This window comes from Nostoc sp. NMS4 (assembly GCF_017115095.1).
In the GTDB taxonomy this organism is placed as follows: Bacteria; Cyanobacteriota; Cyanobacteriia; order Cyanobacteriales; family Nostocaceae; genus Nostoc.
Window position 1 is genome coordinate 1 of sequence record NZ_JABXKI010000255.1, and the last position, 57,671, is coordinate 57,671.

Consider the following 57,671-nt stretch of genomic DNA (forward strand, 5'->3'; position numbering starts at 1 on the left):
CTTGTCTCCCTTGTCTCCCTTGTCTCCCTTGTCTCCCTTGTCTCCCTTGTCTCCCCCCTCAGCACTCAGCACTCAGCACTAATTAAAGATTTTGGCGGCGAAACTCGGCGGGAGTAAGGCGCATGGGCTTTTCTGGGTTCCAGATTCCTTGTCCCATGAGTCTAGCCCATTGTTGGGCGCGTTCTAAACGCTGGTCGTATTTGTGGTTAGGCGATCGCCCCACAAATATGGCATTCCCTTGTTTAACTAATTCTTCATTCAATAACACCTTATTTTTCCACACATAAGCTAGAGTTCGCCCAATTTTGTCTTTTGCTTCTAAATCAAACTCCAGCGTTACCGATTGTTCTACACCACCAATTAGATTCTCTAACTGTTCTTTTGCTGCTTCCCCCCAAGGGCGCTGGCGCAAATCTGGTGCATCAACACCCACTAACCGCACTTGGGAAATCAAATTTGGTTGTTCAGCCATGCCCAAAACTTCCAAGCTTTGCCCACTAACTACCCGCGCTACTTTCACCTGGGCTTGATTGTTTGGCGGCTGGTTTTTACCTTGGCAACTCACCAAGAGCAATAAGCAAGCCAAAATCGCTATTTTTCGCACCCTCTCACCAAGACTTACAACCATTACAAATTCGGTGATTTTGAATTGTTTATCGAAACAGAATTCAGGAGCCAGAATACAGAATAAATTATGACTCCTGACTCCTGAATTCTGAATTCTGATTCATTCCTCATCTAAGGGTAAACCCGCTTTAACTCTCCCCTTAGCAAAATAGCGTCCAAACTGGAGTTCGTAGACTTCATCTTCGTCTTGTGTCTCCACTTCCAAATCAGAACGGGGGTAACTCACACACAACAAGGCATAACCTTGCTGACGTAAATCTGGCGATAAGCCGATCGCTTCTGGTTGATAAATTTCTCCTGACAATACTCTCACAGCACAAGCGGTGCAAGCCCCGTTGCGGCAAGAAAACGGTAGTTCTACACCTTGTTTTTCGCCAGTCTGCAAAATGTAGCGGTCTTCGGGTACTTGTAGGGTGTATGTTTTGCCAGTGGCGCGATCGCTAACTCTAATTGTGTATGTACGGGACATCTCGATTTGCGTTTTGGGATTAGGACTATCAGATTCAATCTAGAATATCTTTCTTTATCTTTGCATTTTCTAGGATTCTATAGTATGATCGTAACTTGTGGCACCTGGAGAGGTGGCCGAGCGGTTTAAGGCGCAGACCTGGAAAGTCTGTTTAGGGAAACTTAACGAGGGTTCGAATCCCTCCCTCTCCGTTTTCAAAGCTAAGTCTACCTAAGTCTAAATATATAGTTAGTTTGAATCTTTTTAGGCAATATTCAATTGTTTTGTAACGGAATAATAAGGTTGTAGCTTATCCACAAAATACTGCTTAAGTTCTTTTTTAAGCAGTATTTTGTCAACTGCGTAACTTTCTGGATGAATGCTACTAAAACCTCGACTAAGACTGTGGAACCCATACAGAAACAGAACCAGCATCGCATCGAAAATCAGCCCAGCCCTCATCATTCGTTGTCACAGGTTCGCTGATATGTTCAGTAATATCAATGTAAGTGCTGTTGGGTTGCCCAACTTCCATCCACTTAGTCCCTTCTCCTCCATTACTCAGCACAACTGCCATACCGCCAGGATGTTCTTCATTTCCTAAGCGTGTCCAGGCGATTGTATTGGCGTGATCGAAGTAATCGTATTGGTCGCCATAGGCATAGGTTTGACGAGCGTGCAAAAATTTATCAATTATCCATTGATGACTATCGAGCCAAATCTCATACTCATTGCCATCTGGGCTTTTATCTTTGTAATGAGCGCCATAGTAATCAGCATAGAAGATACAGGGATAACCATCACTTCGCAGTAGAATCAACGCATAAGCCAACGGTTTAAACCAGCCTTCCACTACAGATTCCAACGACTGCAAGGGTTGAGAATCATGATTGTCAACTAAGGTTACGGCTAAAGCTGGTTGCTGTTGCACCAAGGTGTTATCAAATATCTGCCGCATATCGTAGTCATTGCCTTGTTTGCTGGCAGCGCTAAAGTTATAGTGCAATGGCGCATCAAACAACATTACATCGCCACCGGTGACGTTAATGAAATGGTGCAGCGCTTCAACTTCATAAGACCAATACTCACCGACGGCAAAAAGATCGCGACCTGCCTTTTGGCGACAGTGTTGCAGCCATTCTGGGAAAAAGCCAGCTCTCACGTGTTTAACGGCATCAAAACGAAAGCCATCTATATCAGTGGTTTCTACAAACCACTCACCCCAGCGATTCAATTCTTCGCGCACTTCTGGACTCTCCATATCCAGATCGCATCCCATGAGATAGTCGAAAGCGCCTTTTTCTAGGTCAACGTTGTCATCAAATTTTTTATCTTTGAACAGATAAACTGCGTTTTCACCTTCGTTGTAAACGTTGTAATCCACTGCGTCGAAGTGCCACCAGTGCCATTCCATATCAGAGTATTTGCCCTGGCGACCTGGGAAGGTAAAGTGAGTCCAAACTTTAATTTTTTGCATCTCACCGATCGCGTGGTTGCGATCGTCTGGACTATAGGGCGTTGCTTCCACCTCTTCTTCTTGGTCTGCACCTAACTTGTGGTTAAGGACAACATCAGCATAGACTCGAATGCCAGCAGCTTTTGCCGCCTTAACAGCAGCGATATACTCGTCTTTTGTGCCGTACTTTGTCCGAACCGAGCCTTTCTGGTCAAACTCGCCTAGATCGTACATATCGTAGACTCCGTAGCCGACATCGTAGCCACCCCCTGTTCCTTTGTATGCTGGGGGTAGCCAAACAGATGTAACACCTGCATCAGCTAACTCTTTGACTTTATCTTTAAATTCATTCCAAAGATTACCATCTGGAGGGATATACCAATGGAAGTACTGCATCATTACACCATTCAGCTGAGCCATGTGCATCCCTCTAGTAAAACTTACGATAAATTGTGATTTCCGACACAAAAAGTGTACATTAAGTTTTATGTTTTGTCTTTCAATAGAAACAAAAATCTACTAAAAAACTGCGCTCAACTCATATTGTTTTCTTCTGTGGCTGACAGTTCTTCAGCCAAGTTTTTCTGGAGTGCGTCTAATACTGCGATCGGGTCAGCCGGTTCCTGCATCAATTTCGCTTCCGAATCATGCCGATTTATCACATTAGGCAAATCTGTACGGAGTTCTTCTAATAGAGCAATAATCTTGGCAATTTTTTGCTCGGAGAGCAGGTTAAGCTGTAGCATCAATTGCGATCGCTGTTCGGCAAAGTTTTCTTGGCGAGTTTGTCGTACTAGTACTCCGGTTGAGATTACCAATGACGCTGCGTCTAAGCCTTGACCTGACCAGCTAAACGAGGGTAGATTGAATGGCAAAAAGCGATCAAAAAAACTGCTAAAAATCCAGATAGCCAGTATGACTAGCAAACTATACAGAAATATCGATCGCCCAAAGAATCTTGCGATCGCTTCTAGTATCCTCTGGTGGACGGGAATATCTCGAACTTCCTGGGTATGAAGTGAAATAATCGCTTCAATATTTTTGGCAATCGGGTCTGGTAATGGAGCCGTGATCACTTGATTTCGAGAAGCTTTCTCTTTGATTTTGTTAGCATCTGAACTGAACTGTCTGTTCGCTGTGCCGTCTGCGTCATCGGTCATGCACCAACTCCTGAATCTGGATGTCAATCGATTATTGCTTATCTTCCACCGACGATGGTGTTTTACCCCACCGTAGGCGATCGCATCCCAATACTGCTCGATTATTTAGATTTAGAACTAGAAAAATTAAATATGATTTTCAAATAAATCGACTTTAGGGGCGTACATTTGTATGCCCCTAATAGGTATTTCGTAAAACCAAGAATATTGAGTGTTAAGGCACTTCAATGGGAATCAAAGCATTTTCTGGCAAGTAGTTGGAAAAACGCCCTTCATCAGCAAGTACCAAAATCAGGCGCAGAGAATAATCTGGTGGAACTTGCAAGTCTGCCCACGGCACTGCCAACTCTAAACAATTATTCATTGCTACTTGAGCGCGACTGAAACGGGGTTGCCATTGATGATTGTCTCCAGCTTCCCGAAACTGAATCGATTGCGTCAGCAAGTTAACTTCTAAAAGATGGTGGAAAAGGTAATTAAGCGGGGCTGCATCTGGTACATCTGCCAAGGGAACTGGGCTATTAACCATTGTTTTTTCTGGATAGAACCACAGCAAATTCAACTCTGTTGGCAAATCTTGCCCTGGTGCTGCACCACTTTTAAAGTCCAATCGCAAATAGAAATTTAAGTGATCGACCCCGTACCAAAGTCGCTGGATGACGCTGCTATTGTGCATTGTCCCCCGCGCCCCGCCGATTTCTATACGTCCAGCTTTGTCCCAATCTTGTTCATCACCCTTACCATCGATGACGGGGTGAATAAAGCCTTGTGGGGCGTGGTTTGGCTGTGCTGCGTGGCTTTCGACTGGTTGCTTGAGATAGGGCGGTATGGGTTCATTTAATGCCTTGTAAATCCCAAAAAGGTGTTCTCGAAACAATCGGTCAAAAATAGCATCTTGATTTGAGGAGTGTCCTGCACCAAACCACCAAAACCAGTCAGAACCCTCTGCGGCATACAATGCTTCCCACGCTTCGGGGTTGTTTTCTTCCGTCGCTTCGGGATGACTTGCGAGCATTTTTCTTGCTTCTGTTAGATAATCCCAAGCACGATTTTTAGCAGGATCGCCGATCCAAGTGGTGAAACTACCATCCACCCAAGAACCGCTATGTAGTTGTCCTCCAGGGATAGTGGCTGTGGCTGGAAATTCTTCGAGAAATTCGGAGACAGTAACGAGTTTGAGGTGGGGTTCATCGCTCAAACTTTGATATAAAGCTTCTAAGAAAGGTTTGCCATCTTGGGGATAAAATTCCCAGCAATTCTCGCCATCCAAAGCAATGGTAACTAGCCAAGGTTCTTCACTTTGACTTTCTCTTTGCATTTTAGCGATCGCTTGTAAATGTCCCACTAAGTTCGCCGCCGCCTGTTTTGCTGGCATTGCACTATAAGTAAAGCCAATCAAATCTGATAATCTGTGGTCACGAAACACAATTGACAAGTCACCTTCGGCGGTTTGTAGGCGATAGGGTCGATACAACAATTCTGGTTGCTGCACATTCCCCGCCCCATCCCGATGAAAAAAGTGTTTCAGCGTCCACCCTAAGACGGCTTCATCTGAGCATATCCACTTAAATCCTTGGTTAATAATGTGCGGAAGTACCGACGGACTTACTGATTGTTCTGAAGGCCACAAACCACGCGGCATCTGTCCAAAGCGTTCTTTATAAAAGTCCCAAGCTTTCCGCAAGTGGCGAGGAATATCTTCCGCCCATTCAAAACGCTGCTTAGGTAGTGTCATATTAGGCACAGCTACCCGACCGGAGTTAGTATCAGCTAGTAAGGGTAAAATCGGGTGAGTGTAGGGCGTGGTGGTAACTTCTAGCTGTCCCGACTCCTGCATTTTCCGATGTTGGGGGATAATGCGGCTGAGAATTTCTCGCTGTTTGGAATAAATGCGCTGGCGATCGCTTAAAGTAAAATTCCGTCCCTGTTTTAACCAAGCAGCAATTTCCGGGTCATCCCAAAACAACGGATCGATCCAAGCCAAATTGTGCCAAGCTAGCAAATCGCCATAATCTGGCAATTCCCAATTTGCTAAACACCAAGCTTGACCTTTTTCCTGCCTTTGGTGATACAACTCAGAATAGCGCGGATGAGGATCGATCAGGGTATGGTGATTGGCATCGAAAAAGTGTTGGATAATGAATTCGCGCTGTTGCTGAGTGAGTTGCTCATCCGGTGTCAAGCTGGCTGTGAGGTAAGGGTCAAAAGCAGTACCGGCAATATAATCTTCGAGTTGCAATATCAGCGATGGAACTAAATTCACCGTTTGGTGTAACTTAGGATATCGCTCTAGAAGCAATACCAAATCCAAATAATCTTTAGTTCCATGTAAGCGTACCCAAGGTAGACGGTACTGCTGACTCGGAGACAGGGAAGCGTCACTACCAGGAGACTTGTACAGTGGCTGATGTTGATGCCAGATAAAAGCAATGTAGAGAGGATGGGACATAGAAATAGTTAGGAGTTAAGAATGAGGACTTAGGAGTTCATTCTAAACTCATAACTCCTAACTCCTAACTCCTAACTTTTACACCACTTGTTCAATTTCTGCAATTTCGGGAATCATTTCCTTCAGGCGGCGCTCAATACCCATTCTCAGGGTCATTGCCGAACTGGGGCAAGAACCACAAGCACCTTGCAGCCGCAGTTTTACAACAGGCCCGTCAAGTTCTACGAGTTCCACATTGCCGCCATCAGACATGAGATAAGGGCGCATTTCATCTAAGACTGTTTCAACGTTGTCAATTGTGAGTTCCATAGTTTAGACCTGCTAAGTTAATGATCGGAATTGGGCATTGGGCAAAACAGTTCCGAGTTCTGAGTTCCCAGTCCTGAGTAAAGAAGTAAGATTCGCTACTCAGCACTCAGCACTCATTACTCAGCACTCTTGAGGGGCATCGGGCATCGGGCATTGAAGAATAATGATCTCTGTGCCAGATGCGCCGTTACTCATTAACCATTATCCAAAATTTTATTTTCCAGCTTTGTTAAATCGATCCTAGACCCAATTGCAGCTAGTTTGTCAGTTGTTTAGTTGACATTTGCTATTTGTCTTCACACGCGCAGCGCTTTTACTACAGATACCATTTCTTTGTGAGGCTGCGCCAAACCCTTTCAACTTCTTTCTTTGTGTCCTTTGCGTCCTTCTCTGACGAGACGCTGCGCGAATGCGGTTCGTTTTTCTTTTTTGTACTTATGGTTTAGCGCATCTTCATACAGAATTGGTAAGACTTATCTAGAAGCTTGATATTAGAGTAGCTGAACTCAGTAGTGCTGCGATCGCCATCTTGATACTCATGCAACGCTTGCTGTTGTTTGATCTGTCATCGTAATCACTTTGACTTCACTATTATTCAGTTTAGTCCAATTTTCCTCAAAAATAGACCTCACAGCTTGGTTGGAGTACAAACCAGCGATGTTTTGAGTTTTACTGGTTTATTGGCGATCGCTGGAACCTAAAATAAGATGTATCGCAGATTTAAGAAATTAAGTTAAATAGAATACTTCATGCGGCGAGACACAATTTTTTACAAACTTTTCCAACAATCCCCCACTTTGCTATTTGAACTATTGACAAATCCTCCAATCAATGCAAAAGCTTATCGATTTGATTCGGTAGCTGTTAAAGAACCGAAATTTGAAATAGATGGAGTATTTCTACCACCAGAAAACGCTGGTGCTGGAATTGTATATTTCTGTGAGGTACAGTTTCAAAAGGATGAACAGCTTTACGAAAGGGTATTTGCTGAGTCTTTTTTGTATTTCTATCGCAACCGTGCCAGATTTAACGATTGGCAAGCGGTTATAATTTATCCGTCGCGTGGTATAGAACAAAGCGATATTCACCCTCATCGAAGCCTCCTCAACGGAAACCAAGTGCATCGCGTCTATCTGGATGAATTAGGGGATATTCGCCAATTACCTTTATGGGTAGCGCTGATGGTGTTAACTACTGTAGCAGAGGAACAAGCACCACAAGAAGCTAGATATTTGCTTGAGCGTTCTTCTGTTGAACAGTCTGAAACGGCAAGTCGCGCCATAATAGAGATGATCACAACCATAATGGTGTACAAGTTTGAACAATTAAGTCAAAGGGATGTAGAACAAATGTTAGGGATAACACTACAGCAAACACGAGTTTATCGAGAAATCAAAGAAGAAGGACGCTCGGAAGGACGCTCAGAAGGACGACAGGAAGAGGCAGCTAATCTTATAATTCGTCAGTTGACTAAACGATTTAGGCAGGAATTCTCTGAGGAAATACGCTCCTCAATTTATGCTTTACCTTTGCCTGTTCTAGAAGATTTGAGCGAAGCACTGTTAGATTTTACCAGCGTGGCTGATTTACAGGCTTGGTTAAATAATTCGTAATTCGTAATGACGCTCGAATACTCGCTACCGCTTCGCTAACGTAATTCGTAATTCGTAATTCGTAGTTCGTAATTTCCATCACGGGACTTCTAGTCGTGTGAGGTTCAATATCTGTAAAAAAATTTAGGAAACCTGTATCAAAGAGCCTCTAACCTATAGAGTCTGAGTCGCTATCATTAGACGAAACCATGACTGGTTGTTGATATAGTGGCACGGTGAATGTAACTGTTGAACCAAGTCCTTCGCCCAAACTATAAAAATGTACCTCGCCCCCCATTGCCTCCACTAGCTTTTGGGATATTGCCAATCCTAAACCAGTGCCACCATACTGGCGAGTGCGGGAGCCATCCACCTGAGAGAATAATTGAAACAGTTTATCTTGTTTATCTAAAGAAACACCAATACCAGTGTCTGCAACACGTACTCTCACCATGCCAGGAAATTGCTGATCTTGAAAGTTTGCCTTTTTGAGTACTAAATCGGCGCTGACGGTAACGCCACCCTCATGGGTAAATTTGATCGCATTACCTACCAAGTTGAGCATCACTTGTAGTAAGCGTTGGTAGTTGCTTTGGACAATGATTTCATCGGAGGTAGCTGGCATTTGCATCCGAAAGCTGAGGTTTCTCATTTCTGCTTGGGGACGCATGAAACCTTCTACATGACTAAATAGCTCATCTAGCTTGACTGGAGCATAAGCTAGCTCCATTTTACCAGCTTCGATTTTGGCAATGTCCAAAATATCGTTGATGATATTCAGCAGATGTATCGATAACTGATGAGCTTCTGTCAAAAATTGGTTTTGTTCTTCTGGATCGTCTGCCATCCCTTCCAAAATCAGCTTCAAAAAGCCAATCATGCCGTTGAGGGGGGTACGAATTTCGTGGGATACATTAGCCAGAAACTCGCTTTTGAGACGGGAAGCTTCTTCGGCTTTTTGACGTGCTATTTCTAATTCTTCATATAAAGTAGCATGAGCGATCGCAGTTCCCAATTGATCTGCTGCTTCTTTTGCCAGTTCTAATTCCGATTCTGTTAATGTATAGCATTCATCCTGCCAATTCAAGGCAATCAATCCATTGGCTTGGTCTTGATAGCAAGTCGCAACTACTAAAGTTTTCTGCCGCCCAGACTCTTTGTATCCAGGCACTTCCATTATAACTGGTTCTAGGGTTGCCAAGGCTTGAGCAAAGGCTGGCTCAGAAGCTATATCTATGTCTAAACCAAGCATTGATTTGAGTTCTGGCTGGCGATACTCAGCCTTCACCTGCACTTTTGAGCTTGAAGGCTGATAAGGACAAATAATGCAGCGCTCTAACCGCAGTGCTTTGCCCAAACTGTCAACTGTTTGCTGCCAAATAATATCTAAATCTAATGTCCGGCGAATATTTCTGGTAATGCGATTTACCAGTTTTTGGTGTTGCTGCGATCGCAAAGCCAACTCTATTTGTGTGGGCGTTTTTGATGTCACACGCGCTTGTTTTTTGTTTGGTGTTGCTTGCACTAACCGTCCCATCACTAAAACTGTAGTGGCAGTGGTTCCCAAACTCGGCATAATCGGACTGATCACTAAGTCCAACTCAAATAATTCCTTATGATAGCTAAACCAACACTGAAACCTTTCTGGCACCAGATTTGTCAAAATTCGGTGCAATCGTTCCAAATAAGTAACCTTATCCACCGGAGCAAAGGTTTGGTTTTGGTTCAGATCGTCAACTATTTTTTCAGGATTTAACCCCAGGAGTTCGCTGTACTGCCAACAAAAGGTCAGATAGCACCCTGCCCCATCTTGCGTATACACCAACTCGGCTCCGAGAGTCGGTAATGAGCCATCAGTCTTACTGGTAATAGATTCCAGATTTTGGGAAAATACATTCGACAATTGGGAGTTGGCAGTAATAGTCATTAATTGAGTTGGATAGACAGAGGGTATCCGACCGTAATTGTACTAAAGCCGCTCAAATTTATACATAAATTTTTACAGCTTTTTTGTGTTTAATTGGTATTTTTTGGTGTTATGGAAACCAGATTGACAAACTTTACTTTTTTTAACTTGCATTGAAATCTGAAACTAGCGTCAATCGTTCCATTCACCGCGAGGAGGAACAGGGGTACGCACAGGTGTGCGCGTTAGTTCGTCATCTCTGAGGATTTCACCCCGTAACCACTGGCGAATCGCCACCTCAATTACTTTACTTGGGTCATTGGTGAGATGCTGAATTTGCTCTAGCAACTCTGAATCTAAGCGGACAGCAATTTCTACCTTATCGGCTTGTGTATTTTCCGCTTTGGTAGTTTTCTCTTTCATATTCATAGGTTTATATACTCTGAATTCTCTGAATTGGTTTTGTCTAAAGCTTTGTAAAGTAGTTATATTCATTATTTGGGCTAATTCGCTGAAAAATTTTCAAGGGCACAGTTAAATACTTCCCTGAAATAGCGCCAAAGTAACAGCTTTAAGTTTTAAATCGCATTTTTCATATAACTGACTAGACAATGACTCTAGAAGTTTTGCCGATAAATCACTGATTGTGGGCAATTACAGGTCGCAATTGCCCACGATCCCTACATGTACTTATTTACATTTATTGTACGCTCCTAGCTGTTGAATACTAGCAGCGACAAATAGACTTTCATAATATTCTTAAATGTCCACCTATTTAGATCGGAAGTTGAAGATGGGGTGAAGAGGCGCATTGGGTATTGGGCATGGGGCATTGGGTAAGGGGGAAACAATAACTCCTAACTCCTAACTCCTAACTCCTAACTCAGCACTCAGCACTAAAAGCGGAGCGTCTTGGCGAAGAAAGCATTAAAATACATTAAGTAAATTGCCCTTTTAACTTTGGTTGCTGCTAAGGCAAAGATAGTATATGACTGACGTTCCCGCAGTTCGCATTCGCAATTTTTGTATTATTGCTCACATCGACCACGGGAAATCAACCCTCGCCGATCGCTTGCTACAAGCTACTGGCACTGTTGAAGACCGACAGATGAAGGAACAGTTTCTCGATAACATGGATCTGGAACGGGAGCGCGGCATTACGATTAAGCTGCAAGCTGCCCGGATGAATTACACGGCTAAGGATGGTCAGCAGTATGTCCTGAACTTGATTGACACTCCGGGACACGTGGATTTCTCTTATGAAGTCTCCCGCTCTCTTGTGGCTTGCGAAGGAGCGCTATTGGTAGTAGATGCGTCCCAAGGTGTGGAGGCGCAAACTTTGGCGAATGTATATTTAGCGTTAGAGAGTAACCTGGAAATTATTCCGGTTTTGAATAAAATCGATTTGCCGGGGGCTGAACCAGAACGGGTAATTGGCGAAATTGAAGAAATTATCGGTCTAGATTGCAGTGGGGCGATTCTGGCTTCTGCAAAAGAAGGAATTGGGATTGCTGAGATTTTAGAAGCAGTTGTGGAGCGGATACCGCCACCGCCGAATACCATAAATGAACGCTTACGAGCATTAATTTTTGATAGCTATTATGACAGTTATCGGGGAGTAATTGTCTATTTCCGGGTGATGGATGGTACGGTGAAAAAAGGCGATCGCATCCATCTAATGGCATCGGGTAAAGAATTTGAAATTGATGAGTTGGGTGTCCTTTCTCCGACTCAAAAGCAAGTTGATGAACTGCACGCCGGGGAAGTAGGCTATTTAGGAGCGTCAATTAGAGCCGTAGCTGATGCACGGGTAGGAGACACAATTACCCTCAGTAAGGCAAAAGCGGAGTCACCCTTACCAGGTTATGCAGAAGCGAACCCGATGGTTTTTTGCGGGATGTTCCCCATTGATGCCGATCAATTTGAAGATTTGCGGGAAGCCTTAGAAAAGCTGGAACTCAATGATGCAGCGTTGCACTACGAACCCGAAACTTCCAGCGCGATGGGGTTTGGCTTCCGTTGCGGGTTCTTGGGTTTGCTGCACATGGAAATCGTTCAGGAACGCCTAGAGCGCGAGTATAATCTAGATTTGATCATTACAGCCCCCTCGGTGGTTTATAAGGTGATTACCCTCAAAGGTGAGGAACTGTACATCGATAATCCCAGCCGCTTACCTTCTCCCAACGATCGCGAAAGAATTGAAGAACCCTACGTCAAAGTAGAGATGATTACGCCGGAAACTTATGTTGGCAGCTTAATGGAGTTGTCACAAAATCGCCGTGGTGTATTCAAAGATATGAAATATCTCACCCAAGGACGAACCACACTTACTTATGAGTTACCGTTGGCGGAAGTGGTGACTGACTTTTTTGATCAGATGAAGTCGCGATCGCGCGGTTATGCCAGTATGGAATATCACATCATCGGCTACCGTGAAAATCCTTTGGTGAAGTTGGATATCATGATTAACGGCGATCCGGTGGATTCCTTGGCGATGATTGTCCATCGAGATAAAGCTTACAACGTCGGGCGGGCAATGGCAGAAAAACTCAAGGAATTAATTCCCCGCCATCAATTTAAAGTACCAATCCAGGCATCTATTGGCAGTAAAGTTATTGCCAGCGAACACATCCCCGCTTTGCGGAAAGATGTGCTAGCAAAATGCTACGGTGGTGATATAAGCCGGAAGAAAAAACTTTTGCAGAAGCAAGCAAAAGGTAAAAAGCGGATGAAATCTGTAGGTACTGTAGATGTACCCCAGGAAGCTTTTATGGCAGTACTACGCTTGGATCAAAGCTAATTTAATCCTCAGAGACGAATGGCACTAAAAAAAGCCCAAAAACTTATTTATCTAGCCTAGTTCTCAGCCTTCAGGCTGGGAACCAGGCGCAAGGGCTGTATCTTAACTTAGTTGCCATTCTCCTCAGAGACAATTTGGCTACTTGCGCCTACATCTCTATCTGAAAAACATCAAAGCCCAACCCCAACCCCTTGCCTTGTAGGGAAGGGCGCTCAATAGTCTGAATTACGAATTACGAATTAAAATTATACCTTGTTTCCTATCTTTAGCCTACAGTTGATAAGCTTTAACAAAATCACTGTTAAAAAATCTAAAAATTTTAGTAAAAGTACTCACTGCATTAGCCAGACTTGTATTTTTAGGTAAATGTAGTTTGTTAGATATTTATAAAGTGTCGGGGAGTCTAGTAGATGAAGATACTGGTACTGAGTTGGGAGTTTCCACCAAGGATTATTGGGGGAATTGCGCGGCATGTGGCGGAGTTGTACCCGGAACTGGTAAAGCTAGGACATGAAATCCATCTGATTACAGCAGAGTTTGGTCAGGCATCGATGTATGAAGTAGTTGAAGGAGTTAAGATACATCGAGTGCCAGTTGCGTATAGTAACGACTTTTTCCACTGGGTAGTCAATCTCAACTTGAGTATGGGAGATCACGGTGGTAAGTTGATTTTAGAAGAAGGGGCTTTTGATTTAATTCATGCCCATGATTGGTTAGTGGGAGATGCTGCGATCGCTCTCAAGCATAATTTTAAAATACCATTAATTGCTACAATTCACGCTACCGAATATGGGCGCTATAACGGTATTCACACAGATATCCAAGGTTATATAAATGGCAAAGAAACCTTGCTAGCTTACAACGCTTGGCGGATTATTGTTTGTAGCGACTATATGCGCCAAGAAGTAGAACGAGCGCTTTACAGTCCTTGGGACAAAATTGATGTCATTTATAACGGTATCCGAGCCGAAAAGAAACAGCATCACACAGATTTTCATGCTCTGGATTTTCGCCGCCAATTTGCCACAGACAATGAGAAAATAGTTTATTATCTCGGTCGTATGACCTACGAAAAAGGTGTACCTGTATTGCTCAATGCCGCACCTAAGATCCTTTCCCAAATGGCAGGTAACGTTAAATTTGTGATCGTTGGTGGCGGCAATACTGACCATCTCAAGCGTCAAGCCTGGGATTTGGGAATTTGGCATCATTGCTATTTTACCGGTTTTCTCTCCGATCAATACTTAGATAGATTCCAAACTATCGCTGACTGTGCAGTTTTTCCAAGTTTTTACGAACCCTTTGGGATTGTGGCTTTAGAAAGCTTTGCTTCTCGTGTACCTGTAGTAGTTTCGGATACTGGTGGTTTCCCGGAAGTAGTGCAACATAGCAAAACAGGCATTGTCACTTGGGTGAACAATCCCGATTCTTTAGCTTGGGGAATTTTGGAAGTGTTGAAAAATCCAGGTTATCGTCAATGGTTGGTGGATAACGCTTATGAAGATTTAGAGCGACGCTTTAGCTGGCCGAAACTAGCCAAGCAAACCGAGCAAGTATATCAGCAAGTTGTACAAGAGCGATCGCAAATACCTTGGTAATATCTAGGAATCATATTTGATTTCTAAAAAAATCTCAGTAGTCTTGTAGTGGCGTGACAAGCCTAAAATGTTGCAACAGAATACATGCGTCAGAATTCAGAATGAATTTTGACTTCTGACTCCTGAATTCTGACTTCTGAATTCTTCTTCAATCATCATTAAAAGTGCAGTGGCGAGCGATATCATTACTCAATTGACGCTCCAAATTTTACAGCTTTTCAATTAACTACAAAACTGCTTTACTTACCTAGATCATTCAATGAATCTTGGCATAATACCCATTTGGATCGTTCTAATGAGATTCATAATTTAAGCTTAATTGCAAGAAATTTAGAATTAACAATGGTGAAGAAAGCCTTAACCTAAATTTGTACTAATTTTAACTCAACCTTTGCTTACGCTGTATGCCTTAGTAAGAAGATTGTGTAGTAACTATGGTAAAATACTGTATTCCCATCGGGTTTAAGATGTATTGATGCCATTAATCCAGAGCTAAAAGTCAAGCTGGAGGTTCTTACGAGTTGCTTTTTACTACATTAAGGATCGGAGATTCATGAAACTGCAACTGACCCAATTACACATACTCTGAGCCAAACTACCTGGAGCGTAGACACATGAGATGCACAGATGCTGCTTGAATAGCAGAAAACTAGGTGTCTACGTCCACAGCATGACATTTGCATATTTTCCGTGGAGTTTTCTTAACTATTCTTGAGGAGTACAAATGCTTGAGGCTATCGCTGTTGCTTGGTTATTACTATTTTTTGGCGATTTTCTATCTACATTCTTTTATCACGTACCCGAGCACGTTTTTGGTAGCCTTCATTTAAAAACACACCACTCCTGGAAGAAGGATTTCCGTCACTACGCTATTTTGACTTTTAATCCCCAGGTTCTTTTAGATGGTATCTTGGGAGCTTTACCTTATGTACTTATCGCAGTAGTTTTATGGTCTTTCTCTCCCATTGGCGTTATTTCTGGATTACTGTTTGGTCAGTTTCATGTATGGTGGAGACACATAAGTGTGCTGGGTTGGCAAACTCCAAAGCCGATAAATATTTTATGTCAAATTCTATTTGTTACCACTCCTGAGAGACACTGGTTACATCATCACAAAACTAATTTAGGTTTCGGTGATATTTTCACCTTCTTTGAACAACCTGCACAAATGTGGTTACGCTGGCTTCGATTACTCAGACTTCGTTTTCGCGCCTCTCATATCTAACTAAAACTACCGCTTACCTAAATACTTTTTAAAATTACCAAAAAAAGCTGCGATCGCAGCTTTTTTTTGACACCAAACTACTCTCAGAAATACGCTAACCTACATACTCAAAAAAGCTGATTTCCACTGATGATCAGTAGGGACAAGAGACATGAATTTATCATAGATTTTAATCTATGCTTTTATCTAATTAATTGACTTTTACTTATAGTTTTTCTAGAACTAATTAAACAGTAACGGAGTGACAAGGACGGAAAAATACCTCTGGTAAAGAGTTTAAAGGTATTTACTACTACTCGACTTCGCTGTTATATCGCTAATGTTTTTGGGAAAACTAGTCTTAATTAGTAAATCATTATATCTCTAGATTTTTATGACAATTCCTCTCTTTTCTGGAGATGCTAGGCGTAGCTTGCTTATGCAAAGGGCTACGGATAGTTATGGTAAAGGTGGTAGGAGGTTGCAATACAGTGTAGGTTTCTCTTTGAGAGACTACGCCAATAAACCAACAGTGATTGCCAGAAATTTGCAACTTGCTGTAGATGAGGTGTTTCATGCCTACAGTTAGCCTCAGAAAGATGCTCAACAAAAAAGAGTTGCCATCTCTTATTCATAACTTAGTCTATCAGTTCAACATTGCGCTTGATGTTGAACTGCTAGACGGCACGAAACTGATTAGCGTTGGCGAGCAAACTGTGAAAAACCGATATCCAATCGAAGTTTCAGAAGAAATCATCGGTTGGGTTGTTGGGGAAGAACAGGCAACTCTAATTGCGACTTTGCTTTCATTGCTAGCGAAGCAAGAAGCTGAGAAAAAAGTACTGGCCATAGAATTGCTGGAGCGATACCAGGAAATTGATTTATTTGACGATATCTCGACTCAACTCGCAACAAGTTTGGATACGCGGCAGATTGCTCAACTCGTACTTCAGGAATTAAGTCGATTAATTGAATCATCTGCGGGGCTGATTCTGCTTTTGAGTCCAGATGGAACTGCGTTTGAAGTCATTGCCGAATTTGGAGTGTTTTTTGACCATAATCAGCCGGAACCGGGTAAGGGAATTATTGGCAACATTGTACAATCCAACCGGGCAGAACTGGTTAATGATGTGCAAGCCGATCCGCGGTTAGAGGGGCAAAAAAACGTTAGTGCAATGATTTGTGTACCGTTACGAGCTAAGGAGCGGGTACTGGGAGCGATCGCTATTGGAATAGACAAAACAGACTCCTACAAGGCTGAACACCTGAAACTTGTGAGTATCTTTGCCTCTCAAACAGCGATCGCCATTGACAAAGCTGTGCTTTACGAGCAAAGCACTCAAGCAGCCATCCAAGCAAAAGCCCAGACACAAAAGCTTCAGCAAGCTCTCCATGAGTTGCAATTAGCCCAAACTCAGTTAATCCAAAGCGAAAAAATGTCCAGTCTCGGACAACTTATTGCCGGAGTTGCCCACGAAATCAATAACCCGGTTAACTTTATTTGCGGCAATTTAAAGTATGTTGCCGAATACGCCCAAGACTTGTTACACCTGTTGGAAAAGTATCAGAAATTTCTACCTGTTACTCCTCCAGAACTGGAATCAGAGTTAAACAATATAGACCTGGAATTTATCATCCAGGATTTCCCCAAACTGCTAGATTCCATGAAACTGGGTACTAGTCGCATCGTCGAGATTGTCCAATCTCTGAAAAACTTCTCCCGCCATGATGAAGCTGAAATGAAAGCTGTAAACATCCATGATGGTATCGATGGAACCTTAATGATTCTTCATCATCGCCTGAAAGCAGATGCTCATCATCCGACAATTGAAATTGTTAAAGACTATGCAAAACTTCCCTTCATTGAATGCTATCCCGGACAGTTGAATCAGGTGTTTATGAACATCCTGGCAAATGCCATTGATGCTTTGGAAGAGGAAATGGAAAATTGGAAAGTCAAAAATAATCCCCAATCCCCAACCCCCAAACCCCAAATCACTATTCTTACCAAAGCCATTGACCAACAGTGGGTTTTAATTCGCATTGCTGACAACGGCCCTGGCATGAAAGAGGAAGTAATTCGGCGCATTTACGATCCCTTCTTCACCACGAAAGATGTTGGTAAGGGAACCGGCCTAGGCATGGCAATCAGCTACCAAATTGTTGTGGAAAGACATGGGGGAATGCTCAAGTGTCGTTCTCAACCAGGTGAAGGCACAGAATTCTGGATTCAGATTCCATTAAATTGTCCATTGGTGGACACCACTGAAAAACAGAATAGCACCTCTGCCTTGCCAACTCCCACTGCCGATACCGAGGGTTTCATTCCATCAACAGTTCCAATGCTCAAACCGACGGATTTACTGATCCGCCATACTCAACTGATCCAGCGACTTTCACAGCACAGTCCAGATGTCGAAGATGCATCACCCGAGCAAATTTACCAGATGTTCCAACGCCACCCAATTTCGTTAAAGCTTTACGCCACTTTGTTGTCTTGGTTCTGTTGTTCTAACCCTACCTAAATACGCCACTAAATAAACCTCAATCATGTTTAACCAACTTGATGAATGCAACAGTCAGCTATTTGAACAATGTCCCGTTGGGCTAGCACTATGCCGAACAGATGGGATACTAATTAACATCAACCCCGCATTTGCTGCCATTTTAGGGCGCACTGTTCCAGAAACCCTGAATCTCACCTACTGGCAGATTACCCCAGAAAAATATGCTGCTACGGAGCAATCTAGCCTAGAAGACTTGGAACGAACTGGTCGCTATGGGCCTTATGAGAAGGAATACATCCACAAAAGCGGGCATCTGGTTCCGGTCAGATTATCTGGACTGATGATTGAGAAAGATGGAGAACAACTTATCTGGTCTAGTGTGGAAGATATCAGCGACCTTCGACGCATTCAACAAGAACGCCAAGATACTGAACAAATCCTGAAACAGAGTGAAGCCCGATACCGCTCTCTGGTGACAGCTACAGCACAAATTGTCTGGGTAAGTACACCAGATGGAATTTACTTTGAACTGGCAAGCTGGATAGCTTATACAGGTCAAAGTCTAGCTGAAGCGGAAAATGGGGGCTGGATTGATGCCGTTCATCCCGAAGATTGCGATCGCACAGCCGAAGTCTGGGGTGCAGCCGTGGCCAACCGTAGCGTCTATGAAATTGAATACCGGATTCGTGGACAAGATGGCTTATACCGCCACTTCTTTGTTTGTGGCGCACCTATCCTCGAAGAAGACGGCAGCATCCGCGAGTGGGTAGGCACTTGCACTGATATTCACGATCGCAAGGTAGCAGAAGCCGAAAAGGAGTGTATCGAAGCCCGATACCGCTCTTTAGTGACAGCTACCTCCCAAATGGTTTGGATTACCACTCCTGACGGACTGCAAAAGGCAGATATGTCTGAGTGGAGAGCCTACACGGGTCAGACAATAGCTGAAGCCGATGGCTGGGGCTGGTTAAATGCCGTTCATCCTGATGACCGTCCCCTCACCGCCGAAATTTGGAGTGCTGCTGTAGCTAACCGCAGCCTCTATGAAGTCGAATATCGGGTGCGTGGCAAAGATGGCACTTATCGCTACTTTTTTGCCTGTGGTACTCCCATTTTAGAAGAAGACGGCAGTATCCGCGAGTGGGTAGGTACTTGCACTGATATTCACGATCGCAAGCTAGCCGAAAAAAGTTTGCAAAAGAGCGAAGAACGGTTTCGCTCTTTGGTAACAGCCAGCTCGCAAATTGTCTGGGTGACTACACCGGAAGGAGAGGCGGTGAGCCGTGAAATGGCTACCTGGTTAGCGTACACAGGTCAGAGTGCAGATGAAATCGAGGGTTTGGGCTGGCTCGATCCGATTCACCCCGATGACCGTACCCACACAGCCCTTGCCTGGAGTAACGCTGTGGCGAATCAGAGTCTCTTTCAAACTGAATATCAGTTACGTGCCAAAGACGGCAGCTACCGCCACTTTTTTGTTTGTGGTACGCCCATCCTAGAAGCAGATGGCAGCGTTCGAGAATGGATTGGCACCTGCACCGATATCCACGATCGCAAACTGGCAGAAGCTGAAAATCAGCGTCTGAAAGAACGATATCGCTCCTTAGTAACTGCTACTTCCCAGATTATCTGGGGGGCTACCCCAGAAGGGCTGGGAATCAGCAGGGAAATGCTCACCTGGATGGACTATACGGGGCAAAGCGAAGCTGAAGTTGAGGGTTGGGGCTGGCTAGATCGAATTCACCCCCATGACCGTGCCAGTTCTACAGAGGCTTGGAATGCTGCTGTGGCAAACCGAGGTATCTATCAAACCGAATATCGGCTGCTTGGCAAGGATGGCAGATACCGCTACTTCTCTGTCTGTGGTGCCCCCGTCTTGGAAGAAGACGGCAGCATTCGGGAATGGATTGGTGCTTGCAGCGATATTCACGAACGCAAACAGGCAGAAGCTGAAAATCAACGTCTGATGGATATGTTGAATCATTCCAGCGATGCCATCATCGTCCGCGACATGAGCGACAAAATCTCTCACTGGAATCAAGGTGCCCAAAGGCTCTACGGTTGGACTCGTGAGGAAGTGAAAGACCAATGCATTCACACTTTTATTAAAAAAACCTTTCTCAAGCCAAAGGAAGAAATTATTGCAGAGTTATTAGAGCAAGGAAATTGGGAAGGAGAAGTGGAACATCTCACCCATGATGGCAAACTGATTATTGTCCAAAGCCGATGGACGTTGCAACGGGACATCGACTCTCAACCCTGCGCGGTGCTGGAAATCAATACTGATATTACTGCTCGCAAGCAAGCATAAATCGCTCTGCGACAACTGAATCAAAAACTAGAAGCCAGAGTTATAGAACGAACGGCTGCTCTACAAAATACCCTAGCAGAAGCGCAGGGATTAAATGCCATTTTAGATAACTTAGCAGATGGTTTGTTAGTGGCAGATACCACAGGACAAATCACCCACTTCAATCCTGCCTTTTTAAGAATGTATGAATTGACAGCTAGCGCCGTCAATGGTCACTACCGAGAATTGCCAATATCTGGTTTAGCTGACCTGGTTATACGAACTCAGTCTCATCCTGGGGAGGTGTTTTCTGCGGAAGTTGCACTGACCAAAGAACGCATTGGTCAAGCAGTAGCGACCGCCATTTTCAAAAAGACGGCAGATCCAGAACCCGCGGCCTGCTTCGGTTCAGCACTGCTGATTCGGGATATAACGGCAGAAAAGGAAATCGACCAGATGAAGACCGACTTCATCTCAACAGTTTCCCACGAGTTGCGGACACCACTCACTTCTGTCCTCGGTTTTGCGTCCATCATTCAAGAAAAGCTAGAAACCGATGTGTTCCCAATGATTTCTACCGAAGACCGCAAGCTTCAGAAAACGATTAAGCGGGTGGCTGATAATCTCAACATTATTGTATCGGAAGCAGAACGGCTCACATCTTTGATTAACGATGTCTTGGACATCGCCAAAATGGAAGCAGGTAAAGTGGAATGGCAGATGCAGCCGATTGATCCGAGCGAATTACTGGATTGGGCAACCAATTCTACCGCCGGCTTATTTGAAACCAACGGCTTGCAGTTGGTGTGCGAGATTGAACCTGGACTGCCTCAGATAATAGGCGATCGCAACCGTCTACTACAAGTTTTAATCAATCTGATTTCCAATGCCGTTAAGTTTACCGAGTCTGGTTGTGTTACCTGCCGCGTCAAACAAGGAAGTGACGGTGTTTGCATCAGCGTCATCGACACAGGTATTGGGATTGCACCGGAAGATCAGCCGAAAGTATTCGAGAAATTCCGTCAAGTTGGGGACACCCTCACCGACAAACCCAAAGGCACAGGGTTAGGACTGCCCATCTGTAAACAAATCGTCGATCATCATGGCGGTAGAATCTGGGTTGAGAGTGAGCCAGGTAAAGGTAGCATATTCTCGTTCATCATTCCCACCTACGCTTGCGATCCAAAAACCACTGCTAATCTAAATTTGGATACTCTTGTAAAACAACTCAAAGAACACGTCATTACCAAAAATGCGGTGCTAAACCATAACCGTAAAACCATTTTGGTTGTAGATGATGACGCTAACATTCGAGAACTGCTCCGCCAACAACTGGAAAACGAAGGCTACAATGTTCGAGAAGGAAAGGACGGCATGGATGCAATTCATCAAATCAAAACAGCCCGTCCCGATCTGATTCTCTTGGATGTGATGATGCCCCAAATCAACGGCTTTGATGTGGCAGCCGTTCTTAAAAATGATCCTCAGACCGCAGACATTCCGATTATCATTCTGTCGATTATTGAAAACAAAGAACGGGGCTACCACATTGGCATCGATCGCTATCTCACCAAGCCCATTGACACAGAAAAACTCCTCAACGAAATTGGCTCACTACTTTACCAAGGCACTTCTAGTAAAAAGGTATTGGTTGTAGATAAAAATGCATCAGCCTTAAAAACCCTATCAGATGTGCTACAAACTCAGGGATACAGTGTGATTGAAGCCTCCGATCCGCAAGAATGTATTTATAAAGCCCTGTTAGCCAAACCTGACATGATCATCATCGATTCTATCTTCTCTCAAGAAGCCGATTTGGTGAAAACCCTACGGTTTGAGAAGGAGTTGGAAAATGTATTTTTTATTATGCTATCTGAACAGTAATCGCTGTTGCTGGGGACTGGGTACTAGATACTAGATACTAGATACCAAGTACTGAGGACTAGGGAAGAACTTTCCAATCCCCAGTCCCTAATCCCCAGTCCCCAATCCCCAATCCCCAATCCCTAATCCTCAGTCCCCAATCCCTATGACCCAGAAAATTCTAATTGTTGATGATGAACCCAATATCTTGATTTTGATGGAACAAGCCTTAGAAGCATTAGAAGATGAGGGTGTTGAACTTCTAACTGCTAGAAATGGAGAAGAAGCTCTCGAAACTATTAAAACTGAAAAACCAAACCTAGTTTTTCTTGATGTGATGATGCCAAAAATGAATGGTCTGCAAGTCTGCCATATTGTAAAACACGACCTACAAATGACTGAAATCTACATCATAATCTTGACAGCTAAAGGACAGGAATTTGATAAACAAAAAGGAATTGAGGTGGGTGCAGACTTATATCTAACTAAACCATTTCGTCCCAAAGAAGTACTTGAAAAATCAATGCAGGTGTTGGGTTTTTAAGTAAAATGCTGATAGATCAATAATAAAATCTCTCAATGTAGGTTGGTTTCACTGCCGTTCAACCCAACATGAACAATGATAAAATATTGGGTTTCGTTCCTCAACCCAACCTACAAATGATTTTGCAACTGTACAAGAGGTGTTCCCTGATTGGGTAAATTAAGGAGTACAAGGATTAGGCGATCGCTTATTTTAATGGTGGTAGCGATCGCCAATCAGACTAATTTGATTGCCAAATGCGCGGATGGGTAGATGTACAAAATGAGATGGAGCGAAAAAGGCTGTACGCTCCATCTATACAAGACTTTCAGGACAATGGTACTTTGAAACCATCCGCGCACCTTATAGGGACTACTTTTCAGCGATTTGCATCTTGTGATATGACTATTGCCTGTGTTATGATTCTTTCATTCGCGCAACTGAACCTTGAAAACCAAATACAGCACTGCTTTCAGAAGCCAGCCATTGCAATTAACCAAAATCCCTATTAGGGATTGAAACTATCGATTATGCCTTTACCTTTTTCCCGTCGTCTTTTTGATTGCAATTAACCAAAATCCCTATTAGGGATTGAAACGAATTACTACAGCCCGTTGCTGCATATTTTCAATGGATTGCAATTAACCAAAATCCCTATTAGGGATTGAAACTTTCTACCTCAATGGAGTAATGGTACTCGTATTATTGCAATTAACCAAAATCCCTATTAGGGATTGAAACCTACTAATTACGGGCAAGGTGTAGATGCATCACATTGCAATTAACCAAAATCCCTATTAGGGATTGAAACTCTAAATGCAGATTTGTATTCCTTGGTTGCGTATATTGCAATTAACCAAAATCCCTATTAGGGATTGAAACGAAAAAACAAACCTAACTAATTTCTGCATATCCTCATTGCAATTAACCAAAATCCCTATTAGGGATTGAAACTACTAATGGGATACTAATACAGCTAAAAGATGATAATTGCAATTAACCAAAATCCCTATTAGGGATTGAAACGGGGATAAAGAATTTTTTTAGATTCAAAATCTATTATTGCAATTAACCAAAATCCCTATTAGGGATTGAAACTCATTATAATGCACACTTGCCTGGCACTACCCCGCAAATTGCAATTAACCAAAATCCCTATTAGGGATTGAAACTTGCCATTAGCCTTAGCTTCAGCAAGAATCTGCTCAGATTGCAATTAACCAAAATCCCTATTAGGGATTGAAACTTTCGGAGTAAACCGCTTGCTTGCTAGACTTTAGGATTGCAATTAACCAAAATCCCTATTAGGGATTGAAACACGGTTGTAATAGTTCATCGATTGGTACACCCTTATTGCAATTAACCAAAATCCCTATTAGGGATTGAAACCCATTATTACTGGCAGGTAGCCAAGACTACCGAAGATTGCAATTAACCAAAATCCCTATTAGGGATTGAAACTTGCTACCTACAATGCACTTCAGCAGTGCTACCAATTGCAATTAACCAAAATCCCTATTAGGGATTGAAACGCGGAAGCACTAAAGGAAATTGTGCTTTTGACTGCACAAATGATTGCAATTAACCAAAATCCCTATTAGGGATTGAAACTTAAGTAATGCTCACGGATAACTTCTTCGCTGTTATTGCAATTAACCAAAATCCCTATTAGGGATTGAAACACTCTCTTTCCATATAAAGAAGTTCACCGATTTATTGCAATTAACCAAAATCCCTATTAGGGATTGAAACATTGAGATGTCCTTTTACTCGCACATACACGGTGTATTGCAATTAACCAAAATCCCTATTAGGGATTGAAACATATTGTATTGAAAAACAATTGTTGGCAAAACTTGAATATGCAAGATTGCAATTAACCAAAATCCCTATTAGGGATTGAAACATATTGTATTTCCTGTAAAACTGACCATTGATTTCATTGCAATTAACCAAAATCCCTATTAGGGATTGAAACAGCTTGACTGATTTGTACCTGTAACAATTAATATTGCAATTAACCAAAATCCCTATTAGGGATTGAAACACAGTTCCAGCACACATCAGATACGTAGCAAAGGTATTGCAATTAACCAAAATCCCTATTAGGGATTGAAACCAAATTGGTCAAATTTAGCTCAAAACGAAGTTATTGCAATTAACCAAAATCCCTATTAGGGATTGAAACTGTACATTTTGACGCGATCGCTGGGTATGTTGCAAAAATTGCAATTAACCAAAATCCCTATTAGGGATTGAAACAAAGCGATCGCCCTCTTTCATCTCCAAATTGGCAGCATTGCAATTAACCAAAATCCCTATTAGGGATTGAAACAGCTTTACTGCAATTCATCGATCCAATCAAAAACATATTCCAAGGCATTGCAATTAACCAAAATCCCTATTAGGGATTGAAACAGCTTTACTGCCAAGTATTGCAAATTGTAATACTATTGCAATTAACCAAAATCCCTATTAGGGATTGAAACCAACTACATCAAAAGCTTGCTGCACCATATCTCTGATTGCAATTAACCAAAATCCCTATTAGGGATTGAAACCCTCAACGGCGAACCAGTGTATACATTTTTACTTTTATTGCAATTAACCAAAATCCCTATTAGGGATTGAAACTCTGGTAACTCTCTGACAAAATTAGTATCTAACATTGCAATTAACCAAAATCCCTATTAGGGATTGAAACAAAGAAGCCGCAAAACAAGCAGCCACAGGAGTAATTGCAATTAACCAAAATCCCTATTAGGGATTGAAACGTGTTACTGCGATCGCTACAGGTTCTTTGAAGATTGGATTGCAATTAACCAAAATCCCTATTAGGGATTGAAACTCCCCAACATTGGGCATCTAGCGGTGTTAGTTGCATTGCAATTAACCAAAATCCCTATTAGGGATTGAAACGCCGATCCAGTAGGCCACCTTTTCCGGTGATGCATTGCAATTAACCAAAATCCCTATTAGGGATTGAAACCTCCTTTCCAATGAGGTACAGTGATTGGGTATTTATTGCAATTAACCAAAATCCCTATTAGGGATTGAAACATTTCTACTTGCTCAACTCCTAAATCTAATTCTATTGCAATTAACCAAAATCCCTATTAGGGATTGAAACTTTGTATGACCTTTTAGATTTAAAGACTTAAGTATTGCAATTAACCAAAATCCCTATTAGGGATTGAAACTCCTATCTCAGTGCCTCACTGGGACGGAACACCGAGATTGCAATTAACCAAAATCCCTATTAGGGATTGAAAAAAATATGTATTGCTAAGTTTTTCAAGCACATTTTACGAAAAGAAGTAGGAATTTTGAGAGTTAATAAGGTAATTTAAACCCTAAATTAAAATTAAATAATAGTATCCAAGCGATCGCGTCATTTTTAGAGGAATCCGGTTTGATTTTTAAACAAAATTAAACCGGATTTATATATTACGAATTACGAATTAGTAATTATTTGTTGATAATTTATCCAAGCTTCCCAAAAAATATAAATTGATAGTATTCCTAAGAAGATGCGAAGCACTAGGCTCACAGTATAAGCTGGTAGTTTTGGTAATGCACGAGTACTCATCTGAACACCTAAAAGACCACCACATCCCAAAACTATACCTTGAGCAAACAGAATATTTCCCTCTAATGTATGTCCTGTGCAAGCAGCTAAAGCAGTGATGACAATCACCCCCAAACTAGTCTGAATTGCTACTTTAATATCTTCTCCCAGTAATAACATTTGCAGTGGCACCATAATTGTACCGCCACCTAAACCAAATAAACCTGCTAAAATTCCTGCTGCTCCTCCAGTGCCAATTTTAGAAACCAATGGGTTAAATACTGGGGTTGTATCCTCTGTTTCTTTGAAAGCTAATTGCTTGCGAAGCTCAATCAGATAGATATTAGCAAGTAGTATGATGCCAAATGTAAAAAGTATTATATAAGATGGAATTTTATTGGCGAAATATACACCTATTCCAGTAGTTAGAAAAGCTGGAATTCCTAAATAAATTACTCGTTTAAAGTCAAAGTAACCCATTCGCCAATTCTGCAAACTTCCAGAAATTGAAGTAATCACAATAGCAAGGCTACTAGTAGCGATCGCCTGAACGGGAGTATAACCTAATGTGACTAAAAGAGGAATTGTGATAATACCGCCACCTATTCCTAAAAGTCCAGCTATGACTCCAGATATTAAACCCCCACTCACTAAAATCAACCAACTAAAATCAATCATAAATAATTCTTTTTCTATAAAACTGAATCGTGCTGGGCATTGGGAAAAAGAAGGCAGAAGTTCTTTAATTTTGAATTTTGAATTTTGAATTTTGAATTGATTTCTCCCTCATCCCCGTACTGTCACCGGATGGCTAACAACGCCTCCGTAGAGCAATCCAGAATCATTCCACGGAACAGTACTTGGTTGTGTATTACCTAAATTGTCAGTAGCACGAGCCTGGAGAAAATATTCCCCAGGAATTGGGTTCCATTCAATGTCCCAGCGTACCCATGCAAATGGAAAATTTGGTTCTCTCAGTCGTGCAAATTGCCAAGTTTTGCCACCATCTAGGCTGACTTCCACACGGACAATCTTTCCTTTGCCAGACCAAGAACGTCCACGTAGTAAGTGGCTTTTAGCAGAAAGCGTAGCTGGCCAAGCCAACTCAAAGGCGCTCTTAACATTTTGGTACGTAATCAGCTTACCTTTATAGGGTGCGATCGCTGGGTAGTCTGCACCAACCAGCACCATTTGCTCTGTCACCCACTGGGTATATATCGGTGTTTCGGAAACTTCAATCCGCTCAATCCATTTAACGTTGGCGTTTCCTCCCCAACCAGGAAATAGGACACGGCACGGCTGACCGTGGTCTGGCGGTAATGGTTCTCCGTTCATTGCATAAACGACGAGGGAGTTATCTGCTAATGCTTTGCTAATTGGAACTACACTGCTGAACTTGGATTTATTTGTCTCCTTTGAGTCCAGCGAATCCACATCTGCACCCTCAACGAGTACATCTTTTGCTGTGGATTTCAGTCCAGCTCGCTCTAATAACATACCAAGTGGTACACCAGTCCATTCAGCCACACCAATAGCCCCAAGTCTCCAACGTGTTCCAGGGAGTGGTGTGTTGTAAGCTTCTTCAAAGAAGCGCCGACCGTTAGCAGCACACTCAATGGCAGAAGTGACTGAGATGGATGGCATGGCGATGATTTCATCGTAAGTAAACTCGCAGGGGGCAGAAACGCCAGTTCCATGAATTTGCAAACGCCATGTAGATGGGTCAAAAGGGGGAGGTGTATGGCGGTTGTGAACATAGAACCAATCATTTGGTACTAAATAACCACGCCCATACATCGCTTCCCAGTTCATCTCTAATGTGCCTTTGCTATGAGAGATATACCCTGGTGGCAATGGCTTAAGTATTTTGCTGCCTTTAGTTTTAATAGCTGTCTGACTGCGAGCAGGTGCAGGTTTAGCTAACCCTCCAATGGCTGTTGCGCCAACCATAGTAGCTAGTATTTTTAGAAAGCGCTGGCGCGAAATACCCGCATCTGTACTTTTTTGCCAGATGCACTGTTCAACCCGCGCCTGTAGATAATCCTCCTGGTCAAAGAGGTTTTCATCGCTCAAGCTATTACCCCCTTTTAATTTGTAATTATAAGGATCAAGGGGAGATGGGGGAGCAGGGGAGGCAGGGGGCAGGGGGATGAGGGAGACAAGGAAGACAAGAGGACAAGGGAGATAAACAAAACTCCTAACTCCTAACTCCTAACTCCTAACTCCTAACTCCTAACTCCTAACTCCTAACGCCCAAAAAAGACTACTTGTTTATTGCTGTCCAAACACCAGTTATCTGATCTTGTGTGTAGTTGGGCAAGTAGTGAGCTAATCCGTTTTTGGCTATTTGAGCGATCGCATTTATAAAGCGATCGCAGTCTTCTAATGTATTATATACTGCAAAACTTGCTCGGATAATGCTAGGGATATTACGGGTAATTCCTCTGTCTACTTCCTGAGCAATCTCAGAGTCTTGGTCGTCTGAAACATTCTTGAGTTTGCGAATATATTCATAAGTGCAGAAAGCCCCAGCCCGAACGCCAATGCCATATTCTTGTGCCAGAATTTCTGCTACTAAGCGTCCGTCAAATCCATCAATATCAAAGGGAATAACATGGGCTAAATTATCTCCGGGAATATGTAATTTGACTCCAGGAATCAACCGAAGCCGTGTATATGTAAATTCAACTAGAGAGTGTTCATACTGAGCAATGCGATCGCGCCCTACTGCTTCGATAATTTCAATCGCCTTGGCAATGGCGATCGCACCCATTGCGTTTGGTGTTCCAGGGTCATGGGCGCGTTCTGTATAAAAACGCTTGATCTCCAGGTTTCTGGTGATATAAGGCAGGTTTCCACCCCCAATCTGATAAGGGTAGGAGCTATCAAAAAATTCTTTCGGCCCCAGCAAAACCCCGGTTCCATAAGGAGCATACATCTTGTGTCCAGAGAAAGCCACAAAATCTAAATGGCATGGGTCATCATCTGCACGCATATCGACTGGTTCATGCTGAATTAATTGGCACACATCGGCAAATATCTTCGCGCCATACCGATGTGCTAAAGCTGCAATTTCGTAAATTGGAGGTCTGTAACCTGTAATTGTCGAAGCACCTGTAATAGTTACTAATTTAATTTGCTCGGCTTCGGGGAGGTTTTGGTGTGCCTTAAAAATATCTTCAATTTCTGCAACACTTACACTTCCGTCCGGCTGCGTTCTGTACTGCACAACTTCGTCTCTAGTCACCCAAGGCAGCAGGTTGGATGAATGCTCAATATCAGAAACTAAGATTTTTCCAGGTTTCTTTGCCCAAAGTGTAGCGGCTCCATTAATCGCTTCTGTTGTATTCTTCGCAAAGATTACATAGTTGTCTAAAGATGACCCCACAAAGTCCCGAATGATGTTTCGGCTGTTGTCATATTCTCGTGTAGTGATGACGGACTTTTGCCCAGAACCTCGATGTACACTGCCGTATGTGTCAAGCATTTCGTCCACGTATTGCTTGAGGGTTGCAAAGGGTGTGGTTGTAGCTCCATTATCCAAGTTGACGTACTTAACATAGTTTCCGTTAAGAGTTTTCACCTTGAAGGATAGAGACTGTTCTGTAAATAACGGTTTGATTTCTTTGTCCCAAAAACTGTCACAATTTTCGGCAATTAGTGGTAGCTTGACAGTTTCCTGCTTGATATTTGCGCCCATTGCAAGTACATCGGTCATCTTTAGCACCCCTATTTTAAATTTTGATTTCTTTGAAAAAGCCTAACTTCCACAAGCTTTGTTTCGCGCTGCAATTAGATTAATCGCTAGTAATTATGGTCTTTATAATTGCTTTATTCCTAGTGGAAAACTCGGTTACTACAATTATTCTTTAACAAGACAATAAAAAAGAGTATCCGAATTAACACTTAACTTAGATATTTTTATAGTAAATTAAAATACAAAGTAAACAATATTGGTAAGTAGCTAAGTATACTTTAAGCGATTTTATTCTAGTCATTAAACAAACTTGATGTATTGAAGACAAGTTGAGAGAAAAGCTGATAACTAACAAAACCTGAAATTGCTTACCAGTAATGTATTTAGCCAGAAAAAAGCCCGTACTAAGTTGAGATTACTCTTTAAAAAAGTTTATTTTTTTACTTAGAGCTATTGTTACTTCTTCATCAAAAATTTATAAGTATTTACTCGCACCAATCGGATTTTCTTAACATTGTAGTTATAGCGGAAGCCCTTAGTTGTTTGCTGACATTAAATAGCGATCGCTTAAGATTACAGAATTATCATCGAATAGTAGATACTTGTACGGACATCTATTTTTAAGTACTAACTAAGCCATGACAAAATGTATTTTAGGAAACAATCATAATTTATCCCTTAAGACAGATGCGGTTATAAAAAATAAAGTGTATCGTACGGCATTTTTTTCATGCAAAAAACTTCATCAGCCAGCCAATACAGTTTAATTTTTAACTAAGTTTGTGGGTTTAAGTCCCCTAGCTGTTCAGGTAGAACCATTGATCACAATTTAAGAAAAAGAGCCAATTGTCAAAGGGTATGTTAAAAATAGGTAAAATGAGCCGAAAGCTATATCCTTAAAGGAATTGTGACATCTCCTAAACCTACATGAGTAGCACCAAGAGTAAAAACCTGCGACCATGCGAAAAAGAAGAATTTTTCTGTTGTGCATCTTTGCGATCGCGCGGCGCAGTTCGGTAATATCAATTACAAACGCCCGCCATCGGAGCAACTTTGGCTGTAGAGTCTCAAAAGATATACCCCGTGTTTATCTATAAAATCACGGGGTTGTGGAAGAATCGAGTTTTATCCGAGCCGTTTTGGGATGACAGGGGCTTCCCCAACAAACCTGACCAGAAGGCATGCTAGTAAAAACACTACTACGAGCGCCAATCACCGCATTAGCCCCAATTTGCACTCCCGGCCCAACAAAACAATCTGCTGCTACCCATGCACCATTGTCAATGGTGATACTCGCGGTTTTCAACCCAAAAGCAGGATCTTGGAGATCGTGACTACCAGTACACAGGTAACTTTTTTGGGAAACTACGCAATGTTCGCCGATATGAATCCGGTCAAGGCTGTATAAAACTACGTTATCTCCAATCCAACTGTAGTCGCCAATGGTGACTTTCCAGGGGTAGGTAAAGCGGGCTGTGGGTCTAATTAATACACCTTTGCCAATACGAGCGCCAAATAATCGTAGTAAAGCACAACGCAGAATATTTAACGGTTGAGGAGTTAGAGGAAAGGCGATCGCTTGGACAAACCACCATAATAAAACATACCAACTTGGCCGCCCCCGGTCAAACCAAGATTGGTCATATTTACGTAAATCTACGAAAGGGTCATTGGTCATTTGTCATTGGTCATTTGTCATTTGTCATTATCAGGAATCAATGGTCAATAGCTTTGCTTCTGCTTCTTTGCTTCCCTGCTCCTCTGCTGCATCCTTCGAGATAGTTGCAGTATTTAAGTGACCACCACAGTTACGCAATTCGTAAAGTTTAACGCCAATTTGATATTCATATTGACTCAGCAAACGTGCATAGATATATCCTGCTTTGCCATCTAAAAAACCGCGTTGAATTATATAAAATAAAACAAACCGCAAAATGGGTTTAAATGGCAGGTGTACCCAGACTTTTTTCAAAAATCGTTTGCGTTGGACGGCATCACCAAAGAGATTTGCGCCGATAGTACCGCTATCATTTTTACCTGTAAGAATATTAAAATAAACTCTGGATTCCCAGTTTGAATAGCGGTTGTGTCGTTCTAACCAGTGGTAAAGGTCGCGGAAGTCTTCGTGGAGCATATCATTTTTGAGATACCCAACTTTCCCCTCCAAAATCACGTGTTCGTGAACTTCGTTATCACCAGTATTAGGAATATCTTCTGTATTTAGATTTTCGTAGCGACCTTTTTTATGTTGAAATAAACGTAGATTCCAATCAGGATATTTCCCACCATAACGAATCCATTTTCCTAAGAAAAATACGCGGCGGTTGAGATAATAACCTGTATATTCATCATTTTGAATTGCTTGCTCAATTTCTGACCAAAGTTCCGGGGTGATGCGCTCATCACAATCTACAATTAGCACCCATTCATTACGAAAAGGTAGATTATCTAAAGACCAGTTTTTCTTTTTCGGCCAGCGTCCATTAAAGTTGAATTGCACGACATTTACACCGTGACTTTTAGCAATTTCAATGCTGTTATCGGTACTTTGAGAATCTACTACAAATATTTCATCTGCTCTGCTGAGGCTAGCAAGGCAAGCAGGTAAGTTTGCTTGTTCGTTTTTTGCCGGAATTAGTACTGAAACTGGTATTTTAGATGACATATTGAGTATAAATTATGTTACTGGTTATTTCTTATTTGATGTAGATAAAAGACCTTGAATAGCAGCATTTAAGTAACCAATCTGACCGTAAGCATACACAAGTTTGTCAAACCGTTCTGCTGGATCGGAGAAATATTGTAATGCTTTATACAAGCCTCGGACAAACCTTTCGCTACCTCGCTGTAATTGGGCGATGCCAGCTTTACCAGCGAGTTGTTCTCGATAGCATTCACTGATACCTTGCCACCAGCCCCGGTTTAAGAACCAGGAGCGTTGGAGGCGCTCTGGGGCTACATTGTGAGCGACGAGTGCTTCGGGAAGATAAGCAACTTGCCAACCACGCTGTAGGGCGAATTCGGTCATTTGCAGTTCTTCATTAGATAATAAATTTTTCCCAACTCGACCAAGATGAGGATCGAAACCACCAATTTCTTCTAGGAAACTGCGGCGGATGGAGTAATTCAAGCCTCTGGGTGTTGAGCCAGGTTGCTCTATGTAGATGTTACTCTCACCTAAGTCGTATGCACCCAGATTTGCAGCTAGCCCCGGAGATAGCCACCGTGGTTGTTGAATTCCTGGGGGCCACAGGAGAGTGACTTTGCCACCTGCGATCGCTAGCTTAGAATTATTGTAATAGGCAGAATATAAAACTTGTAGCCAGCCCTGACTGGCAACGGCATCGTCATCTAGATAAGCAAGAATATCACCACTGGCTACCTTTGCACCCGTGTTGCGGGCGACAGATAAACCAATGGTGGGTTCAAAAACATACTTCAGGCGCGGATTGTGGACTCTTTCTTCTACAACCTCACGAGTGCGATCGCTAGATCCATTATCAACTACCACAATTTCAAAATCAGCAGCAAAATCCTGCGCTAAAAGACTATCAATTGCAGCCCCTAAATAGGTATCTCGATTGTGAGTACAGATAATGGCAGAGATTTGGGTGTCTGGCATAGATTTAATTTTGGATTTGAGATTTGGGACTTTCCTGCGGAACGCTATGCGTAGCTTGCTTACCCATAGGGGTACGCTCAGGAACCATCGAACGATTTTAGATTAAAATCTAAATCCAACACATAACTGCTGAGAGTTAATCTAAACCAAAAGTTACTTACCCACCAACCGAGTTTCTTCGGAAATAATCTTTAAAACTTTACGTTTGTTGAATATGACTGTGTAAAACTACAAGAGTTTGGGCTAGTTGACTAAGACGGGTTTCCAAAGATTGCTTGCGCCCTAGTAGTTGGCGTAACTTTTGGTAACGAGCGATCGCCATGCTAACATTGGGAACCTGATCCGGTGGACATGGGCGCGACCAAACTTTACCAGTATCGTCTACACCACAGAGGCGATAACCAGTAATAGATGATTGATAAGATACTTTTCCACCAGTAGCACAAATTTCTTCTACGTAGTTCATCAGGCGGTCAACTTCTGCATGGCGCAGTGTTGCCGTTCCTCCCGCTTCTGGTTCGGCGGGATTGGATTCTAACCAGCCATTGACAATTGGCCCTTCTAAGTAAATATCCTGAATCTGCTTTAAAATATTTTGCAATTCTGTTTGCCAACCAGCCACAGTTTCCTGAATTTCTTGCAATAGATTCATCGCCAATGCTGGATTCGTACCGTGGCGATGGCTACTAAAGCTGGGAGTTTTCAACTTAGGTAGGCTGGGTGTTTTGCTACCATTCTCTTCTGTTTGAAAGGTCTGTACAGATTCATGGTGAGGAAAGAAATTTTGTTCAGAAGGATAATCGCTCTCAGTATTTACACTAAAGTCAACTGTTTGTCCTTGTGACTTTACTTCCCCATCATCAGAGGATGGAATTTGTGTACCTTCTGTAGGTTCGTTGGCTCCGACACTGATTCTAAAAGAGAAAGGCCGTTTTGTCGTCGAATCGCTTGTTTCGGCAGTAGGGGCAGTGCCGCGATTCCCTAAATCGTGTAAAGTTGCTTCAATGCGTTTTAGACCTGCGTTCATAAAGATATCCTCAAGTTTGCTGTCCCCAGTGGTATTGAATAATTGAGAATGGGGTTGTTGGGATTTTTGGCTTTTGCCAGTTGTAGCATTAATGATGCTGGTGCTAATTTTATCCCTTAAAAGTTATTTGAAACCAAAAATCTCACCGATGAATTGAAGAAGAATTCAGAAGTCAGAATTCAGGAGTCAGAATGAATCAGTGGATAAATCCACTCTTTCGTTCAAAATTCATTCTGTTAGCGGTAGCGGGGCGTTTAGCCCATTCTGACTCCTGACTCCTGAATTCTGTTTGATAAATTGCAACTGTAGGCAGATTGTTAAAATACTTAGTAAAGAACCTTGGGTAAAATCATCTTAGTAACAGGGCCAGCACGATCTGGTAAAAGTGAATGGGCGGAAACTCTAGCCATGCAGTCAAAAAAACCAGTTGTTTACGTGGCAACAGCCACCGATAACCCAGACGATCGAGAGTGGCATCAACGCATTTTAGAACATCAACAACGTCGTCCCCAAGACTGGGTAACTCTATCTGTACCCGTGGAACTGTCTGCTACCCTCGCCGATGCCAAACCCTATACCTGCCTTTTAGTTGATTCTTTAGGAACTTGGGTTGCTAATCTCCTAGAAGAGGACGAATCTAGCTGGGAAAATACCCTTGCAGAGTTGTTAGAGACAGTAGAACTGGTTGCTGCTGATATGCTGTTTGTAGCAGAAGAGGTGGGTTGGGGTGTGATCCCAGCTTATCCCCTTGGGAGGAAGTTCCGCGATCGCCTCGGTTCTTTAGTACGGCAGCTAAGTACACTCAGCGAAACTGTTTATTTAGTGACTGGTGGTCATGTTCTCAATCTCAGTATCCTTGGTTCGCCATTGCCAAATAGAGAGGATGCTGGAACATTCAGAAGTCAAGATTCTTAACTCTTGATTCAAATTAATCTAAAATCTAAAATCTACAATTGTCTTATGGCAACCAAACAAGAAGTTAGAAAATACCTTGCCTACTGGTTTCAGTTAGGTAAGAAAGTGATTACGAGTAACGGTGAGGCAAGCTTTTTGCCGCTATCGGTGCTAAATGGCGATCGCTATAGTGAAGAATTTGAAGAGTGTTGGCAAAAAATTATCTCGCCGGAATCGGGTGATTGTTACCTAGAGGGTACGCATGAAACCATTGCTGAATTGTTGACACCAGCATGGGATATGCTGCCTTGTGGCCGGTGCAGTATGCCAGTAGCCAAGCGAAACGTCGGGATGCCCTCGTTGTTATGTCCCTGCAATGATTTACCTAACTGGCCAAATACTGAATTGCCAGCACCGCGAGATCCAATTAAGACTCAAGACCAACTCAAAACAATTCGCGATCGGATTGTAAATAATATTACATAAACAAACAACCAATTGGGAAATCTGAGAACTTTTTTCTAATTTCCTGATTATTTTGATTATTTTAATTTCTCCTGTAGTACCCTTGAGTCTCACTACAGAATCTTTGTATGGGCAGCATCTCACCTTTGCAAATATACCAGGCGATTAGAAATCGCGGCTACACAAACGTTCGCCCTTGGCGTTCCCGTTCGCGTAGCGTCTCCGTCAGGAGAAGGGTAGTCCGCCTACGCGGACTCAAAGAATTTGAAACCCACGCAGGTGGGTTTTGTCTGTATAGCCGCGAATTCCATTCGCCAGGGCAGGTGTGTTTTTACTATTGTTTATTGCCCAATGCCCAATGCCCAATGCCCAATGCCCAATCCCCCATTCCCAAAATCCTAAATATTTTACTCATTAACCGTGCCACTATAGAAAATAGAGCTGCAAATTGAGCAATAGGAAGACTAAAGAACACTGTGCAGATAACATTCTTAGGGACGAGTTCCGGTGTACCCACGCGATCGCGCAATGTTTCCAGTGTCGCTCTGAGATTACCCCAAAGAGCAGAACTCTGGTTATTCGACTGTGGCGAAGGTACTCAGCATCAAATTATGCGGAGTGAACTCAAAATGAGTCAACTCTCCCGAATTTTTATCACCCACATGCACGGCGACCATATCTTTGGCTTGATGGGACTTCTTGCTACTTGCGGCTTGGCTGGTAATGTGGAACGAATTGATATCTATGGGCCACCTGGATTAAATGATTACATTCAATCTGCCTCACGTTACTCCTACACGCATTTTTCTTACCCGATCAAAGTTCACGCCATCCGTCCAGGCATAATTTATGAAGACAATGACTTCACCGTTAGCTGCGGTAATTTGCATCATCGCATCACAGCTTTCGGCTACCGCATAGCCGAAAAAGACCGAGCCGGACGCTTTGATGTAGAAAAAGCCAATGCCTTACAAATTCCTCCTGGCCGAATTTACGGTCAACTCAAGCGCGGTGAAACAGTTACCCTTGACGACGGACGGGTGATTGATGGCACTCAATTATGCGGCCCTACAGAAATTGGTCGAAAAATTGCCTATTGTACAGACACAATTTATTGTGATGGTGCAGTGGAATTAGCTCATGATGCAGATGTACTAATTCACGAAGCCACCTTTGCCCATCAAGATGCAGATATGGCTTTTCAGCGATTGCATTCCACAACCACAATGGCAGCACAAACAGCTTTAGCGGCTGGCGCACATCGACTGATTATGAGTCATTTCAGTCCCCGCTATGCTCCTGGAAATACCTTGGAGTTGAAGGATCTTCTCAAGGAAGCCCGTGCTATTTTTCCCCGTACTGATATGGCTTACGATTTTATGATTCATGAAGTACCCAGACGACGGGAAGTAGAGTTAACCAAGATAAGCGTTTAAATTTTGGGCGCTGGCTACGCTCAGTCGAACAATTTTAGATTTTAGATTTTCTATTGAACTCTTCTAATCTAAAATCTAAAATTAACCAGGCTTAATCTTGGAGTTTAGTAGTCTCGATCGTAACGCCTAGCAAATAAACAGCAGTTGAGTTTTACGAGTAAGTAAACTAGTTAACCAACAATTTACGGTTAAGTAAGTGTATCAATAATATACAAACACTATGAGTTAAATATTTTTCTCAATATGTTTTTTAGATTACAAGTTATCAAAATAACTTTAATATATAGTAATATTGCGAATCAGAAAATTTTTTACTTAAATACTTAGGAAAAATAATTAATTTTTCGTCAAGATTTTTCTTCCTTAAACAAAATATTCATTAAAAATTTATCCTTCCAACACTGATTAAGAATTTATATGCATGAATTGATGAACATGAAAGCGCCAGTTGGCATAATATTGTGCCTAATTAGCTTGTCATTGTTGGAAGAATAATTAAGTATGCGATCGCAGCTATTAGGTGTAAAAAAAATCATTTCATATTTCTCATAAATCTTCCATATAAATTATAGTGTTTCGATATTAGAGGAGTTTGATAGTGACTAAGATTAGTCTGAATCAAGAGCAACAGGTTACTACTTCAGCACAAGGCGCAGCTGACATCAGACAACTACCTACTATTTTGCTTCGCCGCCGCTTTCTGATCTTGGGGGTTTCCTGTGTAGTTATGTCAGCTGCTAGCGTCTTGGCTATCATTGCCAAACCTACTTACCAAAGCAATATGCAGATATTGGTGAATTCCAATTTATCTGAGGCGGCACAGTCAAATACTCAAGTTCCTGATTCAAATTCTCAAATTGTTGATTCCACTACTCAGATGAAACTCATGCTGAGTTCTAAATTGCTTCAAAAAGCTGTAGATTTACTTCATTCTGATTATCCTAATATTACCTTACAGGATATCAATGGTCAAAAAGAACATACTAAAAAAGCACCTCTAGAAGTAACTCCAGAAGCGGGAAGCATAGCAGCTAATAAAGTTTTTAATCAAGCATTTAAAGTTTCTTTCAATGATGACGATCCGGTAAAAGCACAAAGAGTACTTCAAGCTCTACAAAAAGTCTATCAAAACTACAACAAACAGCAGCAAAAAGAACGTCTTAATCAGGGATTGGCTTTTGTAAACACTCGGCTACCTCAGATAAAAAAAGAGGTGAGTAAAGCTGAGAAAAATTTGGAACAGTTTCGCCAGAAACATAAATTTCTCGATCCCGAAGTCCAAAGTAAAATTCTCCTAGAATCTCTAGCCGATATTCAACAACAGTTACAAATCGCTCGTGCCAACCTTCAAGATGTAAACGCTCGCTACGATAACTTAGAGCAACAAATAGCATCTTCGTCCGAACAAAATACACTAATTTCTTCTCGTTTAAACCAGTCAAGCCGCTATCAAGCATTATTAAGTGAAATCCAAAAGACGGAACTAGCATTGGCTAAGGAACGGCTCCGCTATACAGACGATTACCCATCGGTACAAAAACTAAAGCAGCAACGCCAAAGTCAACTGTTGCTATTACGGCAAGAGGTGAAAGCTATTACTAATAGTAGTAAGGAAAAGCCCCTATTTAAAGGACAAATGGTAGGGGTTGATCCAACGCTAGTAGACGAGTTTATTTTGGTACAGACAACTGTTTTAGGACTAACTGCCAATGAAAAAAATCTTGCCGAATCAGAACAGCGAATCCGCTCTGAACTAAACAAATACCCAAGTTTAATAGCAGAGTATAACCGTCTGCTGCCAAAGGTAGAAAGTAGTCACAAAAACCTCGATCAACTACTCCAAGCACAACAGTCATTGGGACTAAAAATTGCTCAGGAAGGATATAACTGGCAAGTTTTGGCAGAACCTTCTTTGGGTACTTATATGGGTAACAATAGATTATTCCTTTTGGTGGGAGGAGCGGTAATTGGGCCGATTTTAGGTATCTTAGCAGCCCTGATTTTGGAAAAGTTCAATGACGCTATTTATTCTGCCGGAGATTTAAAGAAACTGACGAACCTACGTATACTGGGATCAGTACCAAAACTACCGTCGCATGGTGTCAAAAATCGGCGGCTGGGACTACCTTGGAATCGGCGGCGAAGTTCAGATTCTTCTGTAATAGAAGCCACTACTAAATTGCCAGTCCATGAAACTTTGGACATGATCTACCAAAATATTCAAATATTAAAATATCCCTTACATTTCAAGTCATTGATGTTTACTTCAGCACTACCAGGGGAAGGGAAAACAACTTTAGTATTAGGGCTTGTAGCTAGTGCGATCCGAATGCATCGACGGGTATTAGTAATTGATGCTAACTTACATAATCCTAGTCTGCACAAAATATTGGAACTATCCAATGACTGGGGACTATCTCTGTTATTAGTTGATGAGACAACTACTGATTTTCAAGATTACATTCAGCCCATTCATCCCTCAATTGATATTTTGACTGCTGGGCCAGAACCAGAAGACACGGTGAAGTTGCTTAGTTCTCAAAGAATGAAAGAATTAATAGAGTTGTTTGAACAAAGTTATGACCTAGTACTGATAGATGCTCCACCTATTTTAGGCACGGTTGATGCCAGGATTGTGGCATCTTTTTGCAATGGTATTGTGATGGTAGAGCGCATGGGGAAAGTGACTCGAACTGAACTGACTCAAGCAATAGAAATTTTCAATAAGTTGAATTTAATTGGAATTATCGCTAATGAAGTGAGCAATTCTCAAAAGGTATTGGCATCGTAGACTATCGGGCGTTAGGAGTGCTGAGTGCTGTTAGCGGTAGCGGGGCGTTTAGCCCGTGCTGAGTTAGGAGTTAGGAGTTAAGAGTTAAGAGTTAGGAGTTTTGTTTATCTCCTTGTCCCCTTGTCTCCTCATCCCCCTGATCTCCCTGCCCCCTGCCTCCTACCTTATAGCTCAAGCAAAATGCATAATTAGTAGCAGGTGGCAACCTCCTGCGTTGGAGAAGTGTCTCATCTTAAAGTAGTAGACGCAATAATCTAGAGCGTCAATTAGATACTAGTGTGATTAGATGATCAGCATGAAATTCCAACTTTACTTAGGCTTTTTATTTTCTCAGGTTAAAGTACGTTATTGGTGGGTAAGTATCTTTTTGTGGATAGCTTTGGTAGCCCCAGCCCAAGCGTCTGTAATTCTGCGTGTGGCAATTGAGAAGGGCGTTAATCAGGTAAGAGTGGGCAGTTCCACCACTGGGATCGTTAAGGATAGTACTGGCCGGACTCTGGGACAGTTGCCAGCGATGAGTGCATATTATGCCCAAGCCGTTCCTGGCGGTGTTGCTTTAGATAAGTGGCAGTCTGGTTTATTTTGGATTGAGCCAACTGGTAAAGGATTTGTTTATATTGGCGATCGCTGGTATCGTGGTAGAACTCTGGTTGTCCCCACAGATAAAGGCTTAACGGCTGTAAATTGGGTTGACGATCAAGAATATCTCTATAGCGTTCTTGGTGGCGAAATGGATGCTAGCTGGCCTCAAGAAGCTTTAAAAGCTCAGGCGATCGCAGCCCGCACTTATGCCCTCTACGAACGTGAAAAACAACGGAATAATCCCGTTTACGATTTAGGTAATACGCCCGATCGCTGGCAAATTTACAAAGGTGTTATCAGTGAAGCTGCTTCTACTTACGCTGCAGTGGATTCGACATTAGGGCAGGTACTAACTTACAAAAACCGGATTATTCTCTCAGTCTTCCACGCCTGTTCTGGGGGACACACCGAAAACGTCGAGGATGTTTGGGGAAGCAATGAGCCTTATCTACGTGCTGTTGAAGACTACGATCAAAATATCCGCGAGTGTAATTGGGTAAAAACCTTCTCGCCCAGTGAAATTAGCGCTAAATTTCCAGGGGTGGGTACTGTAACGGCGATGATTCCAGAGACATACTCACCTTTCCGCAGCGTTAAAGTTTTGAAAATTGTCGGCAACAAGGGCACAAAGGTTCTACAGGGCGAGGAAGTGCGAACAGCCCTCAAGTTAAAAAGTACCAAATTTAGCGTGACCAAGGGAGGCGATGGTAGTTTTATACTGCAAGGGCTTGGCTATGGTCATGCTTTAGGTATGAGTCAATGGGGAGCTTACAATCTGGCTCGGCAAGGAGTGAACCATTTGCAAATTTTGGGACATTATTATCAAGGTGTAGCCCTTACACCAATTCAGGCGAAGTAATTGGGGATTGGGGATTGGGCAGGAGGCAGGAGGCAGGAGTTCTTTAATTTTGAATTTTGAATTTTGAATTGATTGCCCCCTGCTTCCTATTCCCCACTCCCGCGTTCCAAGCGTTTCTGCCATTCAGCGTCAATTTGTGCAGAACGCTCAACTTCCTGATCGAGTAAATCAGTTTCGCTAGAATACACTAAATCTTCTTTGCCAATGACTTTTTCTGTTGCAAATTGTTGGGCATAGTCGATTTTTTGCTGCAAAGATGTATCTGGATTTGCCAATATCCTTGCTCTGGAAATGCGATCGCGATTGCGATCGCCAATTTTGCGATTACGCCACTTAATCCAGAAATAACGCAATAATGGTATACCTAAAAAACCTACTCCATAAGCCAATAGCAGCCAATAAATTCCTTGCACAAAGGCTACCAGTCCACCTAATTGGGCGGCAACAGTGCCATCTCTCAACAAATTTCCCAGTACTAAAGCACCAACAAAATTTACTACCCCTAACCCAGCACTCAGCATAATTTGCCCGGAACTTGCGGCGCTAAAACGCCAGGGAAATTCCTCTAAGTGATCTGATATTGCATAACGGCGCTTTTTAACTGCACTCACCTGCAACTCTGGGAAGTAATAAACAATTTGACCTTCTGGACTTACCCCCGGTTGCCCATTAAACCGCGTCAGAACGGGCAGCATATAATCTTCATATTCTCTTGTGTATCCCTCACCGATGTCATCCAAATAGGGGGCTATTTGTTCTGATACCACTGCACCACGGTTACTCCGAATCACCGTAGCAATCTCTTGCCAACGACGTTCTTCTAAATTGGCGTTAGGATTACCATCGCCAAATAAAAACGAAAATACAGCTTCAAAGAAATTCAGATTGCTTTCTTCACGGTTTTCACGTCGCCGTTCCTGGTAGTGCCTATCATAATTTGGGCTAAAATACCAAAATAAATTTGGAAAGAAGAAGAACCCACCACCGCCAGAACTACTGCCCCGATTGTTGCCGTTACGGTCTGAATTCGCAGAGGTAGTAATAATGTAGATGGCAATAATTATCAGGATGATGGAAACAATTAATAAAACTAGAAAAGAAGTGCGAATCAGGTAAAACAGAACACTCCAGACTTTTTTCCACCATTCCTGCAATCGTAAACGGAAGTATTTATTACGCAAAATTGCTCGAAAATTTTGTGGAAAAAGGTAAACTATATCACCTGAATCCGCTACCTGCAAATGTCCGCCAGCATCAGATGCCAGGGCTAACAAGCTTTGATTAGCTTCAGCGACGTTCAATCCTGCCTGAGTTGCCACATCACCAACGGTGACACGGTAGCCCAGTTGTTCCACAGCTTGCATGATGGTGGGACTGGGAGCCATTACTCTCCTCTCCTATTGAAAATATTCCCTTTTCTTAAGTATAAAGTTTTATTTTGAGAGACTTGGTAAAGCTAGGAATAAAGAAGTTAACTATTCTGAATTCTGCTGTAAATCACCTAAATACTTTGATTCAGACGCGACTCGAAAATACTCGCTAACGGTGCGCTATCTGCTTTTTCGTTCAAAATTCATTCTGTTAGCGGATAGCTAAGGTTTAGCCCATTCTGAATTCTGACTCCTGAATTCTATTCGATAAACCAACAAATTACCTGCGACGCATCATGTTATAATTATTTTCCTCAGCTTGGTTAACCAGCAAACTTTCTGCTCAAATATGGTTCAATACACTCTCGCTCAAAGCCCAGAAATTATCCTGACTGTTTCTGGAAAAGATTCAGCCAAAGCCCGTGATAAAGCAATGGATCAACTGATGGAACTGATGGATGCAGGTAAGCTACCCACGGAACTGGAAGAAGGATTTGGCCCTCAACAATTAATTGAGGTTAAAGAGTCAACTATTGATACTGCTAGTGGTGAGGATACAATTACACAAGCTGTTCAGGTTCTGAGTAACCTCGCCACACTCAAGCTGAAAGTTCAAGAGTCACGATCTGAAGCGTTGGAAATTCGCAAAGCTGTTGATATTCTGTTTACTGATGAGTCGGTGACTGAAGAGGAAATTACTCGACTCAAGGAAGGTTTTAAAGTTCTCAAAAATTTTGCCCAAGCTAATGTACGTTACCAGGAAGCTCGCTCTAAAGCAGAACTGGCTCGGCAAACTCTAGATCAAGCTCTCAAATCTCCTGACAAGTAACATTTACAGAATTAGATGCATTGAGATATATCTTAAAAGTGCAATTAAATACTCTAAAAGACAGGCTGTTATACCTGTCTTTAGATTAACTGGGGCGCTAGGATTCGAACCCAGGGATGGCGAGACCAAAACCCGCTGCCTTACCACTTGGCGACGCCCCAACAATTTCACTATGGCTAATATAGCATTTAGTCCTGGGTTAATGTCAAGTACTTTAATAGTTAATCTCAGATAATCCGTTTTTACCCTTAGCCTCTTTCTTAAATCTTCGTACTTAAGGCATAAAATTATGCGATCGCAATTTCTTAGCATCTAAAATCTGCTTTACTTGATGATGAAAGCCTTAGAGTCAGTCTTGCCCGATTTCTTTTTCTTCAATCCCCAGTCTCGTGAAGGAAGACTGCTGCAATCCGACTTGATGATAGTAGTTGCTTAGTAGCCAGCCATATAAAGAGTGGAATAGTCTTAGCATAACGTCCGCAAAGTCGGCGTGGTTCTTGAATCCATCGATATAGCCATTCAAGTCCTAAGTCTCGAACTATGCGGGGTGCGCGCTTATGAATTCCGGCATAAACTGGGAAAACTCCACCCAGTCCAATCATCACGGCTTGTATCTTACCTTTATGTTGAGCTATCCAATTTTCTTGTTTGGGACATCCCAGAGACACTAGGACAGTGCTAGCACCACTAGAGTTAATTTTTTGAACCAAGGCTTCATCTTCACTTTCAGTCAGGGGACGAAAAGGTAGAGGTTCCATCGCCGCAATTTTTATCTGCGGAAATTCCTGCTCTAACCTTTTTTGCATCCTAAAAAGAATTTCTGTTTGGGAACCGACAAAGAAAATACTCAGATTTTGGGTTTGAGTCAGCTGGCATAATGCTAAGAAAATGTCCATCCCTGCCACACGGTCTTGGTAAAGCGCTCCCATTTTCCGCATCATCCATACCAGAGGCATGCCATCAGGAGTAACTATATCTGCATTTCGCAATACGGTAGCAAACTCTGGATGCCAATGAGCTTCAATAAGCATGTGTACATTGGCTACATATACAGTTTTACTCTCACGCTTATTTGCCCACTTAACTATTGTTTGTATTTGATCGTCAAACCGTAAAGCAGTAATAGGAAAATCAAGCACTTTTTTAGTAGGTAGAAGCACTCTCGCCACCATCAATAACTCCTGTATCCAAGAAAAAAATTCATAGATTACCCAGACCAATCAGAATATTGAATAATTCTGATTGGATGACTTCTGACTTTTTGTAGGCTTGTGTCATTGTTGGAAGCTAACACGTGGAGGTGGAATTGCTTTTTTGGTATACTTTTGGCTTAATCGGTAATACTAGAATTATTTGCTGCTGTGTCCTAGCTTACTGTTTTAAGTTAAGGATTTCAGACACTGCTTGACAAAATTCATACTTCCTTCACAATTAATTTTTGATTAGTTCACCCAAGCATTACAATTGCGATAAATTCCTATGGATATTCTGTATATTAAGTAGTATACACTACTTAAATGCTTAAGTAGTAGAATAAAATGCCAGTCACTTAGTCTACCGATTTTTATGCTCCCCTATGCGCTTACTTAAAAAATCCCTAAATTTTCTTTTTTTCTCAAATAAAAGCCCAAAAAATAAGGGAAAGATGAATTCATCTTTCCCCGCTCTTTCGTTTTTGTTATTGTCTGGTTTGTTACTTTCCTTGAGTCTTTGGCGTAACATTTGCCTTTGCTTTTTGAGTTGACGCTTCCTAGCAGAACCGCCTCTACCTTTGTCATTTCTCCCTTCTTTGCGGGGAGATTCCCATCTTTTCAGGCGCATAAGTTTTTAAACCTCTTTAGCACTTGTTTGATAGTGGGCAGGAGGAGAATCGAACTCCTATGACCGTAAGGCCGCCACATTTTGAGTGTGGTGCGTCTACCAATTCCGCCACCCGCCCTTATATTCAATCTTTACTACTATACACTAATTCCAGTGATTTTGTAACAAGTCTAAAAATTAATTCTCAAGGTTTTGCTGGAATAATACCTTTAAGAATTCTCTAGTTTAAAGGCGTGGCAGGGTCAATAAACTAGGGTCAATATCCTGTAGTTTGGCACAGCCGCTAAGTGCCATTCCCAGATTTAACTCATCTTGTAGGAGTGAGATGACATGAGATACGCCGATTTGTCCTCCTACCGCCAGTCCCCACAATATGGGTCGTCCGATTAGTACTGCTTTTGCTCCTAATGCCAGAGCTTTGAGAATGTCTGTACCTCTACGAATGCCTCCATCCAAGACCACTTCTACTTTACCATCCACTGCGGCGACTATTTCAGCTAGGGCATCTAGAGAAGCGATCGCACCATCGAGTTGTCTGCCACCATGATTGGAAACAACAATTGCTTTGGCTCCATATTCTACAGCCCGCAGAGCATCATCTGCGCGTAAAACTCCTTTGATGACTAAAGGTAGGGGCGATAAAGACTGCAACCATTCTAAATCGTGCCAAGTGACCCCTGGGTTTAGCTGTTGGGCAAAGTAGGTAAATAAGCCAGATTCGCCTTTTTCATGGGAAATATCTAGCCCTGAGATGCTAGCGAGATTAGCCAGATGTAAATCTTGGGGTAAGGTAAACTCATTACGTCTATCTCTCTCTCGCTGTCCGAGAACAGGTGCATCGACAGTTAGACAAAGTGCTTTGTAACCTGCTTTATAAGCTTTTTCTACTAAAGCACGAGTTAATTCTCGGTCTTTATGGATGTAAAGCTGGAACCATCGCAGAGAATCTGGAAACTGATTACATGCAGTCGCCACTTCTTCAATGCTTTTTGTTGCCATTGTACTTAACACCATACCCACACCAGATGATGCAGCAGCCAGGGCTGTGGCAACTTCTCCGTCTGGATGGGCTAGACATTGAAAAGCCATTGGTGCAATTAACAAAGGTAGTTGCAGGGGTTGTCCTAAAATGGAGGTACTTAGATTGCGATCGCTCACATCGACTAATATCCGAGGTCGCAGCTTGACTCGCTCAAAGGCAGCACGGTTATCTCGCAATGTGATTTCATCCCAAGCGCCACTGCTATAGTAATCAAGTGTCGTTTGAGACAGATATTCTTTTGCTAGCTTTTCGTACTCAAACAGGTTGATGGGTTGAAAGCGATCGCCGGTGGATAAGTAGGTAGACATAATTAAATAATTCGTAATTCGTAATGACGCGACGCTCGAATACTCGCTAACGCTTCGCTATCGATGACTCGCTACCGCTTCGCTAACGTAATTCGTAGTTGTATTTATTTTTACTCGCTTAGTTAGCGATCGCTCAACAAAATTATCTACTGAGGCGTTGCTCAAACAGCATTAAAATTACTCCCAAAAAAAAGACCTCTGGCGCAAAGTAGAGGTCTTTCCGTTTCAGAACGTTGTAAAATTCATAAGCAACATAAAACGCTAATATGGTTAATTTAATGGCTTCTGTGCCGTGACTGCAAAAATAAGAACCCAATTGCCAATCCCATACTGACCATTATTATTACTCCTATACTGAAAATGCGCTCGCCAACATTTAGGTACAGACCTAGAAATCTAATGCTGCGACCAAAACTTCATCTGATCCGAGGTTTTAGGAGAACTTTTCCCAGGATTGGGCAACTAATTGGCTTAACCAGCGACGTTGTTGCCGATCCAGTAGTGGATCGTCTGCTAGCAACTGAGCGGTCAATTCTTCCAAAGATTGACCCTGAGCGCGGACAATTTTAATTACTCCAGCGATCGCACTGGCAACTAGTTCTTCATCAATCGGCTGTTGTCGCAGAGCAATAATTTCTTGGGGACTGTCTGGAATGGGATAATTCATGGCGTGGGTTTACAAAAATACAAAATGAACAATAAATTTGACAAACTCTTAAAATTTCTTCACTGAATCTTTACGAAACTAATAGGGCGGAGTTTACCTTACTTTGTGCCTTAAGAAAATCTGTCTTAGTGAGTAGATTGACGGGAGATGTCAACAAAAGATGAAAGAAATCCTTTATTTGGAAATTCCAACTCCAGAAACAGAAACTGTGCGTACTTGGTTACAAACAGATTTTGAACCTGGAAATGGAGAAAAAGTACTTACCTCGGAAGGCTTTCGCCTTAAAATACCCAGTGCTACTACACCTGCTGGAGTGGCTCTTTCCGAAAACTTACCTACAGAACTTTCGGTATTTGTCTGGTCGGTGCAACGAACTACCTATCTGAAAGTGTTTCGCTGGGCAGAACAACCCTTTCCTAGTGAAGGAAAAATTCTGCAAAACTTGACCAAGGAAATCAGAAGCCGTTTTCCGCATCATTACCCAGAACCGCCAGCAATTGATTTATCCCAGCAATCAATATTTGCCGCATTAGCCTCTACTTACCCCCTGACCGTCAAGTATTTTCAGAAAATGCCCAACGGTGAATATGACCTAACTCGTGCCTATTGGTGGGAAAAACGATGGCGCGAAGGGGTGCGGAATCCGCAGCAGCCGCGTCAAGTGGTGTTTTCGCAGGGGAGCAGGGGAGCCGGAGAGCAGGGAAGCAGGGGAGCAGGGGAGCAGGGGAGCGGGGGACAAGGAGATAAACTCAGCACTCAGCACTCAATACTCAGCACTCCTTTGCCCCATGCCCAATACGACATCATTTACATCGGCGGCGCACTAGGCGCGATTCATGCAGCACTGATGGCAAAACTGGGATATAAAGTCTTGCTGGTGGAACGAATGCCCTTTGGTCGGATGAACCGAGAATGGAATATTTCGCGTGACGAGATTCAAAGCTTGGTTAACTTGGGTTTAGTCACCCCCGCTGAGTTAGAAACCATCATTGCCAGGGAATACAAAGACGGATTCAATAAGTTTTTTGATGCTAATAATCCAGCCAAACTGCGATCGCCAATCCTCCACACACCCACAGTCCTAAATTTAGGCTTGGATTCCGAAAAATGGCTCCAAATGTGTGGGCAAAAGCTGCAAGCGGCAGGGGGTGAAATTTGGGATGAAACAGAGTTTATCCGTGCAGATATTGATATATCACAAGTAGTTTTGCAAGTCAAGCACTTACCCAGTCAGATTGAGAAACAAGTAAGTGGACGACTGCTAATAGACGCAATGGGAACCGCGTCACCCATTGCTTGGCAATTAAATGGTGGTCGTGCCTTTGATAGTGTCTGTCCGACAGTGGGAGCGGCAATTGAGAGCGGATTTGAGCCGGGAGTATGGGATTCCCAATATGGAGACGTTCTTTACAGTCATGGGGATATTTCCCGGGGAAGGCAGTTAATTTGGGAATTGTTTCCCGCAGCAGCTGAGGAACTGACGATTTATTTATTTCATTACCACGAAGTCAATGCTGAAAATCCCGGTTCCTTGCTAGAGATGTACGAGGACTTTTTCACAATTTTGCCAGAGTATCGCAGGTGCGATATGGACAAATTGGTGTGGAAGAAGCCGACATTTGGGTATATACCAGGGCATTTTAGTGTGGGAAGTAGCGATCGCACAGTTGCCTTCGATCGATTGATTGCGATCGGTGATGCGGCATCACTCCAATCTCCCCTGGTTTTCACCGGTTTTGGTTCCCTAGTTCGCAACTTAGAGCGCTTAACAACTCTATTGGATACTGCTCTCAAACATGACTTGTTGAGTTTCCGCCACCTGAACCAAATTCGCGCCTATCAAAGCAACGTTTCCGTAACTTGGCTATTTTCCAAAGGGATGATGGTTCCCACTGGGAAATTTTTACCACCCCAGCGGATTAACTCTATGCTCAACACCTTTTTTGGGCTGTTAGCAGACGAACCGCCAGAGGTAGCAGATAACTTCATCAAAGATCGGTGTGATTGGTTAACCTTTAACCGTTTAGCACTGAAAGCAGCTAGGAAAAACCCTGCCTTGCTTTTATGGATTTGGGAACTTGCTGGCCCTAGAGATTTAGGGCGATGGCTTGGTAGTTATTTCAACTTCGGTCGTCATGCCCTAGTTAGTGCTTTACTAAGTCCGTGGTTCCCGCGCTTCTTAAACCGCATAGGTTTTTGGTTGGAACCCCGGAATCCAGGCTTGTGGCTGTGGCTGTTGACGATTAATTATGCGATCGCTACAGGCAAACCGCGATCGCGCGCTCAAGTAGCAAAATCCAACCCAGAAGCCATAATTCCGAAGTCAGAAGCAAGGATTCTGAATTAGTCATTAGTCATTAGTCATTGGTCATTAGTATTAGATAAATGACTAAGGACAAATGACTAATGACAACTAACTCCTAACTCTTGGGGCGAAAATTTGGTAGTTCTACAGATGCCAATGATTTACGCCCCTTGGGTGGACGCTGGGGATAAACTACTGGTGAAGGTGAACTGTCATCGTTGGTATTATCACCTAATGGCTCTGGGGACAAGTCATTTGCTGATAATTCCAACTGCAATTGTGAAACTTCTGACCAATAGTCTTCAGCTTCTCCAACAGGCGCTTCGGTGTGAGGTGGATTGGAGTTCTCTAAGTTATTAGCTGGTGAAACCACAGAATCCGTTGTCCAAGAAGTAGAGATAGTTACAGGAGGATTAATTTCTGCTTCAAACTGTTCCTTTTGTGGATTTTCTACTTCCTCATCGTCTTCTAAGATTGTTGCTAAAGTCTCCCAAATTGGGGCATCACTAACATCCGTTTTTGCAGTAGGTGGTGGTGATGTAGATGCAGTCTGGGAGGTGAAAAACATTTGGATTAGACTATCTAATTGCTGATCTAAATTTGATGAACCCAAAGGTGCAAACGCTTCAGTTGTATCTGAAGAATCATCAACTTCTGGAGATGGCGCGGATTGCGTTGGTGTTGGTGTTGGTGTTGGCGTGTCTTTTTTAACTGTCCAGTTCCAAGGAGATGATGGCGGCGTTGCAGGGGCTTCATTTCTCTGGAATGGGACTGGTGCTGAGGGTTCACCCCAAGAATTATCTAGATCGTTACTCAAGGATTCTTCTTCTGCTGACCAAGGTTGAATTGGCTGGGCGTTAGGAAACAAAGACCGAGCTTTTCTAGAAAATCTTCCTTGGCTACTAGTTATATCTTTAGGGTGTTTTGCAGCATCCTCTAAGGAATCATAGCTAGGAACCGATGTATCTAGACATTTTTCCAAAGCTGCTTTGAATTGCAACGTCTGGCGTTGTTGTCGCATCAGTCTAGTACGTAACTCCCGGCAAACATTTTCTGACTGCAATAACTGCTGAGATTGTTCGTTGTTGTTTGTGTGTAGCAACGTACATTCTCGCTCTAACTGGGCAAGGCGTTGCTGGCTAATTTGTAGCTGTGCTTTATGAGTATCAATGAAAATTTCTTGACGTTGAACAGTTTGTACGGCAGTTTCTAATTGTTGAAATAAAGATTTTATCTGTTCTTGAGCCGCAGCTAGTTCCTGAGTGTGTTGATTGAGCATCGACTCACTAACGCTAGAACGGGTTTTCTGCCACTGCAAAACCTTTTCTGACTCAGCTAGATTGTCTTTTAGCTGCTCCACTTGTTCATACAAATTATTGTTAGCCGCACGTAATTCTTCGTTCAATGCCAGCAGGTTCTGAAATTCTGAGTCAATAAGTGCTTGTTTGGCGCTTTCAGGCTCTGCAACCCAGTCCTGCTGGGCGGTATCTTGTGAAAATTGTGTATCTTCAGCTGGCATGAGGAGTGGCAGTTTTTTAACTGTCATATTGTCATTAGGCACAACTGAGTAAAAGGGACAACTCGCCTGTTCTGATTGTGGCGAATTAGCAGAATTTAGGGATTGCATTACAGTCCCCTTATTTGAGGTGTCAGCTTCATTCATCACTCTTGACTCACCTGCTTAAAAATATTCAGCAGCGCTGGCATTAGCATTGCTTATCAACTGTGTCTAATCAGGGTTTGCTCTAAAAGCTAAGTTTAACTCTCTCCAAGCACCAGCAATTAATTATCAATTGATGTTCCCCATTTTGTATCTAGACTGATGCCGTTATAACACTATGATGCTCTGTCCCGTCAAGAAGAGGTAGAAAGGGAACTCTGGCCGTCTTTGAGGATAGGCAAAAAAGAGGAAAAATTTTTAACATACCCCTTGACAGTTGGCTCTTTTTCTTAACTTGTGACCAATGGTGGTAGTATGTTTTCATGGCTGCTCTAATCCTTGCTATTGATGAACAAACTATTGGATGAAACGCTGTCAATCAAAACTGCTGAACGCATAAACAGTAAAGCTACCACTCCATTTGATAATGCTTACAAAGCAGCATTATCCACTGAGGGGGCAAGATATATTCAGGGATTTTTAGCTTTTGCGGGGAAGCCATACAGACCGATTGAACACAGTTGGATTGAGCTAGGTGATGACTCTGGGGTAAGCATTATCGATCCCACATTACCTCACCTGAAAAAAAATCCTCAAGAACTGTGGTATTTTGCAGCACATAGTCTGACTGTTAAAAAACTGAAAGCCATCATTGAAGAATCGAAAGAAGATTATCCAGAAGATGAACCATTACCAATTTATGGCGATCCACCTTATGAATATTATGGTGATGTAATGTTGGGCGGTCAAGACTATTTGGCAGCATATCAAGCCGCAGAAGCTAAGTGCAGAGAAATTAACGAACTCAATCCTGATAGTAACTAATAAAACTAAATTAAGTAATTCGTAATTTGAATTACGTTACTGCCACTTTGCGAAAATTATGACCACTAAAGAGATATTCTACAGCGTCAGAGACTTACAGCAGATTTAAAATTTGTGAGGCACACAAGCTAAGTCTCAAAGCCAGGTATAGAGCTTGTTTTAGTTCTGAATTCTGTATTCTGCTGTATAAGTAATTATTTTTACTTTTTACCTTTTCTGTGCTGTGGTTTGTAACCATTCAATCAGGGGTCTTAAGGTTCCTGGCAATGCTGACTCACTGACAGTCACAGTATGCTGCTTACCGTTATCTTCTACTGTTAACTTATATTGAAAGCGATCGCTCTGGGGATTTGGCGAAGTAATTAGTTCCGGTAGCCTAAATAAATCAGCCACTTCCACCAGTCGGGGAAGTGTAGCAGCTTCATCTGGCGGGAGAGTGTCTGTATCAACGGTTGTCTTCTTGCTAATTCCAGCAAAGCCGCCCGTGCGTTCAAATGATACCCGCATTTTTTTGCTCTCCGTTGTGTTATTTGGTTGGGAGATGAGAGTTCTCACCTCTCACTTTAGCAACAACAAACAATAAATTTATCAGTCCTGAGTGTTGAATAATGTCATTGCGAGTAGAGGTTCGCAATGACAACTATTTATCCGAACATGATATGAGAGGGCAAAAATCTTAAATGTAATCCTTCAGGAATTCTTAAATTATGGCTAACATACCAGCTAGCGCGGTCAATAGCTAGAATAATGTGCTTTTTAGCACCTAATTCAAATTTACAAGTCCCACAAGGAACTGAAGTTCCTTGCTAATAGCAAAAGTCATCTTTAGATGACTAAATATCTGGAAAAATCTTTAGTCTACTTCAGTAGACTTTACCTATTAGCCTTGAACTTCAGTTCAGGGCGGGTCAGGAAGCCCACCCCACAATATTGGATAATTTATTTATTGGAGTTCACTATGCTAAAACCCAGGCCTTTTGTTTCTCCTGAATTCTGACTCCTGCATTCTGCCGTAACTTCCTTTACTTAACGTGGGAGCGATCGCAATGGTAGGGATAAAGCCACTCACACTTAAAGAGTCCACGGGTATGTTTTTCAAAAAATGTTCCTGCATGCCGTCCAGGTGATATATCGATCCCAGCTTTCGTTTTAATCTCATATAACCAGGGAAAGGCTACTACTAAAATAGCGATGAAAGTGAAGAGGTAGAGAATCGTAGTTTTAATGTTGGCAAATCTTTGGGAATTGCTATTGGGATTTTGAGGCATAGAAATGAGAGAAAAACTAATAGCTCATACCATAATAACCTAAAGCTGAAAATATCGCCGAAAGCGTGGATCGATATTATCTGTTTTCTGCTGGTTGCAGGTAAAGCAGAGAGTTTGAAGATTGCTAATATCGTTTTGACCACCACGAGCGAGGGGAATGATATGGTCAATGCTGAGGTTAGTTTCTACAGTAGTTTTACCACAGCTTCGGCATTGGTATTGGTCGCGTTGAAAAACATATTTTTTGACTTCCGGTGGGATACGAATGCGGGGAGTTTTACTCATTTATTTGCTAGTTACCGAATAGAATTCAGGAGTCAGGAGTCAGAATTCAGAATGAATTTTGACCGAAAAAGCGGATAGCCCAGCGTTAGCGAGTCAGACGTTCTTACGTCGCTAACGCAATGCTTACGAGCGTCTTGATTCTGACTCCTGTTAGCGATAGCGGGGCGTTTAGCCCATTCTGATTTCTGAATTCTGACTTCTGAATTCTTCTTCAATAAGAAACTCTTCCAAATTGGGTACGTCTACCCAACTTGCTTTTTGATGCGATTCATGAGATAAATCTATCAACAACTGAGAATAAATTCCTTCTCGCAGCGATGGTATAATTTCCTGATTGCGGTCAATTCCTTGCACCCATTTATCTACTACGCGGATAAATGCCGAAATGCGCCCATCTGCATGATTTTTGGGGAAAATTAACCGATTCGGTATTTCTATTTCTGTTAGAGGTTTACCTGGCTGGGAACCCCAAACCCGAAAACCATGTATATAATCTTTTTGATTTTCACTACCCACAATTAATGTACCGCGATCGCCATATACTTCTACCCAATGGGTTCTTGCTGCATGAACCACCGCACTGATAGAAAGTTGGCAAGGTGTCCCATTAGCTAATTCCAGCGTTAATATACAGTTGTCATCTGTATTCACTGGCTTAGATTCCCCACTAATAGGGTCAACTCGTACAGGAATGGCAGTAGTTAAATGGGCGTTTAATCTACGCACCGGCCCAAATAACCAGTGAATATAATCGAAGGCGTGGGAACCCAAAGATCCCAATGCACCGCCTCCTTTATCCTTGTCAGAATACCAATTCCAAGGGCGTGAAGTATCAGCACGAGAAGAACCTAACCAATCAATTTTAATTAGACGTAATTTCCCCACATAATCTTCTGACAATAATTCCGCAAATAACTGCCATGCTGGTACAAAACGAAATTCAAAATCTACAGTTGCAATGACGCTTTTTGCTTTAGCTAAGTGATAAAGTTCTTTAGCCTCAACTGCATTTAAAGTTGTCGGTTTTTCTAATAATAAATGTTTCCCAGCTTGCAATACAGTTTTTGCCATTTCATAGTGCAAAAAAGGCGGTGTAGAGATGCTGACTGCTTGCACTTCTGGTAATGCCACAATATCTGTAAGCGAGTCTGAGGCGTGGGGGATATTATGGGATTGTGCTATGGCTTTGGCTTTATTTATATCGTGGTGATAAACAGCAACTACCTCAGTGCGAGGATGTGCTTGGAATCCGGGTATATGGACTTTTTGACCAAATCCAGTACCTGCGATCGCAATTCCAATCATATACTTTTTATCCCCATAGTTATACAACTTATTATTTACTCAGCTTCATTTTAACAATCATATAAGTGAATACCCTAAAAAATTTGGTATGTTACTCATGCTCAGACGCTTACGCAACCGAAAATTTTCCTTAGTAGCTATGCTTGTGCTTGTTATATGCTTTACTCTGGTAGGTGTGCGTTCATTTGGGCAAATAATTATGACATCAGTACCCCAACTGCTCACCGACCCGTTTTTGCAATTGCCAACTGAAACTTCAGTACGAGTAGTTTGGTTTACTGAATTTGCTGGTGTTAATCATACAGTAACCTACGGCGAAAACCTCAAACAAACTGCTAAGGTAAGTACTATTAAACTCAGTCGCACCCGTGAAGACCAACAGTCAAGAGTTGCAAACCAAACCGAAGACGGACAAATTTATCAAAAACCCGTCCAGCGAGATATTTGGCGGCATGAGGCCGAGGTAACTGGGTTAACTCCTGGTGTGCGGGTAAACTATCGTGTCACGAGTGTCCAAGCAGAGGGTAAGAGTGTTGACAGTGATATTTTTAGCCTTGCAGCTACTCCAAAATCAGATACACCACTGAAAATTCTACTTACCTCAGATCATCAATTAAAGCCGATGACAGCAGCAAATCTGCAAAAGGTGGTAGAAACAGTGGGACGGGTTGATGGCGTGTGGTTTGCTGGTGATTTAGTCAATGTTAGCGATCGCGCCTCCGAATGGTTTGATGATCATAATGGTGGTGCGTTGTTTCCCGGTTTACAAGGTCGTGCTAAATATGAAATGACGCACAACGGTATTAAAACAACCTACACTGGTGGACAAATAATTCAACACGCACCTATGTTTACTTGCATTGGCAATCATGAGGTGATGGGGCGATTTGGCAGAACGGGAAGTTTAAATGATGAATTTGATGATACAATTCCCCGTGTAGTTGCTCAAAAAATCTACCGAGATCAATCTTTAATCGATAATTCTTTTAATACTAATACTTATGAAGAGATTTTCTCTTTACCAAAAAGTAAAGAGGGTGGAAAAAGGTATTATGCAGTTAGTTTTGGTGATGTGCGTTTGGTCGTACTCTACGCTACCAATATGTGGCGGACTCCCAGTTTAAATGGAAAGCATAAGGGTAGATATCTAGAAGCCGAAAAGGATTTAAATAATCCTGAAAATTGGGGTTATGGACAGGTGATTTATGAGCCAATTGCTAAAGGTAGCAAGCAGTACAATTGGCTAGAGGCGGAACTCAACAGTTCTGAATTTCAACAAGCAAAATACAAGGTTGTAATGTTTCATCATCCGCCCCATACTCTGGGTGATAACATAGTTCCTGCTTATACAGAACCAGTACAGATAATTGAACGCGATCGCAGTAATATTAAAGCAGTGCGTTACGAGTACCCCAAAGATGCAGATTATATTATCCGCGATGTTGTCCCTTTATTAGAAGCAGCTAATGTGCAATTGGTATTTTATGGGCATTCCCATTTGTGGAACCGCTTTGTTAGTTCCAGTGGAATGCACTTTCTAGAAACATCGAATGTGGGTAATACTTACGGTGCTGCTTGGGGTGATAGAAAGCGAGAAGTACCAATTGGATATCAAGAGGATTATGTTAAGCTTGGTGATCCTAATGGGTTAGAGCCGATAGTGCCAACAATTGCCCCAATGCTTGGTGAAGATGGAAAGCCGATGCCTTATATTACAAGTAATGATATTACGGTTTTCAGCATCTTTGATACGGACACTGGTACAATAAGTAGTTATCGCTTTGATACTCGCAAGCCTGATTCGGAAGTATTGAAGTTTGACGAATTCAAGTTGAAATAGTAGACCCACACATACAGCAAAATTCAGAGGATGTTTGAAAAGTCCTGTTGTTGGTAGCAAAAAGTTTTAGATCCCCCTAAATCCCCCTTAAAATTTACCAAAGAAAAGCAACTTGTTTAGCGATCAATCCAACGGCTCACTGCTGGCAATTGTGCAGAGAACCATAGCGCACCTAAGATATTTAGACTGCCACAGACAATCAAGGCATTAGTCGCACCAAAATTCTGTTCCGGCTAACAGATTCCCAAAGGGCATCATACCCACCATTGCTAGGGCATAAAAACTCATCACCCGTCCGCGCTTATCCTCGGCAACTAGGGTTTGGATAATCATATTACTACTGGTAATCAGGAGGATGGAAAAGCAGCCTGTAAACACGAGTATGATTATAGATAATCCAACTTGACGCGATAGTGAGAAGGAAATCAAACTTATCCCAATCAAGACTTCAGCGACTACAATCAATCGCTCTA

The 57,671-nt window shown here is 42.4% G+C and carries 44 protein-coding genes, 3 tRNA genes, 1 pseudogene and 1 CRISPR repeat array (1 of these 49 running past the window's edge); of the genes and pseudogenes, 20 read left to right on the plus strand and 28 right to left on the minus strand.

Annotated elements, in window-relative coordinates; all coding sequences use genetic code 11:
• Window positions 1-82: 82 nt before the first annotated feature.
• A complete protein-coding gene (locus HWQ37_RS22925) occupies window positions 83-628 on the minus strand; it encodes a thermonuclease family protein (protein ID WP_292751235.1) in 546 nt (181 codons plus the stop codon).
• 99 nt (window positions 629-727) lie between these two features.
• Window positions 728-1,096, minus strand: a complete 369-nt coding sequence (locus HWQ37_RS22930; RefSeq protein WP_292751238.1) for a 2Fe-2S iron-sulfur cluster-binding protein — start codon at window positions 1,094-1,096, stop codon at window positions 728-730.
• Between the two features lie 106 nt (window positions 1,097-1,202).
• Here HWQ37_RS22930 and HWQ37_RS22935 point away from each other — a divergent pair.
• Window positions 1,203-1,287, plus strand: a tRNA-Ser gene (locus tag HWQ37_RS22935).
• A 185-nt stretch (window positions 1,288-1,472) separates the two neighbouring features.
• Here HWQ37_RS22935 and HWQ37_RS22940 read toward each other — a convergent pair.
• The 4 genes from HWQ37_RS22940 to HWQ37_RS22955 all read right to left on the minus strand — a co-directional run bounded on the left by HWQ37_RS22940 (window position 1,473) and on the right by HWQ37_RS22955 (window position 6,449).
• On the minus strand, window positions 1,473-2,951 hold the full coding sequence (locus HWQ37_RS22940; RefSeq protein ID WP_292751241.1) for an alpha-amylase: 1,479 nt from the start codon (window positions 2,949-2,951) through the stop codon (window positions 1,473-1,475).
• Window positions 2,952-3,064: 113 nt separating this feature from the next.
• Window positions 3,065-3,691: a DUF1003 domain-containing protein gene (locus HWQ37_RS22945; RefSeq protein ID WP_292751244.1), complete on the minus strand. Its 627-nt coding sequence runs from the start codon at window positions 3,689-3,691 to the stop codon at window positions 3,065-3,067.
• 214 nt (window positions 3,692-3,905) lie between these two features.
• Window positions 3,906-6,140 (minus strand): glycoside hydrolase family 57 protein, encoded by a 2,235-nt coding sequence (locus HWQ37_RS22950; protein ID WP_292751247.1) that lies wholly within the window; start codon window positions 6,138-6,140, stop codon window positions 3,906-3,908.
• A gap of 78 nt (window positions 6,141-6,218) precedes the next feature.
• Window positions 6,219-6,449 carry a NifU family protein gene (locus tag HWQ37_RS22955; RefSeq protein ID WP_012408256.1) on the minus strand — a complete coding sequence of 77 codons (231 nt, stop codon included), beginning with the start codon at window positions 6,447-6,449 and terminating at the stop codon, window positions 6,219-6,221.
• A gap of 749 nt (window positions 6,450-7,198) precedes the next feature.
• Here HWQ37_RS22955 and HWQ37_RS22960 point away from each other — a divergent pair.
• Entirely contained in the window at window positions 7,199-8,062 is an 864-nt protein-coding gene (locus tag HWQ37_RS22960) for an Rpn family recombination-promoting nuclease/putative transposase (protein WP_292751249.1), read from the plus strand.
• A 148-nt stretch (window positions 8,063-8,210) separates the two neighbouring features.
• Here HWQ37_RS22960 and HWQ37_RS22965 read toward each other — a convergent pair whose 3' ends face one another.
• Together HWQ37_RS22965 and HWQ37_RS22970 are read right to left on the minus strand one after the other, a co-directional pair.
• Window positions 8,211-9,968: a sensor histidine kinase gene (locus HWQ37_RS22965; RefSeq protein WP_292751252.1), complete on the minus strand. Its 1,758-nt coding sequence runs from the start codon at window positions 9,966-9,968 to the stop codon at window positions 8,211-8,213.
• 171 nt (window positions 9,969-10,139) lie between these two features.
• Window positions 10,140-10,376 (minus strand): hypothetical protein, encoded by a 237-nt coding sequence (locus HWQ37_RS22970; protein ID WP_292751256.1) that lies wholly within the window; start codon window positions 10,374-10,376, stop codon window positions 10,140-10,142.
• A gap of 559 nt (window positions 10,377-10,935) precedes the next feature.
• Between HWQ37_RS22970 and lepA the strand changes: the two genes are divergently transcribed.
• The 8 genes from lepA (at window position 10,936) to HWQ37_RS23005 (ending at window position 22,753) form a co-directional block, all read left to right on the plus strand.
• Window positions 10,936-12,747, plus strand: coding sequence for a translation elongation factor 4 (lepA, locus tag HWQ37_RS22975; RefSeq protein ID WP_292751259.1), 1,812 nt, complete (start codon window positions 10,936-10,938; stop codon window positions 12,745-12,747).
• 410 nt (window positions 12,748-13,157) lie between these two features.
• A complete protein-coding gene (locus HWQ37_RS22980) occupies window positions 13,158-14,345 on the plus strand; it encodes a glycosyltransferase family 4 protein (RefSeq protein WP_292751262.1) in 1,188 nt (395 codons plus the stop codon).
• A 724-nt stretch (window positions 14,346-15,069) separates the two neighbouring features.
• Window positions 15,070-15,570: a sterol desaturase family protein gene (locus HWQ37_RS22985; RefSeq protein ID WP_292751265.1), complete on the plus strand. Its 501-nt coding sequence runs from the start codon at window positions 15,070-15,072 to the stop codon at window positions 15,568-15,570.
• Window positions 15,571-15,943: 373 nt separating this feature from the next.
• A complete protein-coding gene (locus HWQ37_RS22990) occupies window positions 15,944-16,138 on the plus strand; it encodes a hypothetical protein (RefSeq protein ID WP_292751268.1) in 195 nt (64 codons plus the stop codon).
• Window positions 16,125-18,074, plus strand: a complete 1,950-nt coding sequence (locus HWQ37_RS22995; protein ID WP_292751271.1) for a GAF domain-containing sensor histidine kinase — start codon at window positions 16,125-16,127, stop codon at window positions 18,072-18,074. The genes HWQ37_RS22990 and HWQ37_RS22995 overlap by 14 nt, the downstream gene beginning before the upstream one ends.
• 25 nt (window positions 18,075-18,099) lie before the next feature.
• Window positions 18,100-20,367 carry a PAS domain S-box protein gene (locus HWQ37_RS34715; RefSeq protein ID WP_363318174.1) on the plus strand — a complete coding sequence of 756 codons (2,268 nt, stop codon included), beginning with the start codon at window positions 18,100-18,102 and terminating at the stop codon, window positions 20,365-20,367.
• A 99-nt stretch (window positions 20,368-20,466) separates the two neighbouring features.
• Window positions 20,467-22,230 (plus strand): ATP-binding protein, encoded by a 1,764-nt coding sequence (locus HWQ37_RS34720; RefSeq protein WP_363318175.1) that lies wholly within the window; start codon window positions 20,467-20,469, stop codon window positions 22,228-22,230.
• A 145-nt stretch (window positions 22,231-22,375) separates the two neighbouring features.
• Window positions 22,376-22,753 carry a response regulator transcription factor gene (locus tag HWQ37_RS23005; RefSeq protein ID WP_292751273.1) on the plus strand — a complete coding sequence of 126 codons (378 nt, stop codon included), beginning with the start codon at window positions 22,376-22,378 and terminating at the stop codon, window positions 22,751-22,753.
• A gap of 464 nt (window positions 22,754-23,217) precedes the next feature.
• Window positions 23,218-26,005: direct repeats of the CRISPR family, unit length 37 nt; unit sequence ATTGCAATTAACCAAAATCCCTATTAGGGATTGAAAC.
• A gap of 181 nt (window positions 26,006-26,186) precedes the next feature.
• Here HWQ37_RS23005 and HWQ37_RS23010 read toward each other — a convergent pair.
• The 7 genes from HWQ37_RS23010 to HWQ37_RS23040 form a co-directional block, all read right to left on the minus strand.
• A complete protein-coding gene (locus HWQ37_RS23010; protein WP_292751276.1) occupies window positions 26,187-26,978 on the minus strand; it encodes a sulfite exporter TauE/SafE family protein in 792 nt (263 codons plus the stop codon).
• A 108-nt stretch (window positions 26,979-27,086) separates the two neighbouring features.
• Entirely contained in the window at window positions 27,087-28,373 is a 1,287-nt protein-coding gene (locus HWQ37_RS23015; protein WP_292751279.1) for a sulfite oxidase, read from the minus strand.
• Between the two features lie 190 nt (window positions 28,374-28,563).
• Complete coding sequence (locus HWQ37_RS23020) at window positions 28,564-30,018, minus strand: aminotransferase class V-fold PLP-dependent enzyme (protein WP_292751283.1); 1,455 nt, start codon at window positions 30,016-30,018, stop codon at window positions 28,564-28,566.
• A 1,078-nt stretch (window positions 30,019-31,096) separates the two neighbouring features.
• On the minus strand, window positions 31,097-31,675 hold the full coding sequence (gene hpsU / locus HWQ37_RS23025) for a hormogonium polysaccharide biosynthesis acetyltransferase HpsU (protein WP_292751286.1): 579 nt from the start codon (window positions 31,673-31,675) through the stop codon (window positions 31,097-31,099).
• A 30-nt stretch (window positions 31,676-31,705) separates the two neighbouring features.
• Complete coding sequence (locus HWQ37_RS23030; protein WP_292751288.1) at window positions 31,706-32,662, minus strand: glycosyltransferase family 2 protein; 957 nt, start codon at window positions 32,660-32,662, stop codon at window positions 31,706-31,708.
• Window positions 32,663-32,686: 24 nt separating this feature from the next.
• Window positions 32,687-33,619 carry a glycosyltransferase family 2 protein gene (locus tag HWQ37_RS23035; protein ID WP_292751291.1) on the minus strand — a complete coding sequence of 311 codons (933 nt, stop codon included), beginning with the start codon at window positions 33,617-33,619 and terminating at the stop codon, window positions 32,687-32,689.
• Window positions 33,620-33,818: 199 nt separating this feature from the next.
• On the minus strand, window positions 33,819-34,646 hold the full coding sequence (locus HWQ37_RS23040) for a hypothetical protein (protein WP_292751294.1): 828 nt from the start codon (window positions 34,644-34,646) through the stop codon (window positions 33,819-33,821).
• Between the two features lie 339 nt (window positions 34,647-34,985).
• On the opposite strand from HWQ37_RS23040, the gene cobU reads away from it, so the two are divergent.
• The 6 genes from cobU (at window position 34,986) to HWQ37_RS23070 (ending at window position 41,673) form a co-directional block, all read left to right on the plus strand.
• Complete coding sequence (gene cobU, locus HWQ37_RS23045) at window positions 34,986-35,561, plus strand: bifunctional adenosylcobinamide kinase/adenosylcobinamide-phosphate guanylyltransferase (protein ID WP_292751297.1); 576 nt, start codon at window positions 34,986-34,988, stop codon at window positions 35,559-35,561.
• 45 nt (window positions 35,562-35,606) lie between these two features.
• Window positions 35,607-36,026: a hypothetical protein gene (locus HWQ37_RS23050; RefSeq protein ID WP_292751299.1), complete on the plus strand. Its 420-nt coding sequence runs from the start codon at window positions 35,607-35,609 to the stop codon at window positions 36,024-36,026.
• Window positions 36,027-36,133: 107 nt separating this feature from the next.
• A complete protein-coding gene (locus HWQ37_RS23055; RefSeq protein ID WP_292751302.1) occupies window positions 36,134-36,457 on the plus strand; it encodes a hypothetical protein in 324 nt (107 codons plus the stop codon).
• A 24-nt stretch (window positions 36,458-36,481) separates the two neighbouring features.
• The gene (locus HWQ37_RS23060; protein WP_292751305.1) at window positions 36,482-37,441 is read left to right on the plus strand and encodes a ribonuclease Z; all 960 of its coding nucleotides are present in this window, start codon (window positions 36,482-36,484) and stop codon (window positions 37,439-37,441) included.
• 598 nt (window positions 37,442-38,039) lie between these two features.
• On the plus strand, window positions 38,040-40,232 hold the full coding sequence (locus HWQ37_RS23065) for a GumC family protein (protein ID WP_292751308.1): 2,193 nt from the start codon (window positions 38,040-38,042) through the stop codon (window positions 40,230-40,232).
• Window positions 40,233-40,527: 295 nt separating this feature from the next.
• Window positions 40,528-41,673 carry a SpoIID/LytB domain-containing protein gene (locus tag HWQ37_RS23070; protein WP_292751310.1) on the plus strand — a complete coding sequence of 382 codons (1,146 nt, stop codon included), beginning with the start codon at window positions 40,528-40,530 and terminating at the stop codon, window positions 41,671-41,673.
• An 86-nt stretch (window positions 41,674-41,759) separates the two neighbouring features.
• On the opposite strand, the gene HWQ37_RS23075 is transcribed toward HWQ37_RS23070, so the two are convergent.
• Window positions 41,760-43,058: a hypothetical protein gene (locus HWQ37_RS23075; protein ID WP_292751313.1), complete on the minus strand. Its 1,299-nt coding sequence runs from the start codon at window positions 43,056-43,058 to the stop codon at window positions 41,760-41,762.
• A gap of 334 nt (window positions 43,059-43,392) precedes the next feature.
• Between HWQ37_RS23075 and HWQ37_RS23080 the strand changes: the two genes are divergently transcribed.
• A complete protein-coding gene (locus HWQ37_RS23080; RefSeq protein ID WP_292751316.1) occupies window positions 43,393-43,872 on the plus strand; it encodes a hypothetical protein in 480 nt (159 codons plus the stop codon).
• Window positions 43,873-43,961: 89 nt separating this feature from the next.
• On the opposite strand, the gene HWQ37_RS23085 is transcribed toward HWQ37_RS23080, so the two are convergent.
• The 6 genes from HWQ37_RS23085 to HWQ37_RS23110 all read right to left on the minus strand — a co-directional run bounded on the left by HWQ37_RS23085 (window position 43,962) and on the right by HWQ37_RS23110 (window position 47,710).
• Window positions 43,962-44,033 (minus strand) — tRNA-Gln (locus tag HWQ37_RS23085).
• 213 nt (window positions 44,034-44,246) lie between these two features.
• A complete protein-coding gene (locus tag HWQ37_RS23090) occupies window positions 44,247-45,044 on the minus strand; it encodes a WecB/TagA/CpsF family glycosyltransferase (RefSeq protein ID WP_292751319.1) in 798 nt (265 codons plus the stop codon).
• 382 nt (window positions 45,045-45,426) lie between these two features.
• Complete coding sequence (locus tag HWQ37_RS23095; RefSeq protein ID WP_292751322.1) at window positions 45,427-45,693, minus strand: hypothetical protein; 267 nt, start codon at window positions 45,691-45,693, stop codon at window positions 45,427-45,429.
• Window positions 45,694-45,727: 34 nt separating this feature from the next.
• Window positions 45,728-45,811: transfer RNA gene (locus tag HWQ37_RS23100), tRNA-Leu, on the minus strand.
• A 107-nt stretch (window positions 45,812-45,918) separates the two neighbouring features.
• Window positions 45,919-47,043, minus strand: coding sequence for an alpha-hydroxy acid oxidase (locus HWQ37_RS23105; protein WP_292751324.1), 1,125 nt, complete (start codon window positions 47,041-47,043; stop codon window positions 45,919-45,921).
• Between the two features lie 433 nt (window positions 47,044-47,476).
• Window positions 47,477-47,710 carry a hypothetical protein gene (locus tag HWQ37_RS23110; protein ID WP_292751326.1) on the minus strand — a complete coding sequence of 78 codons (234 nt, stop codon included), beginning with the start codon at window positions 47,708-47,710 and terminating at the stop codon, window positions 47,477-47,479.
• A 160-nt stretch (window positions 47,711-47,870) separates the two neighbouring features.
• On the opposite strand from HWQ37_RS23110, the gene HWQ37_RS23115 reads away from it, so the two are divergent.
• Window positions 47,871-50,057: an NAD(P)/FAD-dependent oxidoreductase gene (locus HWQ37_RS23115; protein ID WP_292751329.1), complete on the plus strand. Its 2,187-nt coding sequence runs from the start codon at window positions 47,871-47,873 to the stop codon at window positions 50,055-50,057.
• 73 nt (window positions 50,058-50,130) lie between these two features.
• On the opposite strand, the gene HWQ37_RS23120 is transcribed toward HWQ37_RS23115, so the two are convergent.
• The gene (locus tag HWQ37_RS23120; RefSeq protein ID WP_292751332.1) at window positions 50,131-51,678 is read right to left on the minus strand and encodes a hypothetical protein; all 1,548 of its coding nucleotides are present in this window, start codon (window positions 51,676-51,678) and stop codon (window positions 50,131-50,133) included.
• A 345-nt stretch (window positions 51,679-52,023) separates the two neighbouring features.
• On the opposite strand from HWQ37_RS23120, the gene HWQ37_RS23125 reads away from it, so the two are divergent.
• Window positions 52,024-52,500, plus strand: coding sequence for a transglutaminase-like domain-containing protein (locus HWQ37_RS23125; RefSeq protein ID WP_292751335.1), 477 nt, complete (start codon window positions 52,024-52,026; stop codon window positions 52,498-52,500).
• 207 nt (window positions 52,501-52,707) lie between these two features.
• On the opposite strand, the gene HWQ37_RS23130 is transcribed toward HWQ37_RS23125, so the two are convergent.
• The 4 genes from HWQ37_RS23130 to HWQ37_RS23145 all read right to left on the minus strand — a co-directional run bounded on the left by HWQ37_RS23130 (window position 52,708) and on the right by HWQ37_RS23145 (window position 55,358).
• A complete protein-coding gene (locus HWQ37_RS23130; RefSeq protein WP_292751337.1) occupies window positions 52,708-53,007 on the minus strand; it encodes a protealysin inhibitor emfourin in 300 nt (99 codons plus the stop codon).
• A 515-nt stretch (window positions 53,008-53,522) separates the two neighbouring features.
• Window positions 53,523-53,768, minus strand: coding sequence for a hypothetical protein (locus HWQ37_RS23135; protein WP_292751340.1), 246 nt, complete (start codon window positions 53,766-53,768; stop codon window positions 53,523-53,525).
• Between the two features lie 39 nt (window positions 53,769-53,807).
• On the minus strand, window positions 53,808-54,053 hold the full coding sequence (locus HWQ37_RS23140) for an HNH endonuclease (protein ID WP_292751342.1): 246 nt from the start codon (window positions 54,051-54,053) through the stop codon (window positions 53,808-53,810).
• Between the two features lie 168 nt (window positions 54,054-54,221).
• Window positions 54,222-55,358, minus strand: a complete 1,137-nt coding sequence (locus HWQ37_RS23145) for a Gfo/Idh/MocA family protein (RefSeq protein WP_292751345.1) — start codon at window positions 55,356-55,358, stop codon at window positions 54,222-54,224.
• 199 nt (window positions 55,359-55,557) lie between these two features.
• Between HWQ37_RS23145 and HWQ37_RS23150 the strand changes: the two genes are divergently transcribed.
• Window positions 55,558-57,198 (plus strand): purple acid phosphatase family protein, encoded by a 1,641-nt coding sequence (locus HWQ37_RS23150; protein WP_292751349.1) that lies wholly within the window; start codon window positions 55,558-55,560, stop codon window positions 57,196-57,198.
• A 207-nt stretch (window positions 57,199-57,405) separates the two neighbouring features.
• Here HWQ37_RS23150 and HWQ37_RS23155 read toward each other — a convergent pair.
• Window positions 57,406-57,671 (minus strand): annotated as a pseudogene (locus HWQ37_RS23155) (MFS transporter); it runs 928 nt beyond the window's last position.

Coding starts and splice junctions, on each gene's coding strand:
- HWQ37_RS23095 (WP_292751322.1), bottom strand. CDS start 45,693: ATGCGCCTGAAAAGATGGGAATCTCCCCGCAAAGAAGGGAGAAATGAC.
- HWQ37_RS22995 (WP_292751271.1), top strand. CDS start 16,125: ATGCCTACAGTTAGCCTCAGAAAGATGCTCAACAAAAAAGAGTTGCCA.
- HWQ37_RS23035 (WP_292751291.1), bottom strand. CDS start 33,619: ATGCCAGACACCCAAATCTCTGCCATTATCTGTACTCACAATCGAGAT.
- HWQ37_RS22945 (WP_292751244.1), bottom strand. CDS start 3,691: ATGACCGATGACGCAGACGGCACAGCGAACAGACAGTTCAGTTCAGAT.
- HWQ37_RS23005 (WP_292751273.1), top strand. CDS start 22,376: ATGACCCAGAAAATTCTAATTGTTGATGATGAACCCAATATCTTGATT.
- HWQ37_RS22980 (WP_292751262.1), top strand. CDS start 13,158: ATGAAGATACTGGTACTGAGTTGGGAGTTTCCACCAAGGATTATTGGG.
- HWQ37_RS22930 (WP_292751238.1), bottom strand. CDS start 1,096: ATGTCCCGTACATACACAATTAGAGTTAGCGATCGCGCCACTGGCAAA.
- HWQ37_RS23105 (WP_292751324.1), bottom strand. CDS start 47,043: ATGTCTACCTACTTATCCACCGGCGATCGCTTTCAACCCATCAACCTG.
- HWQ37_RS22990 (WP_292751268.1), top strand. CDS start 15,944: ATGACAATTCCTCTCTTTTCTGGAGATGCTAGGCGTAGCTTGCTTATG.
- HWQ37_RS22970 (WP_292751256.1), bottom strand. CDS start 10,376: ATGAATATGAAAGAGAAAACTACCAAAGCGGAAAATACACAAGCCGAT.
- lepA (WP_292751259.1), top strand. CDS start 10,936: ATGACTGACGTTCCCGCAGTTCGCATTCGCAATTTTTGTATTATTGCT.
- HWQ37_RS23120 (WP_292751332.1), bottom strand. CDS start 51,678: ATGAATGAAGCTGACACCTCAAATAAGGGGACTGTAATGCAATCCCTA.
- HWQ37_RS23030 (WP_292751288.1), bottom strand. CDS start 32,662: ATGTCATCTAAAATACCAGTTTCAGTACTAATTCCGGCAAAAAACGAA.
- HWQ37_RS23090 (WP_292751319.1), bottom strand. CDS start 45,044: ATGGTGGCGAGAGTGCTTCTACCTACTAAAAAAGTGCTTGATTTTCCT.
- HWQ37_RS23080 (WP_292751316.1), top strand. CDS start 43,393: ATGGTTCAATACACTCTCGCTCAAAGCCCAGAAATTATCCTGACTGTT.
- HWQ37_RS23075 (WP_292751313.1), bottom strand. CDS start 43,058: ATGGCTCCCAGTCCCACCATCATGCAAGCTGTGGAACAACTGGGCTAC.
- HWQ37_RS23145 (WP_292751345.1), bottom strand. CDS start 55,358: ATGATTGGAATTGCGATCGCAGGTACTGGATTTGGTCAAAAAGTCCAT.
- HWQ37_RS23020 (WP_292751283.1), bottom strand. CDS start 30,018: ATGACCGATGTACTTGCAATGGGCGCAAATATCAAGCAGGAAACTGTC.
- HWQ37_RS23125 (WP_292751335.1), top strand. CDS start 52,024: ATGAACAAACTATTGGATGAAACGCTGTCAATCAAAACTGCTGAACGC.
- hpsU (WP_292751286.1), bottom strand. CDS start 31,675: ATGACCAATGACCCTTTCGTAGATTTACGTAAATATGACCAATCTTGG.
- HWQ37_RS23135 (WP_292751340.1), bottom strand. CDS start 53,768: ATGCCTCAAAATCCCAATAGCAATTCCCAAAGATTTGCCAACATTAAA.
- HWQ37_RS23140 (WP_292751342.1), bottom strand. CDS start 54,053: ATGAGTAAAACTCCCCGCATTCGTATCCCACCGGAAGTCAAAAAATAT.
- HWQ37_RS23150 (WP_292751349.1), top strand. CDS start 55,558: ATGACATCAGTACCCCAACTGCTCACCGACCCGTTTTTGCAATTGCCA.
- HWQ37_RS22955 (WP_012408256.1), bottom strand. CDS start 6,449: ATGGAACTCACAATTGACAACGTTGAAACAGTCTTAGATGAAATGCGC.
- HWQ37_RS23130 (WP_292751337.1), bottom strand. CDS start 53,007: ATGCGGGTATCATTTGAACGCACGGGCGGCTTTGCTGGAATTAGCAAG.
- HWQ37_RS23070 (WP_292751310.1), top strand. CDS start 40,528: ATGAAATTCCAACTTTACTTAGGCTTTTTATTTTCTCAGGTTAAAGTA.
- HWQ37_RS23055 (WP_292751302.1), top strand. CDS start 36,134: ATGGGCAGCATCTCACCTTTGCAAATATACCAGGCGATTAGAAATCGC.
- HWQ37_RS22985 (WP_292751265.1), top strand. CDS start 15,070: ATGCTTGAGGCTATCGCTGTTGCTTGGTTATTACTATTTTTTGGCGAT.
- HWQ37_RS23010 (WP_292751276.1), bottom strand. CDS start 26,978: ATGATTGATTTTAGTTGGTTGATTTTAGTGAGTGGGGGTTTAATATCT.
- HWQ37_RS22950 (WP_292751247.1), bottom strand. CDS start 6,140: ATGTCCCATCCTCTCTACATTGCTTTTATCTGGCATCAACATCAGCCA.
- HWQ37_RS34715 (WP_363318174.1), top strand. CDS start 18,100: ATGTTTAACCAACTTGATGAATGCAACAGTCAGCTATTTGAACAATGT.
- HWQ37_RS22965 (WP_292751252.1), bottom strand. CDS start 9,968: ATGACTATTACTGCCAACTCCCAATTGTCGAATGTATTTTCCCAAAAT.
- HWQ37_RS23115 (WP_292751329.1), top strand. CDS start 47,871: ATGAAAGAAATCCTTTATTTGGAAATTCCAACTCCAGAAACAGAAACT.
- HWQ37_RS22960 (WP_292751249.1), top strand. CDS start 7,199: ATGCGGCGAGACACAATTTTTTACAAACTTTTCCAACAATCCCCCACT.
- HWQ37_RS22940 (WP_292751241.1), bottom strand. CDS start 2,951: ATGGCTCAGCTGAATGGTGTAATGATGCAGTACTTCCATTGGTATATC.
- HWQ37_RS22925 (WP_292751235.1), bottom strand. CDS start 628: ATGGTTGTAAGTCTTGGTGAGAGGGTGCGAAAAATAGCGATTTTGGCT.
- HWQ37_RS23050 (WP_292751299.1), top strand. CDS start 35,607: ATGGCAACCAAACAAGAAGTTAGAAAATACCTTGCCTACTGGTTTCAG.
- HWQ37_RS23040 (WP_292751294.1), bottom strand. CDS start 34,646: ATGAACGCAGGTCTAAAACGCATTGAAGCAACTTTACACGATTTAGGG.
- HWQ37_RS23110 (WP_292751326.1), bottom strand. CDS start 47,710: ATGAATTATCCCATTCCAGACAGTCCCCAAGAAATTATTGCTCTGCGA.